Raw genomic sequence first — 55,648 nt, forward strand, 5'->3', positions numbered from 1 at the left:
CGTGCGGCTCACCAGACCGCGGGCCGCGAGGCGCTTCAGGGCGCCGGTCGTCGTCGTCCGGTCGAGGGCGACCGCGCTCGCGAGCGTCGTCTGATCGGCCTCCCCCAGATCGCGCAGCAACGAGAGCAGGCTGTACTGGAGCGGGGTGACGCGAAACGCGGCACAGCGTTCGGCGAAGAGGCTGACGTGGATCTGGTGCATGCGGCGGGCGAGGAAGCCCGGGCGCTCGGCCAGGGGCCAGTGCCGGGCGTCCGCCGCCCCTGACGCGGTCCCCGCTTCCGCCAATCCCGCCGCGCAGCCGGCATCCGGGACCTCATCCATCGTCCGCCTCCGCAGAACGGTTCCAGCCTTGGCACGCGGTGTGCAACGCCGGAATACGAAGCATGCTTCGCTTTTGGCAAGGGCGAGGCCGGCGCGCGCCGGCCGGGACCACGAGGTCGACATGGACAATCGCCGCTATGATCTGGTTCTGCGGGGTGGGCGGGTCATCTGCCCGGCCTCCGGCATCGACGGCATCCGCGACGTGGCGGTGCGGGACGGGCGCATCGCCGCCGTGGCGGAGACGATTTTGCCCTCGGCCGCCGCCGAGGTGGTCGACGTCTCGGGCAAGCTCGTCCTGCCCGGCATGATCGACACCCACGCCCACGTCTACCAGTACGTCACCGGCCGGTTCGGCCTGAACCCCGACATGGTCGGCGTGCGATCGGGCGTGACCACGGTGGTGGACCAGGGCGGGCCGTCCTGCATGACCCTGCCGGGCTTCCGCCACTTCATCGCCGAGCGCTCCGAGACGCAGGTGCTCGCCTTCCTGTCGGCCTACCTCGTCGGCGGCCTGGAGGGGCATTTCTACCCGAACCTCTACAGCCCGGACGGCGTCGACATCGACGCGACGGTGAAGTCGGCCACCGAGAACCGCGACCTCGTGCGCGGAATCAAGGGCCATGCCGAGATCGGCGGCTTCGCCCGCTGGGGCATCAAGGTGATGGAGATGGCGGCCGAGATCAGCCGCCGCGCCGACCTGCCGCTCTACGTGCATTTCGGTCAGCTCTGGGGCCTGCCGGAATCCGGCGCCAACGGCGAGGACGCCGACACCATCGTCGAGCGGGTGATCCCGCTGCTGCGGCCCGGCGACGTGCTGGCCCATCCCTTCACCCGCCACCCGGGCGGCTTCATCAACGAGCAGGGCGAGGTCCACCACATCATCCGCCGGGCCATGGAGGCCGGGCTCAAGGTCGATGTCGGCCACGGCAGCCACTTCTCCTACCGCGTGGCCCGCGCGTCCCTGCCGGCCGGCGTGATCCCCTACACGCTCGGCGCCGACATGCACGGCTACAACACCGAGATCCCCGAGGTGACGAAGCCCGCCGGCACCCCGGACGAGCACCACGACGACGAGAACCATCCCTTCCTCGGCCAGGCCCGGTTCAGCCTGACCCAGGCGATGAGCTCGATGATGGCGCTCGGCATCCCGCTGGAGGAGGTGGTGCCGATGGTGACGTCGCACCCGGCCGAGATGCTGCGCATGGGCGACCGGATCGGCGCGCTCAAGGTCGGCTACGCGGCCGACGTCTCGGTGCTGCACGACGATCGCGGCCGCTTCCTGCTGCGCGACAACGAGGACACGCGGGTGATCGCCGACCGCCTGCTGCGACCGGCCTTCTGCCTGCGCGCGGGGAAGCGCTTCGAGGCCGACTCGCCGATCCTGCCCCAGGCGATCGCGGCCTGAGGTGGCGCCGGTGACCGCCTTCGTCCTCGACGACCCGACACCGCCGGACCCGCGCCGCCGCTGGGACAGCCTGGACTTCGCGGCCCGGGGCGCCTGCTACGACAACAACGCGGGCGTGCCCGACAGCGCCGCGCAGGTCGCGGCCCGCAACGCGGCCTCCGCGGCCTACCGCGCGGCGCACCCGGCCGGGCTCGACATCCCCTACGCCGCCGGCGCACGCACCGGCTTCGACCTCTACCCGGCGTCGGAGACGGGGGCGCCCTGCCTCGTCTTCATCCACGGCGGCTACTGGCAGCGCAACGCCCGGGCCGATTTCGCCTGCTTCGCGGAAGGGCTGAACGCCGCCGGCTGGTCGGTGGCGATGCCGGGCTACACCCTGGCGCCCGAGACGAGCCTCACCGGGATCGTCGCCGAGATCGGGGCCGCCCTCGACTGGCTCGCCGAGCAGGGGGCGGCGCGCGGGATCGGCGGACCGATCGTCCTCGCCGGCTGGTCCGCGGGGGCGCAGCTCGCCGCGCTCCATCTCGGGCATCCCGCCGTGACCGCGGTCCTGGCGATCTCCGGCGTCTACGACCTCGCGCCGATCCGCGAGACCTACCTGAACGAGAAGCTCGGACTGAGCGGGGACGAGATCGGGACGCTGTCGCCCCTGCGCCTGCCCGTCGTGCCCAAGCCCATGACGGTCGCCTACGGCAGCCGGGAGTTGCCCGCCCTCGTCCGCGACGCGCGCAACCTCCACGCCCTGCGCGGCGCCGCCCACGCGCCGGGCGCCCTGCTGCCGGTCCCGGGCGCCGACCACTTCTCGATCCTCGACGGATTCCGCCGGCCCGACGGCCTCCTAGTCCGCGCCGCGCAGGACGTTCTCGGAGGCGCCCGATGAGCCGCGAGGGCGTCGGGGCTCCCCTGCCCCGCAAGGAGGACGACCGCCTGATGCGCGGGCGCGGCCAGTATGTCGGCGACCTCCGGCTGCCGGGGATGCAGGACGTCGCCTTCGTGCGCAGCCCGCTCGCCCATGCCCGGATCCGCGCCATCCACGTGCCGAAGGCCCATCGCGACCGCGTCTTCACCGCCGCCGACCTCGACGGCGTGCTGCCGATCCGAGCGGTCTCGGGGCTGCCCGGCTTCAAGGTTTCCGAGCAGCCGGTGCTCGCCACCGGCAAGGTCCGGCAGGTCGGCGAATTGGTGGCGATGTGCGTCGCCCCGACCCGCGCGGAGGCCGAGGACATCGCCGCCGCCGTCGTGCTCGACCTGGAGGAGCTGCCCGCAATCCACGACATGCTGGCTGCCCGCGCGCCGGGCTCCGCCCTCGTCCACGAGCACTGGGGCGACAACGTCTTCCTGGAGACCCTGGTCGATGTCGGCATCGAGAGCGCCCTCGACGCGCCGATCAAGGTGAGCCGCACCATCTCGACGGGCCGCCAGTGCATGGCGCCGATCGAGGGCCGCGGCACCGTGGTGAGCCTCGATCACCGCCTCGACCAGCTCGTCGTCCACACCGCGAGCCAGATGCCGCACATCGTGCGCAACGGCCTCTCCGAATGCCTCGGGATCGAGCAGGGCCGCATCCGCATCGTCTCGCCGGATGTCGGCGGCGGCTTCGGCTACAAGGCGATCCTGCTCGCCGAGGACGTGGCGCTCGCCTGGCTCGCGCTCCGCTGCGGCCACCCTGTCCGCTGGCTGGAGGACCGCCGCGAGCACCTGACCGCCAACGCCAATTGCCGCGAGCACCATTACCGCATCACCGCCTACGCGGAGCTGGACGGGACCCTGCGCGGCATCGACTGCGAGGCCACCGTCGATTCCGGCGCCTACTCGGCCTACCCGTTCTCGGCCTGCCTGGAGGCCGCGCAGGTCGCCAGCATCCTGCCGGGGCCCTACGATTTCCCGGCCTATCGCTGCCGGACATGGTCGGTGGCGACCAACAAGTGCCCGATCCTGCCCTACCGGGGCGTCGCGCGCACCGGCGTCTGCTTCGCCCTGGAACTGGTGCTCGACGCCGTCGCCCGCGCGGCCGGGATCCCGCCCGAGGCGGTGCGCGAGAAGAACCTCGTGCGGCCCGGGCAGATGCCGTTCGAGAACATCACGAAGAAGCACTTCGACAGCGGCGACTACCCGGAGGCGCTCGCCCGCGCGCTGAAGGCCGTCGACGTGGCGGCGGTCCGCGCCCGCCAGCGTGAGGGCGAGGCGGACGGGCGCCGGATCGGCCTCGGCCTCGCGATCTACTGCGAGCAGGCCGCGCACGGCACCTCGGTCTATTCCGGCTGGGGCATCCCGATGGTCCCCGGCCACGAGCAGGCGAGCGCCCGCCTCACCCCGGACGGCGGCCTGGAATTGCGGATCGGCGCCCATTCCCACGGCCAGGGCCTGGAGACGACGCTGGCCCAGGTCGCCCACGAGATCCTGGGCGTGCCGGTGGCGCGCACCCGCCTCGTCCACGGCGACACCGCCATGACCCCCTACTCCACCGGCTCCTGGGGCTCCCGCGTGATGGTGATGGCGGGCGGCGCGGTCGCGGCGGCCTGCGAGGAGTTGCGCACCCGGGCCGTGCGGATCGGCGCCCACCTGCTTCAGGCGCGGCCCGAGGAATGCCGGTTCGAAGGTGGCCACGTCGTCGGCCCCTCCGGCGATGTCCCGCTCGAGGCGATCGCCCGCACCTGGTACCGCCGCCCGCAGGACCTCGCGCCCGACACCGATCCCGGCGGGCTCGAGGTCACCGCCGGCTACAAGCCGGTGCGCGATTCCGGCACCTTCTCGTACGCGGCGCACGCGGCCGTGGTGGCGGTCGACCCCGAGCTCGGGGCGGTCGAGATCCTCGACTACGTCATCGTCGAGGACGGCGGCACGCTGGTGAACCCCCTCGTGGTCGACGGCCAGATCTACGGCGGCCTCGCGCAGGGGATCGGCACGGCCCTGTTCGAGGAGATGCGCTTCGACGCCCGCGGCCAGCCCCTGGCCTCGACGTTGGCCGACTACCTCCTGCCCGGCGCCGCCGACGTGCCGATGGCGCGCATCGACCACATGGAGACGCCCTCGCCCTACACGCGCTTCGGTCAGAAGGGCATCGGCGAGGGCGGCGCCATCGCGCCGCCGGCGGCGCTCGCCAACGCCGTGAACGACGCCCTCGCGCCGCTGGGCGTCGAGCTGCTGCACTCGCCCCTCACCCCCCGGCGGATCGTGGAGGCGGTGCTCGCCGCCCGTGATCCCGCCGAGACCGCGCGGGAGGCCGCATGAAGCCCGCCGCCTTCGCCTGGGAGCGCCCCGACAGCCTGCCCGCGCTGCTGGCACGCCTCGCCGAAGCCCCCGCGGGCGTGAAGCTGATCGCGGGCGGCCAGTCCCTCGGGCCGATGCTGAACCTGCGCCTCGTCGAGCCCACCCTGATCCTCGACATCACCGGCATCCCCGAACTCCGGGACGCGCGGGTCGAGGGCGACACGCTCGTCCTCGGGGCCTGCGTGACCCACGCCGATATCGAGGACGGGCGCGTCCCGGACCTCACCGGCGGCGCGCTGCGGCGGGTCGCCGCCGCGATCGCCTACCGGCCGGTCCGCAACCGCGGCACGATCGGCGGCAGCCTCGTCCACGCCGACCCGGCCGCCGACTGGGTCACCGCCCTGACGGCCCTCGGCGCCGAGGTCGAGATCGCGGGGCGGAGCGGCCGCCGCACCCTGCCGGTGGAGCGTTTCGTGACCGGCGCCCTCGAAGTGGCGCTCGGCGCGGACGAGATCCTGGTCGCGGTGCGCGTCCCGGCGCTGCCGGCGGGCGCGGCCTGGGGCTACGTCAAGCACTGCGCGAAGATCGGCGAGTTCGCCCACGCCATCGGGGCTGTGCGACTCGAGCCCGGCGCGGGCCGGGGCCGGGCCGTGATCGGCGCGGTCGAGGGGCCGCCCGTGCTCCTGGCCGATGCCCGCCCGCTCTTCGGCGGCCGCATCGGCGCCGACTTCGCCGCGCGCTTCGACCCCCGGGCCGCCGACCAGGCCCTGCGGGAGGCTGGCATGGCCGACGCGGTCGAGCGGCACATCCACGTCACCGTCCTGAGCCGCGCGGTGGCCGCGGCGGCCGCGCCCGATCCCCGCGCCAACACCCTTCCGGAGGCCGCATGAGCGCCGCGCTGGCCGAACCCGGGACGTCGCGCATGGCCCTGGCGCTGACGGTGAACGGCCGGGCCGTGCGGGTCGCGGCCGAGCCGCGCAGCCACCTCGGCGACGTGCTGCGCGACGGGCTCGACCTCACCGGCACGCATCTGGGCTGCGAGCACGGCGTCTGCGGCGCCTGCACGGTCCTGCTCGACGGCGAGCCGGCCCGCGCCTGCCTCACCTACGCGGGGGCCTGCGCGGGCGCCGCGGTCACGACGATCGAGGGCCTCGACGCGGACGCGATCGCGGGCGAGTTGCGGGCCGCCTTCAACCGCGAGCACGCGCTCCAGTGCGGCTACTGCACGCCCGGGATGCTGGTGGCCGCCCGCGATTTGGTCCTGCGGCTGCCCGAGGCCGACGAGCGGCGGATCTGCGTCGGCCTGTCGGGCAACCTGTGCCGCTGCACCGGCTATGCCGGCATCGTCCGGGCCGTGATGGCGGTGATCGCGGAAAGGCGCGGGCGCGGCATCCCCCCGGAGACCGGTGCGGCGCGGCCGCTCGGCCCGGTCGGCGCCCGGATCGGCGACGCGGCTTTCGCGCCCCTGGAACCGCCGGCGGATCGGATCGCCCCGGCGGCGCCCGCGGCCGTCGCGGACCTGTCCGACGCGTTCACCCCGGCCCACGGCTTCACGCAGGTGCTCGACCTCCCCCACCCGCCGGAGGCCGTCTTCGCCCTGCTGGGCGACATCGCGGCGGTCGCCGCCTGCCTGCCGGGCGCGGTGCTGACGGCGCGGCCCACCCCCGACACGGTCGAGGGCGGCCTGCAGGCGCGGATCGGGCCGATCGCCGCGACGTTCCGCGGCCGCGCCCGCCTCGAACGCGACGAGGCCGCGCGGTCCGGGGCGGTCCACGGGGCCGGCAGCGACGCGGGCGGCCGCTCGGCGACCGAGGGCCGGATCCGCTACCGGGTCGAGGCCGGGCCGACGCCCGGCACCGCCCGGGTCGACCTCGACGTCGGCTACACCCTGACCGGGCCGCTCGCGCAGTTCGGCCGGCCCGGCCTCGTGCGCGACCTCGCCGGCCGCATCGCCGCGGAGTTCACCCGCAACCTCGATGCCCGGCTCTCGGGCGTCGCGGCGCCGGCGCCCGCCGGCCTCAACCCGCTCCGCCTGCTCCTCGGCCTCGCCCGCGCGCGCCTCGCCGCGTGGTTCGGCCGCGCCTGATCCCATCCCGCCCCAACGCACCGGAGACACGCGAATGCTAGGCAGGTTCACCCTCACGACCGCGATCCTGCTGGCGCTGACGGCCACCGGCGCACGGGCGGAGGCGATCCGCATCGGCGTCAACGAGCCGCTGACCGGGCCGTTCGCGGCCTCGGGCACCTACGTGGTCAACGGCGCCAAGATCGCCGCCGACGAGATCAACGCCAAGGGCGGCGTCCTCGGGAAGAAGCTCGAACTCGTGATCGAGGACAACAAGAGCAACCCGACCGAGGCCGCCGCGGTCGCCGAGAAGCTGATCACCAGCGACAAGACCCCGGTGATGATGGGCGCCTGGGGCTCCAGCCTGACGCTGGCTGTGATGCCCAAGCTCGCGGATTACGAGACGCCGATGCTGGTCGAAACCTCCTCGTCCGGCAAAATCACGACCTCCGGCAACCCCTACGTGTTCCGGATCTCGCCGCCCTCGTCGCTCGAGGCCGAGACCTTCGCGCCCATGGTCGGCCGCCTCGGGCTGAAGAAGGTCGACTTCCTCGTCCTCAACAACGATTTCGGCCGCGGCGCCGCGACCGATTTCGGCAAGATGCTCAAGGACAAGGGCGTGACGGTCGGCCTCGTCGAGACGATGGACCAGGGCGCACAGGACATGAGCGCCCAGCTCGCCAAGCTGAAGGCGTCGGACTCCGACACGATCATGATCACGAGCTCGGTCGATCAGCTCGTGCTGCTGTTCAAGCAGATGGCGGCGCTCGGCCTGAAGAAGCGGGTCATCACCACCGGCGGCTCCCAGAACCCCGACCAGATCATCGCCCAGGCCGGCGCGGCCGCCGACGGCACGATGCACCTCACGACCTTCCTGCCCTGGTCGCCCGACAGGACGCCGGACCCGAAGGCCACCGAGGCGTTCATCGCCGCGTGGAAGACGCGCGGCTTCGACTTCGCCGGCGTCACCGAGAGTTTTCGCGGGTACGACGGCATCCGCGCGATCGCCCACGCCATCGAGAAGGCGGGTTCGGCCGATCCGGCCGCGATCACCAAGGCCTTCTGGTCGGTCGACTTCGTCGGGCTCAACGGGCCGATCCGCTTCGCCAAGGCCGGCCCCGCCGGGAAGGAGAGCGGCCAGAGCAAGCCCGACGTCTACCTCGTCGAGATCAAGGACGGGACGGTGATCGTGCCGGCGCTGTGAGCGCCCCCGGGCCGGCGCTCTGATGCCGGCCCCCTCGCCCGTCCGCCGGCCTCCGGGCCGGGGCGCACCCTCGGAGGCCGCCCGTGAATGAACTGATCCAGCACCTCGTCAACGCGCTCATCCTCGGCGGCACCTACGCGCTGTTGGGGATCGGCCTGACGCTGATCTTCGGGATCATGAACGTCGTGAACTTCACCCACGGCGCGCTCTACACGGTCGGCGCCTACGTCATGTACCTCGCGGTCGCCGCGCTGGGACTGAACTTCTTCCTGGCGCTTCCTGTGGCGATCCTCGGCGGGCTCCTGCTCGGGGCCGCGATCGAGTTGCTGCTGCTGCGCCCGTTCCGAGGCTCGGACATCGACACCACCATGCTGGTGATGATCGGCGCCGGCATCGTCCTGCAATCGGGCACGCTCTGGACCTTCGGCGGCGTCGCCAAGGCGATCCCCGCGCCCTTTCCCGAGGCGCCGCTCCAGGTCGGCCCGGTCTCGGTGTCGTGGCTGCGGCTGTTCGTGCTCGGGGCGGCGCTGACCTTGATCGCCCTCACCTACGCGCTGATCAACCGGACCAAGCTCGGGCTCGCCATGCGCGCCGCGTTCCAGGATTCCGACACGGCGGCGCTGATGGGCGTCGACGTCCGCCGGATCTACACCGCGACCTTCGCCCTCGGCTCGTCGCTGGCGGCGGCGGCCGGCGCGCTCCTCGGTCCGGTCTACGTGGTGTTCCCGCAGATGGGCGGCCTCGCCGAGCTCAAGGCCTTCGCCATCGTCATCCTGGGCGGGCTCGGCAACGTCACCGGCGCGGCGATCGGCGGCTTCATCCTGGCGCTCGCCGAGGAACTGGGCGCCGGCTACGTCTCCTCCGGCTACCGGGACGCGATGGGCTTCCTGATCATCATCGCGGTCCTGCTCTGCAGGCCCACCGGGCTGTTCGCGAAGGCGGAGCGCGTCGGATGAACCGGCTCCTCCCCCTCGCCCTGCTCGCCGGCCTCGTCGCCCTGCCCCTGGGGCTCGGCGCCAACCCCTACCTCCTCAACGCGCTGATCGTGACCGGCATCCTGACGATCGGCGCCATGAGCCTGAACCTGCTCCTCGGCTTCACCGGGCAGCTCAGCCTCGGCCACATCGCGTTCTTCGGGATCGGCGCCTACGTCAGCGCGCTGACCAGCCTCGGCTTCGACGTGGATCTCGGCTTCGGCATCCGGGCGGTCCACGAGCCCTGGCCGGCGGTGGTCGGCCTCCTGCTGGCGACGGCGGCGGCGGGCGCTTGCGGCTACCTGATCGGGCGGCTCTCCTTCCGGGTGCGCGGCGCCTACTTCGTGATCGTGACGATCTCGTTCGCCGAGGTCGTGCGGCTCGTGGCGCTCAACTGGGTGGAGCTGACGCAGGGGCCGCTGGCGCTCACCAACATCCCCGCCATCACCCTCGGCCTGCCGGGCCTCGGGATGTGGACCCTCAAGACCAAGCTCCAGAACTACTACCTCGTGCTGGCCGTGGGGACGCTCTGCTACGCCGTGATCGCCCGCCTGGTCGGCGGACGCTTCGGCCGGGCGATGCGGGGCCTCAAGGAGAACGAGCCGCTGGCGCTCTCGGTCGGCATCAACGCCACGCGCACGCTGACGGTGGCGGCGGTGATCTCGGCCGCCATGGCCGGCGCGGCCGGCAGCCTCTACGCCCATTACCTGCGGATCATCGATCCCGACGTGTTCCTGTTCGCCACCACGGTCACCATGGTCATCATGGTGGTGGCGGGCGGCAAGGGCACCCTGCTGGGCCCGGTCGTCGGCGGCCTGATCTTCGGCCTGCTGCCGGTGGCGCTCCGCCCGGTCATGGCGCCGGAGGCGCAGTGGATCGTCTACGGCCTCGTGCTGATCGTGATCCTGTTCGTGATGCCGCGGGGCATCGTGCCGGGACTGGCGGCGCTGCTGGGCCGCCGCCCGGCCCCGGCCGCGCCCGTCCTCGAGGCCAATCCGGCGGTGCAGCGATGAGCGCGATCCTCTCCGTCGAGCATGTCGGCGTCCGCTTCGGGGGCCTCGTCGCCATCGCCGACCTGCATTTCGACGTCCACGCGGGCGAGATCGTCAGCCTGATCGGCCCGAACGGGGCCGGCAAGACGACGGCCTTCAACGTGATGACGGGCTTCCTCAAGCCCAGCCAGGGCGCGGTCCGCTTCCGCGGCACGTCCCTGAAGGGCCTGCCGCCGCACGCGATCACGCGGCTCGGCCTCGCCCGCACCTTCCAGCGCACCAGCGTCTTCCCGGACGACACGGTGTTCGACAACGTGATGATCGGCCTGCACCAGATGGGCGCCGCGGCGGGCCGCGCGCCCGTTCTGGACGCGCTTCTCGGCCGCGCGGGGGCCGGCGAGAGGCAGCTGCGCGCCCGGGCCGCGGCGCTGCTCGACTGGGTCGGGCTCGCCGGGCGGGCGCAGGAGAAGGCCGGCGCCCTCGCCTACGGGGAGCAGCGCCTCGTCGGCGTGGCGCTGGCGCTCGCCACCGAGCCCGCCATGCTGCTTCTCGACGAGCCGGTCTCGGGGATGAACGCTTCCGAGACGCGGGTCTTCGTGCGCCTGATCCGGCAAATCCGGGAGCGCGGCGTCACCATCCTGCTCGTCGAGCACGACATGCCGATGGTGATGGAGGTGTCCGACCGCATCGTCGTCCTCAACTACGGGCGCCTGATCGCCGAGGGGCCGCCGGACCGGATCCGCAGCGACCCGGCGGTGATCGAGGCCTATCTCGGCCAGGGCAGCGCCGCCCGGCAGGCCGCCGCGGCTGCCGCGCAGGAGGCGGTCCATGCTTGAGATCCGCGACCTCGTCTGCGGCTACGGCCACGTCACGGCGCTGAAGGGGCTCACGATCGACGTGCGCGCGGGCCAGCTCGTCGCCCTCGTCGGCGCCAACGGCGCCGGCAAGTCCACGACGCTCCGGGCGATCTCCGGCCTCGTCCCGCCGCGCTCCGGCGCGATCCGGTTCGCCGGCCGGGACATCGCGGGGGCGGAGCCCCGCCGGATCCTGGCGGCGGGCATCGCCCATTGCCCGGAGGGCCGGCGCGTCTTCCCGCAGATGACGGTCGCCGAGAACCTCGCCATGGGCGCCTACCTGCGCCGCGACCGGGCGGCGGTCGCGGCGGACCTGGCGCGCATCTACGGGGAGTTCCCGCGCCTCGCGGAGCGGCGCGACCAGGCCGCCGGCACGCTGTCGGGCGGCGAGCAGCAGATGCTGGCGATCGGCCGCGCGCTGATGGGGCGCCCGAAGCTCGTGCTGTTCGACGAGCCCTCCCTGGGGCTCGCCCCCAACATCGTCGAGCGGATGTTCGCGGTGATCGGGGCGATCCGCGACGCCGGCACGACCGTGCTCCTCGTGGAGCAGAACGCCTTCGCGGCTCTCGAACTCTGCGACTACGCCTACCTCCTCGAGACCGGCCGCATCGTCCTCGAGGGGCGCGGGCAGGACCTCATCGCCGACCCCCACGTGCGGGACGCCTATCTCGGTGGCTGAGCGGGATCTGCCGGGCCGGATCCGCCTCGGCCCGGTCGACCTTCTCGGCGACCGGGACCTGCTCCCCGTCACGGCGGTCGGCCGCCGGCTGCTCCTCGTTCGGGACGGGGCCCGGATCGTGGCCGCCGAGCGCGCCTGCCCGCACGAGGGGGCCGACCTCGCCCTCGGACGCTGCGTCGCGGGCCGGCTGCACTGCCCCCGGCATCAGGCGTCGTTCGACCTCCGGGACGGTGCCGTCTCGCCGGGCTGGTCGTTCCGGGCCCTGCGCCTGTCCGCGATCGAGGCGGCGCCGGACGGGCTCTGGCTCAGGACCGGCTCCGGCCTTCTCGCGCCGGACACCGCGCCGCCGGGCGGGCGTGGATCCCCGACCGGCACCGAGATCCGACGGTAGAGCGATCGAGATCAGCCGATCCGTCTCGCTCTACGGCAGCGAGGTCGGGATCGCGGCGCTCACCGCCTGTCTCGCGCGGACGATCGGCCCGCACGCGCGCCTGCTCGCGCGGGGACGCATCGCGAGGACGGTCGCGGATCCCACCGGCCGCTGAGGATCGGCGCTGATCGCCCGTCCGAAGGTGTCGGCCCAGGACAGCCTCGTCACGTTGTCCGGGGTCGGAGCGGGCGGAGCTTCCCGGTCGGCCGCCCGGCCGCGCTTGCGGGCCGCGGCACCGATCCACCGCACGATCAGGGGACCCTTCGCGTCGAACGTCGGATCGGACGCGGTCCGGCCGATGCCTCGTCTCTGACGGCGATGAACCATGGGATTCCCTCGAATCGACTTGGGAGGGCCGCGCGCGCGCGGTCCGACGGACGTCACCGCCCGCGATCACCGGACCGTCGCCGCGACGGCAGCGGTGTGAAGCGCGGGCCGCGCGGGATGGCGGACGCCCTCGCCCAGCATCCGATCCCGTCCGCGTGGTCTCCAGCTGCATGTCCGGGCGCGCGCGATCGAATTCCTCGACCCGTGGCTTAGCCGATCGGGATGGCTTCGTGGACCAGTCCACATGGACTGGTCCATGACCCGTGACGGCGCCTGTGCGGTTGCTCTAGACAGGATCCGCATGGCGCAGGAAGCAATCCTCATCATCGATGACCACGCGCTGTTCCGGTCCGGCATCGTCTCGATGCTGTCGACGGCGTTCGATGAGATCCCGGTTCTCGACAGCCCATCGCTGCACGAGGCGCTCGCCATCGTGGCCGTCGTCCCGACGATCGTCCTCCTCGACATCCAGTTGCCGGGCATCGGCGGGCTCGAGGGGATGGGCCTGCTCCAGCAACGCTGGCCGGCCGCCCGGATCGTCGTCGTGTCCGGCCTGGATCTGCCCGATACCGTCAGCACGGCGCTGGCGCAGGGCGCCTGCGCGTTCCTGTCCAAGACCGACCGCCCCGAGCGGATGATGACGGTCCTGCGCGAGATGCTCGCCCGGTCGTCCGCGGTCCCGCGGGTCGGGGGCGCCCTCTGCCCGACGCTCACGCCGCGGCAGGCCGAGGTGCTGACCCTCGTCGGGCGCGGATTGTCCAACAAGATGATCGGACGCAATCTCGGTCTGTCGGAACACACGGTCCGCGGCCACGTGCAGGGTCTGCTGTCGGTCCTGGGGGTGACCCGGCGCGCCGAGGCGGTGTTCAAGGCGCAGCAGTTCGGCCTGATCCGATGAGCCCGTCGCAGGAGGAGCGGATCGCGGCCGAGCAGTTGCGCCTCGTCCTGGACGGCGTCACGCAGTCGGTCGCCGTCGGTTTCCTCGTCTCGACGCTCATGCTGGCCGTGCTGTGGAGCCTGGTGCCCCACGCCGTCCTGCTGAGCTGGTACGGCGCGTTCCTCGTCGAGCGGTTCGGGGCGGCCGCCTACGCGCGTCGTGTCCGCGCCGCGATCGGCGAGCCCGACCGCGCCCGCCGGGTCGAGCGGGTCATCTTCCTGAGCAAGATCGTCGAGGGCGCGATCCTGGGATCGCTGATCTGGATCGCGCTGCCGCTCCAGGTCCCGGCGGTGAGCATCCTGACCATGTCGCTGCTGGGCGCGACCTGCAGCAACGGCGTCTCGCTCCTGGCGCCGCGGCGGCACCTCTACCTCGCCCTCGTCGTGCCCGTCGCCGTCCTGGCCGCGGGAACCCTCTGGTCGCTCGGCGGCGCGCCCTACCGCGCCCTGGCAATCTGCTCGATCCTCTTCGTGGTCGGGCAGTACGGTCAGGTCGTGCTCGCCAGCCGCCGCGTGCGGGAATCGATCGAGCTCCGCTTCGAGAACGCGGCCCTCGTGGAGCAGCTGCGCGCGGAGACCGCCGCGGCGCACCGGGCCCGCCGCGACGCCGAGCACGCCAACACCGCGAAGTCGCAGTTCCTCGCGGCGGCCAGCCACGACCTGCGCCAGCCGGTCCACGCCCAGGGCCTCTTCCTCCAGGCGCTGAGCCAGACGGATCTCGCCGCGCCGCAGCGGCGGATCCTGCAGAACGCCCAGACCGCGAACGTCGCGTCGACCGACATGCTCAACACGCTTCTGGACTTCTCGCGCCTGGAGGCCGGAGTCATCACGCCGCGGCCCCGCGCCTTCGAGCTCCAGCCGCTCCTCGACAAGATCGAGAACGAGCTGGCGCCGCTGGCCGACGCCAAGCGCCTGATCTATCGGACGCCCCAGACGGACCTGGCGATCGTCTCGGACCCGGCCCTGCTGGAGCTGGTCCTGCGCAATCTCGTCCTCAACGCCATCCGGTACACCGAGCGCGGCGGCGTCCTCATCGGCTGCCGGCGCCGGCGCGCCGGCGTGTCGATCGAAGTCTACGACACCGGGATCGGCATCCCGGTCGACAAGCGCGAGGACATCTTCCGGGAGTTCTACCAGCTCGGGAATCCCGAGCGCGATCGTCACAAGGGTCTGGGGCTGGGACTCGCGATCGCGCGCGGGATCGCCGCCTCGCTCGATCACCCGCTCTCCCTCTCGTCGAAGGTGGGGAGCGGCAGCGTCTTCCGCATCCTCGTCCCCCGGACGCTCGATGCCGGGCGGGACGCCGGGCTCGACGACGCGCCCGCGGCCGCCATCGCGGAGAGCGGTGGCCTGGTCGGCGCCCGCATCCTGATCGTCGACGACGATGCCATCGTCCGCGACGCGATGGTGGCGCTCCTCTCCGGCTGGGGTTGCCTGTGCTGGGCCTTCGAGGACCCGACCGACGTCACCGAACTGCCGCCGCAGGGGCCGCCGCCGGACGCGCTGATCTGCGACTACCGCCTGCGCAGGGGCCAGACCGGCGCCGAAGCCATCGCGACGCTGCGGCAGCATTGGGGACGGCCGATCCCGGCGATCCTCATCACCGGCGACACCGCGCCCGTCCGCATGCGGGAGGCCTTGGACAGCGGGGTCCCTCTGATTCACAAGCCGGTCCGGCCCGACCTTCTCCAGAAGGCGCTCGCCGCGCTGATCCCGCCGGGCCGGCCACCCGTCGGTCCCTTGGGCGCGGAGGTTCGGCGCGGACCGGAGACGACGGATCTCGTCCGCGCGGAGGGATAGCGGGCGCCTCACGCGGCGCCGCGGACCCTCGAACGCCCGCCGCGCCGCCGTCGCGGTCTCGCCGCGCGGCCGGCGCGAGCGTCAGCGGGACGGCTCGGCGGCAGCCTCGGTCCAGCTCGGGAGCGGGAAGGTTCGATCGTAGGCGAGATTGAACACGAAGGCGTAGGCCACGTAGAAGGCCGCGATCGCCAGATCCATGAAGAAGGCCTCCACGAGGCCGATGCCGAGATACCACGCGATCGGCGGCAGCAGGATCAGGAGCAGCCCCGCCTCGAACAGCACCGCGTGGGCGACCCGCAGGACGAGGCTCTTGCGCGTGTGCCCGGCGAGCCGCTGCATCGTCCGGTCGAAGCCGAGATTGTAGACGTAGTTCCAGCTCGTCGCGACGAGGGCGCTGCCGATTCCGATCACGCCCATGTCGGCGGCGTGCAGGCCGAAGGCCGCGGTCCCGAGCGGGACGATGAGGAGCAGCCCGATAACCTCGAACAGGATGGCGTGGCGAATGCGGTCGCGGGTGGTGCGCATGGTCTCGCTCTCGAGAGGCGGATTGGTCAGCCGCTCTCTATCTGCGATAAGGCGATCCACAAGTTAGAAAGTATCGGATAAACAGATAGATGGCGGTCTCGCTCGACCAGCTCCAGGCTTTCGTAGCGGCGGCCGAGGCCGGGTCGTTCTCGGGCGCGGCGCGGGTGCTGCGGAAGGCGCAGTCGGCCGTCAGCACGCAGGTGGCCAACCTCGAGACGGATCTGGGGCTGGCGCTGTTCAGCCGCGCGGGCCGGAACCCGGTGCTGACCCCGGCGGGCGAGCGGCTGCTGCTGGAGGCGCGCGTGGTGCTCGACCGGCGGGAGCACCTGATCGGTGTGGCGAGCAGCCTGGAGCAGGGCGTCGAGAACCGGCTGGTGGTCGCCATCGACGAGCTCTACCCCGAGCACGCCCTCGGCGCCCTATTCGCCAGCTTCGCCCAGCGCTTCCCCTTCGTGGAGCTCGAGCTGCTCTTCCCGCTGATGGAGGATGTCAGCCGCATGGTCCAGTCGGGCGCCGCCGACCTGGGCGTGATGTGGCGCCAGGAGGGGCTCCCGACGGAGCTCGGGTTCCGGACCATCGGCTGGGTGCCGCTCAAGCTGGTCTGCGGCCGTGATCACCCGCTCGCGAAGGAGCGGGTGGCGTGGGAGGAGCTGAAGCGCCACCGCCAAATCCTCGTGGCCGCCCGCGGCGACGGGGCGGAGAAGCGCCGTCTGCGGGTCGCCGCCGAGGTGTGGTGGGTGGAGAGCCACTGGGTCATCCTGAAGATGGTGAAGCACGGGATCGGCTGGGCCTTCGTCACCGACCACGTCATCGCCGCGTCCCTCACGGCGCCGTACCTCGTGACGCCCGACCTCCAGTTCGATGAGGGCGACTGGCCGATCGCCCTGGAACTGGTCTGGCACAAGCAGCGGCCCTGCGGCCCCGCCGCGGCCTGGCTCCGCGAGCGTTTCGCCGCGGAGCGCGTCGGGATCCACCCGGGCGGGACCTGAGCGCGGTGCGGGACGGACGCCTGCCGGGTCCCGCCTCGGCGACACGCCGCTGTCGACGGTCCTGACGGGCCGGCGAGATCCCGGCCGTCGAGGACGTCCACCCCGCGAGTCTAGACGCAAAAGACCTTCCGTGCTTCTATCCATTCGAAATTCCTATGGGTCGGCCCATGGAACTCCGGCATCTTCGCTACTTCGCCGCGGTGGCGGAGCATCTCAGCTTCACCGCCGCCGCCCAGAGCCTGGGCGTGTCGCAGCCGCCGCTGAGCCAGCAGATCCGCGATCTCGAGGTGGAGATCGGCGTCAACCTGTTCGAGCGCTCGAGCCGGCGCGTCGTCCTGACCGCGGCGGGCGAGGATTTCCTCGGGAACGCGCGGGCGGTCCTCGCGCAGGTCGCCGATGCCGTCGACCGGGCGCGGACGATCGGCACCGGAACAGCCGGCATCCTCAACATCGGCATGACGAGTTCCGTCCTCGCGGGGCCGGCCGGTTGCCTGATCCGGGCCTTCGAGCAGCGCTTCCGGGCGGTGGACGTGCGCATCCACGAGATGGCGCCGGCCGACCAGATTGCGGCCCTCAAGGCGAACCGGACGGATCTCAGCTTCCTCCGCAGCCCCCCCGAGGATCCGGATCTCGTCGCCCACCTGGCGTGGCCGGAGCGGCTCTGCGTGGCCGTGCCGCGCGAGCACACCCTCGCCGCCGGTCGCAGTGTCGCGATCGACGTCTTCCGCAGCGAGCCGCTGATCTCGCTCGGCCTCGAGAGCTCGCGCTTCGCGGCGGATATCTACCAAGCCTGCATCGCGCGCGGGTTCACGCCGAGCATCTCGCAGCAGGTCCGCGAGGCCTCGTCGCTGATCAACCTGGTCGCGGCGGGCTTCGGTCTCGCCATCATCCCGGAATTCGTCGGCCGGCCGAGACATCCGGACGTCGTCGTCCTGCCGATCAAGCCGCCCTTCCTGTCGGCGGACGTCTACGCGCTGCATCATCAGCGCCGAAACCCGGTGATCGACAACTTTCTCGGGCTGATCCGCGAGGAGGCCCCGGGCTTGATCGCGCGCTTCCAGAGGCGGTGACGCCCTTCGTCTCCGCACCCGCTCGCCGGCGCCGTCCGCGACCGTCTCCGAGGCAGCGTCCTGCGCGCAGACGCCACCCCGAAAGCCAACGCGAAACCACGCGGTAGCCCGCAGCGGCGTTCCCGGTGGCGTCCCCGGCGGCGCCTGTCTCAATCCTCGACGAGCCGGCGCAGCCGGGTCCGATGCAGGCACACCTGTCGGCCGCCGTCGCGTCGCAACACCCCGTCCTCCTCCAGCTGCGAGAGGGTGCGGGATACGGTCTCGATGGTCAGGCCGAGGTAGTCGGCGATGTCGCGGCGGGTCATCGGCAGCGCGAAGGTGCCGGCGGCGCCGAGGCGGTCATCGACCTCCAGCAGGAAGGCGGCGACCCGCTCCTGGGCCGAGCGCCGTCCGAGCAGGAGTGCCAAGTCCTGGGCGTGTCGCAGGTCGCTCGTGGCCATGCTCCAGAGTCGGCAGGCGACCTCGGCCCGCCCGGTCGCGGCGCGCTCGACCTGTCGCCGCTTGAAGATCAGCACCTTGGTGCTGGTGAGGGCTTCGGCGGTCTGGCGATTGGTCTCGCCCTGCCCGAGCCCGAACAGGTCGCCGGGCAGGTGGAAGCCCGTGATCTGGCGGCGCCCGTCGCTCAGGACCCTGTGGGTGCGCACCGCGCCGCTGAGGACCTTGTAGACGAACTCGGCCTCCTCGCCCTCTCCGTAGATCTCCTCCTCGCGGGCGTAGGAGAACGGTGTCCCAACGACGTCGGGGCATCCCGCGAACAGGGTGCTCCCCTCGATCTCCGGGACGGGAGCGGGACGGGCTGCGGGCCCCTCCGGTGCTGTCCGTGCCGTGAACTCGGTGCTCATCGCTGCGCTCCTCGCCTGCGTCGGTCGGGACGAGATTGGCAGCGGGCGGGAGGCGGAGAAATTCCGGTCGGAGCCTTAAGGCGCGCCCCTTAAGGGCAATCCCGTAGTCGCGTGTGCCGGCCGGATGCCCGCGGCCGCGGCGGCGACGGGCGCGCCTCAGACGGAGCGCGCCTGGGGCGACACGAAGAGCCGCCACAGCGCGTACGCGGCCAGGGCGGCCACGGCGAGCCCGGTCAGGCCGTGCACCCACACGGGTGCCGTCGCGTCGGCGAAGCCGAGAACCCAGGGCGCCACGGCCGCCCAGAGCCCGAGGGCGACGTTGAGGTATTCCTCCCAGGCGCAGGTCACGCCGAGGGCCAGGAGTGCGACCACGGTGATGGCGCCCCCGGTCACGAAGGCGTTGCGCGCGGCGGCCGTCTCGTAGCCCAGATTCAAGTACCAAGGTGCGAGGAGGAGCGCGACGCCCAGGAGCATGTTGAGCGCGTTCGGGACCATATCCGCCGTTCGGTTCTCGATCGTTCTCACCGGATTCCCCGCGCGGGCTGACGGCATCGGCGGCCCGATGTCCGGGCACCCGAGCCCTGAGCGACAGACGACCTGCCATCTTTCACGGCCCGAGCATCCGGTATCCGTGCGGCCGGTCATTGATCTGGCTCAAGTCGATCACGGCCTTGCCCGCGTGTCAGGATCCGGCAAGCTTGGCGCGGCCGCGGATTTGCTGCGCGCTGTGGGTGGCCGACTCGATTCTCGAGATTGTCGTCGCCGACGGGACGCGCGCGCGTCGGCGAGATCCGCGTGCTCCCGTCGGACCGGGCGGACGCGGATCTCGGTCATGGCGCCCTCAGGCGGCGCGGACGGTGGCGAGGAAGCGGGCGACTTCGGCGCCGAGATGCTCGGATTGCCGCGACAGCTCCGAGGCCGCCGACAGGACCTGCGAGGCCGCAGCCCCCGTCTCCTCCGACGCCTGCGCCACGCCGGCGATGTTGCCCGTCACCGCGTTCGTCCCCGCCGAGGCCTGCGCCACGTTGCGCACGATCTCCTGGGTCGCCGCGCCCTGCTCCTCGACGGCCGCCGCGATCGAGGTCGCCACGCTGTCGATCTCCCGGATCCGGCCCGTGATCCCGCCGATCGCCGTCACCGCCTGCGCGGTCACCCCCTGGACCTCGCCGATCTGGCGCGCGATCTCCTCGGTCGCCTTGGCGGTCTGCTCGGCCAGCGCCTTCACCTCGGAGGCCACCACCGCGAAGCCCCGCCCGGCCGCGCCGGCGCGGGCCGCCTCGATCGTGGCGTTGAGCGCCAGCAGGTTGGTCTGGCCGGCGATGCCGGAGATCATCCCGACCATGTCGCCGATCCGCGCGGCGTTCTGGCTGAGCGCCTGGACGAGGTAGGCGGTCTGGTCGGCCTCGCCCACCGCGGCCTGGGCGAGGTGGGCCGAGCCGGTCACCTGCCGGCCGATCTCCTGGACCGACGAGCCGAGCTCCTCGGCGGCGGCCGCGACGGTGTTGACGTTGGTGGACGCCTCCTCGGCGGCCGCGGCCACGGTGGTCGACTGGGATGCGGTCTCCTGGGCGGTGGCGGTCATCTGCTGGGCGGTGGCCTGGAGCTCGGTGGCCGAGGACGAGACCAGGCCGACGATGCCGCCGACGGCGCGCTCGAAGCCGTCGGCGAGCTCGATCATGGTGCGGCGGCGCTCGGCGGCGGCGGCCGCGTCGGCGCGGCGCCGGACCTCGGCCTCCTCGGCGGCCTTGCGGGCGACCATGGCCTTGATGCCCTCGACCGCCTGGCCGACGGCGCCGATCTCGTCGCCGCGGGTGGCCTCGCGGATCTCGGCGTCGACCGCGCCGCGGGCCATCCGCTGCAGGACGCCCACGAGGCTGCCCAGCGGGCGCGTGATCTGTACGACGATCACGTACACGCCGTAGGCGATGCTGAGCGCGGCGAGCGCGAGCGCGGCCAGGAGCGCGAGGCGCGACCAGCCGGCAATCGTCTCCGAGCGCCGGAACTCCGCCTCGGCTTCCCGGACCTGCAACGCGGTCAGCTTGCTCAGCGTGGCGTTGGTGGCCTGCATGCTCTTCAGCAGGTCCGTATGGGTGGTCTCGAAATCCGAGGCCGCGCCGGCGGCGACGCGCTTGAGGATCTCGGCCGCGATCGCGTCGTTCCGATCGACGCCCAGCTGCAGGTCCTTGGCGAGGGCCTCCTCCTCCGGGGTCAGGTAGGTCGCCAGATAGGCCGACCACTCCTTGTGGAGCTTCGACAGATCGCGCTCGATCTTGTCCTTGGCCTCTGCCGGCGCGATCTGCTTGCCGCGCAGCTGGCGCGAGGCGTCGAGCAGGTCATCGTAGGCGTCGCGGATGATGCTGAACTGCCGGAGACAGACGACGCGATCATCGAAGACGGTCTTCAGGCTCTGATGGCTCCAGTGGAGCGAGAGATTTCCGAGCGCCGCCGTGGCGAGCAGCACCAAGCCGAGTCCGCCGAGCAGCGAGACGAGTCGCAGTTTGATGGTCATTTTCATGAGGCGGATGTCCAGGCGACGGAACCCAGGGCTGCGAACGCGTCAGCCAGGCTGAGCAGTCATGATCAGGTTGCGTAAAATATACGCAAACTGATTAAGATTTATTCTGAAGAGTTTCCCGTTACAGGGTCTGTCATTCGGTCTCCGGCTCGCGATATCGTGCGTGCAAAGACGGTTATTCAACTTCAAGATGAGGAACCGGAGCTGAATCAATCGGAAAGGGCCTCCGGTGCGGACCGGAGCGTCACCGCTCGACGTGGCCGATCGCCGCACAGCAGGCGGCGCGGGAGCCGGGATCGACCGGGGCAGGAACGTCGCCGGTCTCGGGATTGGGGGCCAGCACGGGCGCGGCCCCGGTCTTGAGGCAGGTCAAGGTCGGCCGCCGCGGACCGCCCCTAAGCTCGGCACCATGACCTCACTGGACGCCACGCTCCCGGCGAACGCCACGCTGTCCGCCGCGTCGAGCCTCATCTACGTCGTGGACGATGACCCGGCCATCCTGCACTCGACCCGCTTCCTCTTGGAGAGCGAGGGCCACCGGGTGGAGACCTTCGCCGACGGACGCGCGCTGCTGGCCGCCTTCCCCGGCCCGCACCCGACCTTCGTCCTGCTGGACCACGTCATGCCGGGGATGGACGGGCTCGCGGTGTGGGGCCGGCTGCGCGACCTCGCTGCCGGCGTGCCCGTGATCCTGATCACCGGCCACCCCGATCCGGGCATCCGGAGCCGCGCCCGCGCCGCCGGCATACCCCTGGTCGAGAAGCCGCTGGCGTTCGACGCCCTGATGGGCATGCTCGCCGCCGGCCGGATCCCCGCCAGCCGCGCCCGTTAGGGTCCGCGGTGCCCGCTCGGGACGCCCGACCGTCGGGCCGCCGACGCGGCGGCGCGTGAGGTCGTCGACCCGGCACGGGCAGGCTCCGCCGGATCGACGACAGGCCGGTGGCGATCCGCCCGACGGCGCTCCGACACTCAGATCAATGATCGCACCATCTAAACGCGCAACCTATCAATCAAGCCGAACAAGATATTGGACCAACGGTCGGCCGTGCGTCTATCTCGCGTCGGAACGAGGGATCACGCCATGTTCGACCTCGACCAGGACTATCCCCGCGACATGGTCGGATACGGCCGGCATCGACCGGACCCGGCCTGGCCCGGGGGCAAGCGCGTCGCCGTCCAGTGCGTCATCAACTACGAGGAGGGCGGCGAGAACTGCATCCTCCACGGTGACGCGGCGTCCGAGGCCTTCCTCTCCGAGATCGTCGGGGCCCTGCCCTGGCCGGGGAAGCGCCACGCCAACATGGAGTCGATCTACGAGTACGGCGCCCGCGCCGGCTTCTGGCGCCTCTGGCGCGCGTTCACGCGCCGCAACCTCCCGGTCACGGTCTTCGGCGTCGCCTCGGCGATGCAGCGCAACCCCGAGGCCGTCGCCGCGATGGTCGAGTCCGGCTGGGAGATCGCCAGCCACGGCCTGCGCTGGATCGACTACCGCGACCACAGCCCGGAGGCCGAGCGCGCCGATATCGACGCCGCCGTCGCGCTGCAGGCATCACTGACGGGCAGCAGGCCCCTCGGTCTGTACCAGGGGCGCACCTCCGCGAACACGCTCGCCATCGGCGCCGCCGAGGGCGGATTCCTGTACCTCGCCGATTCCTACGCCGACGACCTGCCCTACTGGCTGCGGATCGGGGGGCGTCAGCAGCTCGTCGTCCCCTACACCCTCGACGCCAACGACATGCGGTTCGCCACCGCCCAGGGCTTCAACAACGGCGACCAGTTCTTCGGCTACCTCAAGGACACGTTCGACGTCCTGTACCGCGAGGGCGAGGCGGGACGGGGCGGCATCATGTCGGTGGGGCTGCACTGCCGCCTGGTCGGGCGTCCGGGGCGGATGGCCGCGCTGGAGCGGTTCCTCGACTACGTGGGCGATCACCCCGACGCCTGGGTGACCACGCGGCTGGACATCGCCCGTCACTGGATCGCGGCCCACCCGCCGCGCGGCGGCTACCGGCCGACCTGCATGGGCCGCGCCCTGTTCGGCGCGGTCTTCGGCCCGGTCTGCGCCGGGCTGGCCGACGCGTCGCCCGCGGCGGGCGTGGCGATGGCGGAGCGGGTCCACGCGGCCGGACTCCCCGCGGAGGCGGACGACCCGTCCGGCCTGGCCCGGCTCCTCGCGGAGGCCGCGGGCGCCCCGGCCGACGCGGGCGGCCTCCGGACCCGCCTCGCGGCGGTCGTCGCGGGATAGACAAGTCGACGTCGCGACCGGGACTTGGAGGTCCGAACTCGGTCGTGATCTGTATTCAGGTCGTGTTTTCAGAAGTCAGGAGACGGAGAGTTCCAGGTTTTGCATGGCGGTCCCAGCGGGTCGTCAGCGTCACGGAAAAAGCCCGGCAACAGGGCTGCGCCAGTCAGGGAGAAACGCCATGTACGCACAGGTCGAGGCCGCCGACATCAGCACGGCCGTGTCGGACGAACGGGAAGCCGTCGTCATCAAGCCGAGCTACGATCCGGATCTCGTGAACAAGGATCTGGCCCCGCTGCGCAAGCAGACCTGGGGCACCTACAACATCTTCGCCTTCTGGATGTCTGACGTCCACAGCGTCGGCGGATACGTGACCGCCGGCTCCCTGTTCTCGCTGGGCCTCGTGAGCTGGCAGGTGCTGATCGCCCTGCTCGTCGGCATCGTGATCGTCCAGATCTTCTGCAACCTCGTCGCCAAGCCGAGCCAGCAGACCGGCACGCCCTATCCGGTGATCTGCCGCGCCTCCTTCGGGGTCAAGGGCGCCAACATCCCGGCGATCATCCGCGGGCTGATCGCGGTCGCGTGGTACGGCATCCAGACCTACCTCGCCTCGGCGGCGCTGACGGTGGTGGCGCTCCGCTTCTACCCCGAACTCGCCGTCTACGCCGACGTCAAGCAGTACGGCTTCGCCGGCCTGTCGGGTCTGGGCTGGGCCGCCTTCATGACGCTCTGGGTCCTGCAGGCGCTGGTCTTCTGGCGCGGCATGGAGGCGATCCGCGTGTTCATCGACTGGGCGGGGCCGGCGGTCTACGTGGTGATGATCGCGCTCGCCGCGTACCTCGTCGCCAAGGCCGGGATCGGCGAGATCGGGCTGACCCTGGGCACCGTGAAGTATACCGGCTGGGACGCCCTGCCGGTGATGATCAACGCCGTCGCCCTCGTGGTCTCCTACTTCTCCGGGCCGATGCTGAACTTCGGCGACTTCTCGCGCTACGGCGCGAGCTTCGAGGCGGTGAGGAAGGGTAACTTCTGGGGTCTCCCGGTGAACTTCCTCGGGTTCTCGCTCCTGACGGTCGTCACCGCCTCGGCGACGGTTCCGGTCTTCGGCCACCTGATCACCGACCCGGTGGAGACGGTGAGCCGCATCGACAGCACCTTCGCGGTCGTGCTCGGCGCCTTCACCTTCATGACCGCGACCATCGGGATCAACATCGTCGCGAACTTCGTCTCGCCCGCGTTCGACTTCTCGAACGTGTCGCCGCGGCGGATCTCGTGGCGCATGGGCGGGATGATCGCGGCCGTCGGCTCGATCTTCATCACGCCCTGGAACCTCTACAACAATCCCGCTGTGATCCACTACACGCTCGACGTCCTCGGCGCGTTCATCGGCCCGCTGTTCGGGATCCTGATCGCCGACTTCTACTTCGTGAAGAAGCAGAAGGTGGTCCTCGACGACCTCTACACGATGAGCCCCGCCGGGACGTACTGGTACAGTGGCGGATACAACCGCGCCGCGGTGACCGCCATGATCCCCTCGGCCCTCATCCCCGTGCTCTGCGTGATCCTGCCGGGCCTGGAGGGCGTGGCGAACTTCACGTGGTTCATCGGGTGCGCCCTGGGCTTCGCGATCTACACCGCCCTCATGCGCCGCCCCGCGGGCGCGGCCCGTCCTGCCTGAGGCCGTCCTGCCTGAGGCCGTCCGGACCTGGACCCGCCCCGGTCCCGACCTGGACCCGCCCCGGTCCGGATCGGAGACACGAACGGCCCGGCGGCGCGGCCTGACCCGCGCCGCCGGGCACCCCGACCTCCCCATCCCCGGCCGGCTGCGTGCGGGCCTCTGCCCGGCCATCCGGCCGGCTCCCGCGACCCGAGGGCGCCATGCGGATCCTGCTGCTCAATCCGAACACCAGCACGTCTGTGACCGACCTCCTGGCCGGGCAGGTCGGGACGATGGCGGGCGCGACCGCGACCTTCGTCCCGGCCACGGCGCGGTTCGGCGCCGCCTACATCGCCAGCCGGGCGGCCCTGGCCATCGCCGGCCACGCCGCCCTCGACGCCTTCGCGGAGCACGGCCGGGACTGCGACGCGGTCTTCCTCGCCTGCTTCGGCGATCCCGGGCTGCTGGCCCTGCGCGAGGTCTCACCGGTCCCGGTGGTGGGGATGCTCGAAGCGTCGTGCCGCGAGGCCCAGCGGGTCGCCGGGCGCTACGCCATCGTGACCGGCGGGGCCCTGTGGAAGCCCATGCTCCGCGAGTGCGTCGCGAGCCTCGGCGTCGGTGACGGCCTAGCGGGCATCCGGACGATCGCGCGCACCGGCGGCGAGATCGCCAAGGACCCGGAGGCGGCGCTGTCCGACCTCGCGGCCGCCTGCCGGGCCTGCGCCGAGGAGGATCGCGCCGAGGCGGTGATCCTCGGCGGCGCCGCCCTGGTCGGCCTCGCGGCCCGCCTGCAGCCGCACGTGCCGGTCCCGGTCCTGTGCTCGGTCACGTCGGGGGTGAAGGCGGTCGTCGCCGCCGCGGCCGCGCCCTACCCGCGCCCGCCCGCCGTCGCCGCGGACAATGTCGGTCTCGGCCACGCCCTCGCGACGCTGCTCGCGCCGCGCGAAGCCATCGTCTGAGACGGGGCGGGCGGCCCGCCGGCGCGAGACTGGCAGCCGTCCTGCATCGCTCGGAATTCCAACGCCCCATTCCGGATGGGGCAACCTTGTGGGGCCAGCCATGACGATCCAGGCGCACCACGCGACCGACATGCCGGCCCTCGCGGCGCCCGCGCGCCTGGACGACGCCTACCGCCGGATCACGTGGCGGCTGCTGCCATTCCTGATGGTCCTGTGGATCCTGTCCTGGATCGACCGGGTCAACATCGGCTTCGCCAAGCTGCAGATGCTGGCCGAGCTCCGGTTCAGCGAGACCGTCTACGGCATCGGCGCAGGGATCTTCTTCATCGGCTACTTCCTGTGCGAGGTGCCGAGCAACCTGCTGCTGGAGCATATCGGCGCCCGCAAGACGATCGCGCGGATCACCCTGCTGTGGGGGCTCTGCTGCGTGGCGATGATGTTCGTCACCACGCCGGCGTTCTTCTACGTCCTGCGCTTCCTGCTCGGCGTCTTCGAGGCCGGATTCTATCCCGGCGTCATCCTGTACCTGACCTACTGGTATCCGAGCGAGCGCCGGGCGAAGGTGTTCGGGCTGTTCATGTCCGCCTCGGCGCTGGCCGGCGTCATCGGGGGGCCGCTCGCGGGCGCGATCATGTCGGGGATGCACGGCGTCAACAGCTGGTCCGGCTGGCAGTGGGTGTTCCTGCTCGAGGGCATCCCGTCGATCCTGGCCGGGATCGTCACGCTGTTCTACCTCACGGACCGGCCCGCCAAGGCCGGCTGGCTGACGGCGGAGCAGAAAGCGCTGGTCGAGGCCGACCTCGCGCGCGACGCCGCGGCCCTCGGCCACCGCGAGCACCGCATCCTCGCCTCGCTGAAGGACGCGCGCGTCTGGCAGTGCATCGCGATCTTCTTCTGCATCGTCACGGCGAACTCGGCCCTGACCTTCTTCGGCCCGAGCGTGGTGCGCGACGCCGGCTTCACCGACCCGCTGACGGTCGGCTGGATCATGTCGGCGGCCTATCTCTGCGGCGGCGCCGGGATGATCCTGAACGGCCGCCACTCGGACCGGACCGGCGAGGCGCGGCTGCATTGCGGGGTCCCGGCCTTCGTCGGGGCACTGGCCATCGCGCTCACCGGCGTCTTCATCGCGGGCGCGCCGGTCCTCGCGCTGCTCATGCTCGGGGTGGCGATCGTCGGCACGATGAGCGCGATCCCGGTCTTCTGGCAGATCCCCGGCCGCTTCCTCGCCGGGTCGGCGGCCGCGGCCGGCATCGCGCTCATCAACTCGGTGGCCAATCTCGCGGGCTTCGGAGCGCCGGCGGCGATGGGTTATCTGCGCGAGCAGACCGGCTCGGTCGCGACCGGCCTCTGGCTGGTCGCCGCCGTCGAGGCCGCGGCGCTCGTCCTGATCCTGGCCTTCGTCCCGCCGGCGACGCCGGAGATGGGTCGGCGCGCCCGGGCCCGCGCGGCACACGAGCCGGCGTGAACCGCAGCACGAGAGGGAGGCTTTCTTGGAACACGGACCCGAACGACACGCTCTGACGCGGCGCGGCCTCGTCGCGACCGGGCTCGGCGCCGCGGCCGCGGTCTCCGCGGGCCCGGCGCTGGCGCAGGGCACGCCCGCTCCGGCGGCGGCTCCGGCCAATGCTCCGGCCGGTTCCCCGACCAAGCCCGGCACGCTGAACACCGCGCCCGTGTCGCAGGCCGGCCTCTCGCCGCGGCTGACCCTGCACGCCATCGACAATTTCCACGGCACGCCCGGTGCCGGGATGGTCTGCGACCTCGCGATGCACGACGGCACCGGCTACCGGCCGATCCGGACGGTCACCACCGCGCCGAACGGCCGGACCGCCGAGCCGCTCCTGGTCGACGAGGCCTTCAAGGCGGGCCGCTACGAGCTGGTGCTGCACCTCGAGGCGTATTTCGCGAACCTGGGCGTGAAGCTCCCGACCCCGAACTTCCTCGGCCTCGTGCCGATCCGGTTCCGGATCCGCGACGCGAGCCAGCGCCACCACCTGCCGGTGCTGTTCACGCCCTGGGGCTATTCCTACTACCGCGGCAGCTGACCCGTCCGATCCCCGACGCGACAAGGAGACCCGGCATGGCGGGCATCACCACACACGTCCTCGACACCGATCGCGGCCGCCCCGTCGCGGGGGTCCGGATCGACTTCTCCGTCCTCGAGAACGGCCAGTGGCGGCTCGTGAAGAGCGTCGTCACCAACGCCGACGGCCGGACCGACGCGCCGATCCTTCCGGCCGACAGGGCCGAGACCGGCCAGTATCAGCTGGAATTCTTCGTCGACCCTTATTTCCAGGGCCGCGCCGGCACCGCGGAGGCCGACATCTTCATCGACAACCCGGTCGTGCGGTTTGCCGTCTTCGACGCCAAGCAGCATTACCACGTGCCGATGCTGTGCGCCCCGTCGAGCTTCACCACCTATCGCGGAAGCTGAGCGGCATGATCGACCTCGACCGCCTCAACGCCCTCGAGCGCGACGCCTTCGTCGCGTATCTCGGCGGCGTCTTCGAGCACGCGCCCTGGGTCGCCCGAGCCGCCCACGGCGCGGCGCCGTTCGCCAGCCTCGCCGCTCTCCACGGGGCGATGATGGCGGCCGTGCGCGCGGCGCCGCCGGACGTGCGCCTCGCTTTCCTCAACGGCCATCCGGAACTCGCCGGTCCCGAGGCCCAAGCCCGGGCGATGACCGCCGATTCCGCGCAGGAGCAGGGCAGCGCCGGCCTCGACCGGCTGACGGAGGCGGACGCCGCGGCCTTCGACCGGCTGAACGCCGCCTACCGGCACCGGTTCGGCTTCCCGTTCATCGTCGCCGTGCGCGGCCGGGACCTGCGCGAGATCCGCGCGCTGTTCGAGGAACGCCTCGCGCGCGCGGTCGCGGACGAGGAGGCGACGGCCCTGGAGGAGATCGGCGCGATCACCCGGATGCGGCTCGACCGGCTGGTGCGGCCGGTCTAGCGCGGCGCCCCGCGGCGATTTCGATCTTGGCCGGCCGGCCGGGCGCGTCCATGCTGGGCGCGGTCGGGACCGCCGTCCCGGTTCGAGGGCTGCATGAAGCGACTGGACGTGGCCGTCATCGGCGGCTCGATCGCCGGGCTGACCACGGCGTGCCTGCTCGCGCGGAGCGGCCACGCCGTCACGGTGTTCGAGCGGTCGGCGGCCGCGCTCACGGGCCGCGGTGCGGGGATCGTCACGCATCCCGGCCTCCGGGCGGTGCTGGCGCGCTGCGGTGCTCCGGCCGGGGCGGGCGATCTCGGCGTCACCGTCGAGGGCCGCCGGGTCGTCGACCGGGACGGGACCGTGATCGCGGAGCGGAGCCTGCCGCAGGTGCTGGCGAGCTGGGGACGGCTCTACGGGCTGCTCCTGGACGCCGCGCCCCCGAACAGCGTCCGCTACGGCGCGGCGCTCGCCGCGGTCGAGCCCGACGGCGCGCGCGTCGTCGCCTTCTTCGAGGACGGTCGCCGGATCTCCGCGGATCTCCTCGTCGGCGCCGACGGGCAGTTCTCGACGGTGCGGTCCCGGTTCCTGAGCGGTGTCGCGCCGCGCTACGCCGGCTACGTGGCGTGGCGCGCGGTGGTCGACGCGGCGGCCTTCGCGCCGGCGACCCGGGAGGCGATCGGCGGCCATTTCGCGTTCTGCCTGCCTCCGGGCGAGCAGATCCTCGGCTATCCCGTGCCCGGGCGCGCGGACGGGGCCGCCGCCGGGCTGTGCTTCAACGCGGTCTGGTACAGGCCGACCGAGGAGGCCGCGCTCGCCGCGCTGCTGACCGATGCCGGCGGCGTCCGCCACGCCCTCTCCATCCCGCCGGGCCGCATCAAGGCCGCGGTGCTGGAGTCGATGCGCGTCGACGCGGCGCGGATCCTCGCGCCGCCCTTCGCCGAGGTCATGCTGCGCGCCGAGCAGCCGTTCCTGCAGGCGATCCTGGACATCGAGACGCCGACCATGATCCCGGCCCGCGGCGTCGCGCTGATCGGCGACGCCGCCTTCGTGGCCCGGCCCCATGTCGGGATGGGCGCGACCAAGGCCATGGAGGACGCCGCCGCCCTCGCGGACGCCCTGGACGCGGCCGGCGCCGACGTGGACGCGGCGCTCACGGCCTTCGAGGCGCGCCGACGCGCCTACGGCGCGGCCGTCGTGGCGCGGGGACGCGATCTCGGCGCGTACCTGCAGGCGCAGCAGCGCGGCGCGGCCGAGCGGGCGGCGGCGGAGCGGTTCCGCAGCCCCGAGGCGGTGATGGCCGGGACGGCGGTGCCGCCCGATGTCCCCCGCGCTTAGGCCGCGCGGCGGGTCGCCTCCGCGCGCACGGCGGCCGGGAGCGCGAGGGGCGGGTTCGCGCTGTCCAGGAACTCGACGGTGGTGAAGATCAGCTCCGTGTCGCCGATATTGGCGAGGTCGTGGGTCATCGACTCGCCCGGCCCGAACGACAGGTGCTGGATGTCGCCCGCGCGGTAATCGACTTCCGCGACCCGCCCGTCGCCGTAATGCGAGCGGGCGCGCCCCGCCGTGACCGCGGTCCAGAAATAGTCGAGCACGTGCGTGTGGAAGCCGATCCGCGCGCCGGGCGCCAGGACGATGGTCCAGACCCGGGAGCGGTCATCCTCCGAGAGCAGCCGGGTGCCGACGCAGCCGTTGTCCCGCGCCGTCGCGTATTCCTGTGCCAAGTGGGGCGGCAGCGCCGCCGGTTCCGTTCCGTGGGTCATGGCGTTCCTCCGGCCCGCGAGGCTAACGCAGTTCCCGCGAAAGTCATCGCCGCGGCGGCCCGCTCCGGTGACGCGGGCGGGCCGGACCGGCGCCTCCCGTGATCCGGGGATCCCAGGACGGCCCTACAGCGCGTCGGACGACCGCGCCGCCGTCACCACCCGGCGGTGGGTGGCGAGCAGCCCCGGAAGCGCGGCGTCGAGCATGGCGGCCCGGACCGCGTCGCGGTCCGCCGTGCCGTCCATGCCGTAGACCCGCGAGCGCAGGCCGACGTAGACCAGCGCGCCGTGGATGCCGAACAGGAGCTCGAACTCGTCCGCGGCGAGCGGCTGCACCTCAGGGTCCGGCAGGTTCGACTCGGCGCGCATCCCGGCGAGCAGCGGCGCGAAGATGCGCGCGCGGACCATGCCGAGGTAGCGGCTCGGCAGATCGAACCCCTTGAGGCCGGCCGAGACGAAGATCCGGAGCCACGCGTAGTCGTCGATCCGGCGCTGGTAGTCGATCTCGAAGCGCCGGAAGCGCTCGAGGACGGGGAGCGCGGTGTCGCGCACCGTCGCCTCCCAGCCGGGATCCCAGCGCCTGAGATAGACCTCCTCGTAGATGCGCTCGATGAGCGCCGCCTTGGTCGGGAAGTAGCGGAACAGCAGCGGCTGCGTGATGCCCAGCCGGCGGGCGAGCTCCCGGGTGTGCCCGTCGAGGCCGACCTCGGCGAAGTAGGCGACCGCGCCCTCGACGATCTGGCGCTCGCGGGCCTCCGGCGTCAGCCGCCGGCCGGTCGGCACCCGACCGTCACTGTCCGCCGGCCTGCTTGACGCCATCTCGGTTTCGCCTTCTATTGAGCGAACGATCAATAAGGGCCTCCAGCCTGTCCCATCGGGGCGGTCATGGGCAAGCCCATCGGGAGGAGGACCAGGGCTTGAAGGCGCCCGACTTCGCCTACGTGCGTCCGGCCTCGCTCGACGCGGCGCTGGCCCTGCTCGCCGAGCACGGGGAGGACGCCGTTCCGCTGGCGGGGGGCCAGAGCCTCGTCACGGCCCTCAACATGCGGCTCTCGGCGCCCGGCCTGCTGGTCGACCTCAACGCGATCCCCGAACTCATCGGCGTCTCGGAGGCCGGCGGCGAGGCCGGCGGCATTGTGCGGATCGGCGCCATGACGCGCCACCGCGACGTCGGGACCGCGGCGCTCGTGCGCGAGCGCCTGCCGCTGCTCGCCGCCGCCCTGCCGCACATCGCCCATCCGGCGATCCGCAACCGCGGCACGATCGGCGGCTCGGTGGCGCTGGCCGACCCGGCCACCGAGTGGCCCGCCTGCTGCCTCGCCGCGGGCGCCTCGATCGTGGTGCGCGGGCCCGGGGCCGAGCGGCGCGTCCCGGCGGACGATTTCTTCCAGGGCCTCTACACGACGGCCCTGGAGCCCGGCGAGATCGTCACGGCGATCGAGTTCCCGGTTCCGGGAGCCGACGCGGTCTGGGGCTTCGAGGAACTGTCGCGCCGCCACGGCGACTACGCCCTCGTCGGCCTCGCGGCGACCGGGCGGCGGTCCGCGGGCGGCCTGTCGGACCTGCGCCTCGCCTTCTTCGGCGTGGCCGACCGGCCGGTGCTCGCCCGCGCCGCCGCGGCGGCCCTGGAGGCCGGCGATCTCGCGGGCGCCCAGGCGGCGCTCGCCGGTGAGCTCGACCCGCCGGACGACCCGACGACCAAGGCCGCGACGCGGCTCCACCTCGCCCGCGTGATCCTCGGCCGCGTGGCGGCGAGGATGCGCGGCGGCAGCGCGCAGGAGGGCGGTCCCGATGGCGTCTGAGAGCCCCGACCGCGCGCACGCGGTCGCCTTCACGCTGAACGGCGAGGCCGTGCGGGCGCATGTCCCCGCCCGGATGCATCTCGGCGACCTGCTGCGCCAGTCCTTCGGCCTCACGGGCGTGCATCTCGGCTGCGAGCACGGCGTCTGCGGCGCCTGCACGATCCTGGTCGACGGCCGGGCGGTGCGGTCCTGCCTGATGCTCGGCGTCCAGGCCGACGGCGCGACCGTCGAGACCGTGGAGGGCCTGACCGAGAGCGGGCGCATCCGCGACCTGCAGGACGCCTTCCACGCCCGCAACGCCCTGCAATGCGGCTACTGTACCCCCGGCATGCTGGTGACGGCCGCCGAGCTTCTGGACGACGCGGACGCGGCCACCTCGCGCGAGGCGATCCGCGCGGCGATCGCGGGCAATTACTGCCGCTGCACCGGCTACCACGCCATCGTCGACGCCATCGCGTCGACCGCCGAGGCGCGCGGGCAAGGCCGCCGGGATGCCGGCAGGGATGCCGGCCTGGAGGCCGCCGAATGAGCGCGGATCCGGGCGGCCTCACCTTCCTCGACCGGCCGAACAGCTATATCGGCCGCTCCGTCCCGCGGCCGAACGCGCGGCGCCTGCTTGAGGGACGGGGCGTCTACGTGGACGACGTGGCCGTCGCCCGCCTCGGCCACGTCGCCTTCCTGCGCAGCCCCCACGCTCACGCCCGCATCGTCGCCCTGGACACCGCGGACGCGAAGGCGATGCCCGGCGTGATCGCCGTGGTGACGGGGCCCGAACTGGCGGCCGTGTGCACGCCGTGGGTCGGCGTGCTCGGCCACTTCAAGGGCCTGCGCTCGGCGCCCCAGCACGCCCTGGCCCTCGACCGGGTGACCTGGGTCGGCGAGCCGTTCTGCGCGGTCGTCGCGCACGGCCGGGCCGAGGCCGAGGACGCGCTCGCGGCGATCACGGTCGAGTTCGACCCGCTCCCCGCCGTCGTCGACATGGAGACGGCGCTCGATCCCGCGACGCCCGCGATCCACGCCGAGCTCGGCGACAACCTCGCCTTCGAGCGCGTCCTCAACGTCGGCGACGTCGACGCGGCCTTCCGCGACGCGGCTCTGGTGGTCGAGGAGACCTTCCAGTTCGGCCGGCACACGGGCGTGTGCCTGGAGCCGCGGGCGATCCTGGCCGACTGGGCGGCGGCGGACGGGATGCTCACCGTCCACCACTCCTTCCAGGCGCCGCACATGATGCAGGACATCCTGTGCAAGCACCTCGCCCTCCCCGAGGGGGCGGTGCGGGTGATCTGCAAGGATGTCGGCGGGTCCTTCGGGATCAAGGTCCACATCTACCCCGACGAGATGGCGACCTGCGCGCTGGCGCTGATGCTCAAGCGCCCGGTCAAGTTCGTCGCCGACCGGCTGGAGAGCTTCCAGAGCGACATCCATGCCCGCGACCACCGGGTCACCGCCCGGATGGCCTTCTCGGCCGAGGGCGACATCCTCGCCCTCGACATGGACGACCTCACGGGCATCGGGCCCTACTCGGTCTACCCGCGCACCAGCGCGGTCGAGGCCAACCAGGTCGTCAACCTGACCGGCGGCCCCTACCGGCACCAGCACTACCGGGCCCGCGCCCGCGTCGTGCTCCAGAACAAGGCGCCGACCTGCCAGTACCGGGCGGTGGGCCACCCGATCGCCACGATGGTCGCCGAGGGGCTCGTCGATCTCGGCGCCGCCCGGCTCGGCCTCGACCCCCTGGCCGTGCGCGAGCGCAACGTCATCCCGGACGACGCCTATCCCTGCGCGGGCGTCTCGGGGATCAAGCTGGAGAAGCTGTCCCACCAGGCGGCGCTCGCCAAGCTCAAGGCGATGATGGATTACGACGGTCTCAGGGCCGAGCAGGCGGACCTGCGCCGGCGGGGGATCCACCGGGGCATCGGGCTCGCGGCCTTCATCGAGATCACCAACCCGTCGGCGGCCTTCTACGGGGTCGGCGGCGCGCGCATCTCCTCCCAGGACGGCTGCACGATCCGGCTCGATCCGCAGGGCGGCGTCGTCGCGTCGGTCAGCGTCACCGAGCAGGGCCAGGGCACCGAGGGCATCATCGCGCAGATCGTGGCCACCGCCACGGGCGTGCCGATGGACAAGGTCCGGGTGATCTCCGGCGACACGCAGGCGACGCCCTACGGCGGCGGGACCTGGGCCTCGCGCGGGGCCGGCATCGGCGGCGAGGCCGCGTGGCAGGCCGGCAAGGCGCTGCGCGGCAACGTCCTGGCGGTGGCGGGCGCGATCCTGCAGGCCGATCCGGAAAGCCTCGACGTCCGCGACGGCGCCGTGGTGGACGCAGGCACCGGGACCGAGCGCATGCCGCTCGCGGAGCTCGGCCGCATCGTCTACTTCCGCCCCGACACGCTGCCGCCGGAGGTGCAGCCCGAATTCGTGGCGACCCGGCACTACGTGCCCAAGGACTACCCCTTCGCCTTCACCAACGGCGTGCAGGCCTCCTACGTCGAGGTCGACACCGAGACGGGCTTCGTGCGGCTGCTCAAGCACTGGTGCGTCGAGGATTGCGGCACCGTGCTCAACCCGCTCCTCGTCGACGAGCAGATCCGCGGCGGCATCGTCCAGGGGATCGGCGGGGCCCTGTTCGAGCACTGCCTCTACGACGGCGAGGGCCAGCTGCTGAACGGGTCGATGGCCGACTACCTCGTGCCGATGGCCGGCGAGATGCCCGATATCGCGGTCGCCCACGTGGTCTCGGCCACCGCGTCGTCCGAGATCGGCGCCAAGGGCGCGGGCGAGGCCGGCACCGCCGGCGCGCCGGCGGCGGTCGTCAACGCCATCAACGACGCGCTCGCGCCGCTGAACGCCCGTGTCGCGCGCCAGCCGGTGACGCCCGAGGTCGTGCTGGAGGCGCTGGGACTGATCTGAAACCGGCTGCGGGCTTCCCCGTCTTTGCGAGCGCAGCGAAGCAACCCAGGGCAGCGGGACGCTGCCGAACGTGGCGGATCCCTGGATCGCTTCGCTGCGCTCGCGAGGACGGATGACCCTTTCGGGTCAGGACACATCGACCATCACGGGGCACGGTCCACCGAAGAGACCGGTCCCGACGAGGAAACGCCGACGGAGGGACGGGAATGGGAACGGGCTTCGACAGGCGCCGGCTGCTCCAGGGCAGCGCCGCCGCATCCGCGCTGGCGCTCGCCGCCCCGGCGCTCCTGCGCTCCGCGATCGCGCAAGGCGGTTCGACCGGAGGCCCGATCCGGATCGGCTTCCCGGTGCCGCTCACCGGGGCCTTCGGGGCCGAGGCGAACGACCAGGTCCGCGCCGCCCAGCTCGCCGTCAAGGCGTTCAACGAGGCCGGCGGCTTCCAGGGCCGCACGGCCGAGCTCCTCGTGCGCGACGACAAGCTCAACCCCGGCGAGGCGGCGACCCGGACCCTCGAGCTGATCGAGAAGGACAAGGTCAACTTCCTGGTCGGCGGCCTCTCGGCGGCCGTGACCCTTTCGATCAACAACGTCGCCCGCGAGCGCGGCGTGATCTACAACTCGATCAGCCAGTCCGACGCGATCAACGAGGCCAAGGATTTCGGCCGCACGACCTTCCACGAGGCCCTGAACCCGCACATGACCGCGGGCGCGGTCGGCCGCTACGTCTTCCCGAAATCGGGCAAGCGCGTCGCCTTCCTCAGCGCCGACTACGCGTACGGCCACGAGATGATGCGCGGCTTCAAGCGCGCCGGCGAGGCCTCGGGCATCGAGGTCGTGGCCGACATCCGCCACCCGATCGGCGCCTCCGACTACTCGGCCTTCCTGCCCCGGATCGCCGCGCTCAAGCCCGACGTGCTCTGCCTGTGCAATTTCGGCCGGGACCAAGTCGTCTCGATCCAGCAGGCGACCGAGTTCGGCCTGAAGCGCACCACCAAGCTCGTCGCGCCGGTCCTGCTCTTCACCGCCCGCAAGGCCGGCGGCGACGCCTTCGACGGCGTGATCGGCGGCACCTCCTACTACTGGCGCCTGGAGGACAGCGTGCCCTCCGCCAAGGCGTTCAACGACCGGTTCCGCGCCGCCTACAACGGCGCCGTCCCGTCGGATTACGGGGCGCTGGGCTATGCCGGCGTCCGCTCGGTGCTGGAGGGCGTGAAGGCCGCCGGGTCGGTCGAGACCGACAAGGTCGTGGCCGCCATGGAGGCCCTGAAGGCCGACTTCTACAAGGGGCCGCAGAGCTTCCGGAAATGCGACCACCAGTCGGTGCAGTCGGTCCTGATCGTCGAGGCGAAGTCGAAGGACATGAAGACTCCGGACGACGTCTTCACGATCCTCGGCACGGAGGGGCCCGACGAGCGCTTCCTGCGCGGCTGCGACGAACTCGGTCACAAGGCGTGAGGCGCCCCATGCGAACCCGCGGGAGGGCGCGGCCTTGAGCGCCATCACGATCGGCGGCTTCCCCCTCGATCTCCTCGCCCTCCAGCTCGTGACCGGCATCGCGCTGGGGGCAATCTACGTGCTCGTCGGCATCGGCCTGTCGCTGATCTTCGGGCTGATGAACGTCGTCAACTTCGCCCACGGCGCGTTCTTCATGGTCGGCGCCTATGTCGGCGTCTTCCTGTACGGCTACACCGGCAGCTTCTGGCTCAGTCTCGTCGCGGCGCCGCTGGCGATGGGGCTCCTCGGGCTCGCCGTGGAGCGCGTGCTCGTGCGCCCCCTCTACGGGCGCGGCATCGACGACCCGCTGCTCCTCACCTTCGGCCTGTCGTACGTGATGGTCGAGAGCGTGCGCATCGCCTTCGGGCTGACCGGCCTGCCCTTCGGCGCGCCGCCCGAGCTGCGCGGCGCGGTCGACATCGGCATCGGCTACTTCCCCCTCTACCGCCTGTTCCTGATCGGGTTCGCGCTGGCGGTGGTGGGCGCCCTGTGGCTGTTCATCGAGCGCACGCCCTTCGGCCTCGTGATCCGGGCCGGCGCCCGCGACCCGCAGATCGTGCAGGTGCTCGGCATCGAGATCACCAAGGTCTGGCTCGCGGTCTTCGCCCTGGGCTGCGCGCTCGCCGGGCTCGCCGGCATCCTCGCCGCGCCGCTGCAGGGCGTCACGCCCGAGATGGGGGTCCCGGTGCTCGCCGAGGCCTTCGTGGTCACGGTGGTCGGCGGCATGGGCTCGCTGGCCGGGGCCGTGCTCGCCGGGCTGATCGTCGGCATCGTGGTGGCGATGACGTCCCTCGTCGCCCCCGACATGACCAAGATGGCGATCTTCGCCCTCATGGCCCTGGTGCTGCTCGTGCGGCCCCGGGGCCTCCTCGGCCGGGCCGGAGCCCTCGGATGAGCGCCCGCGCCCCCGCCTCCGCCGTCACGAAGGGAGGCGCCCTTCCGGCTACCTTGCCGGCGGCCCGGCCGGGCTCCGGCCGGACCGGCCGCCGGCTGGCGTGGTGCGGCCGGCACCGCGTCGCGCTGACGCTCGCCTTCCTCCTCGTGTTCCCCTGGATCGCGCCCTACCAGGCCCTCGCCGTGAACATCCTGGTGCTCGGGCTCTACGCCCTCGGGTTCAACCTGCTGTTCGGCTATACCGGGCTCCTGTCCTTCGGCCACGCCGCCTTCCTGGGCGGCGGCGCGTACGGCTGCGGCATCGCCATCGTCCATTACGGGCTGCACCCGGCCCTGGCGCTCGTCGCCGGCACGCTGCTCGCGACACTCATCGCCGCCGTCATGGGCGTGCTGGCGATCCGCACCCGCGGCATCTACTTCGCGATGACGACCCTGGCGCTGTCGATGTGCGTCTACTACGCCTTCTACCAGGCGGAGGCCTTCACCGGCGGCGAGAACGGCCTGCGCGGCATCAACGTGCCCGCGCTCGCCCTGCCGGGCTTCAGCCTCAATCTCCTCGACCCGGTGGTGAAGTACTACGCCGCGCTGGCGGTGGTCGGCGTCGCGGTCTGGCTGTTCTCGCGCCTCCTGTCGTCGCCCTTCGGGGCCGCCCTCGAGGCGATCCGCGAGAACGAGGGCCGGGCGCAGGCCTGCGGCTACGACGTGCGCCGCATGAAGCTCGCGGCCTTCGTGATCTCCGGGGCCCTGTGCGGCCTCGCGGGCGGTCTCCAGGCGATCCACCTCTCGATCGTGCCGATCGAGACGATGCACTATTCGACCTCCGGCCAGGCCGTGATGATGGCGCTGCTCGGCGGCATGGGGACGTTCTTCGGGCCCTTCGTCGGCGCCGCGACCTTCGCGCTCCTGCAGGACGGGCTCGCCACCGTGACGAGCCACTGGCAGCTCTTCGTCGGCGCCGTCTTCATCGCCTTCGTGCTGTTCCTGCCGCTCGGCATCTGGGGCGAGGTGCTGGCGCGCCTGAGGAGGGCCGGATGGTGAGCGTCGCCGCCGCGCCGGCAAAGGCTCCGAGTACGGCGCCGCCGATCCTCGCCACGGATGGGCTCGGCAAGCGGTTCGGGCATTTCCGCGCCCTGTCCGACGTGACCGTCGCGTTCCCGGAGGGCGGCATCACGGCGATCATCGGGCCGAACGGGGCGGGCAAGTCGACCTTCTTCAACCTGATCTCGGGCGCCTTCCCGCCGAGCGAGGGCCGCGTGCTGTTCCGCGGGCGCGACATCACCGGCGCGGCCCCGCACGCCTTCGCCCGGATGGGCATCGCCAAGTCGTTCCAGATCACCAACGTCTTCCCGCACCTCACGGTGCGCGAGAACGTGCGGGTGGCCGCCCAGGCCCGGCGGGTCCGCTTCGCGTTCTTCCGGGACCGCGCGGCCTATCCCGAGCTGGCGGAGCGGGCCGAGGAACTCCTCGGCGAGGTCGGGCTCGGCGCCCGGATGGACCGCCTCGCGCGCGAACTCGCCCACGGCGAGCAGCGCGCCCTGGAGATCGCGGTGGCGCTGGCCGCCGAGCCGAGCCTCCTCCTCCTCGACGAGCCGACCGCCGGGATGAGCCCCGAGGAGACGCGCGAGATGATGGACCTCGTGCAGCGCCTCGCCGAGACCCGGACGCTGATCCTCGTCGAGCACAAGATGAAGCTCGTCATGGGCCTGTGCCGGCGCCTCGTCGTCCTCCACCAGGGCCAGCTCCTGGCCGAGGGCAGCCCCGACGACATCCGGGCGCATCCCGAGGTGCGCCGCGTCTACCTGGGCAACACGGCGGGCAAGATCACGGGCGGGACCGCATGAGCGCCGCCGTCACGCAGCCGCTCCTGGCGGTCGAGGACCTGCGGGCGTGGTACGGCCACTCCCACATCCTGCAGGGTCTCTCGCTGGAGGTGCGCCCCGGCGAGATCGTCACGCTGGTCGGCCGCAACGGCGCCGGCAAGACCACCACGCTGAAGGCGATCATGGGCCTCGTGGCGAAGCGCGAGGGGCGCGTGACCTTCGCGGGCGCCGACATCCTCCACCGGCCGCCCCACGAGCGCTTCCACCAGGGCCTCGCCTACGTGCCGGAGGAGCGGCGCATCGTGCCGGGGCTGACCGTGGAGGAGAACCTGCGCCTCGGCATCCTGGCCGCCAGGGGGGCAGGACGGGGGGCGCGCGCGACGCGCCGCGACGAGGCGCGGCGGATCGAGGTCATCGCCGAGACCTTCCCGCGGCTGAAGCAGCGCCTGAAGCAGGAGGCGGTCACGATGTCGGGCGGCGAGCAGCAGATGCTCGCCATCGCCCGGGCGCTCATGGCCGAGCCCGTGATGGTGCTCCTCGACGAGCCCTCGGAGGGGATCATGCCGATCCTGGTCGAGGAGATGTTCGCGCAGTTCGTCGCGATGAAGCGGGCCGGCACCACGATCCTGCTCGTGGAGCAGAACGTCGAGCTCGCCCTCGACGTGTCCGACCGCGTCTACATCGTCGACGGCGGCGCCGTCGTCTACCACGCCCCCGCGGCCGCGCTGCGGGACGATCCCGAGATCCAGGCGCGCTACTGCGCGGTCTGAGCGCCCGCACCGGCCGGTGGGCGGCGCAGTGTCAGGAGGAGACCAGGATGGACATCGCTGGCGCGTATCGGATCCCGGTCGCGCGGGAGGCCGTCTGGGCGGCGCTGAACGATCCGGAGGTGCTGGCCCGCTGCATCCCCGGCTGCAAGGAGCTGGTGCAGGCCTCCCCGGAGGAGATGACGGCCAAGGTCGCCCTCAAGGTCGGGCCGGTCTCGGCGACCTTCGCGGGCACGGTCCGCCTCGAGGACTTGCGCCCCCCCGAGGGCTACAGCCTCGTCGGCCAGGGCAACGGCGGCATGGCGGGCTTCGCCAAGGGCCGCGCCGCCGTCAGCCTCGCGGCGGAGGGCGGCGAGACGCTCCTGACCTACACCGCCAAGGCCGAGGTCGGCGGCAAGATCGCGACGCTGGGCGGCCGGCTCATGCAGGCGACCGCGCGCAAGCTCGCCGACGAGTTCTTCGGCAAGTTCGCCGCCGAACTCGGAGCGACCGGCGACCCGGCCGCGCCCAGGGCGGCCGAGGCCTAGGAAAACCGCGCCTCGACCGCGCCGGCCGGGACGGTCGCGCCGGTCCGGCGCGTCGGAGACCGGTCATCGCTGCGACCCGATCTGCAGGACATTGAAGCCGCGCTGCAGGGAGGTCCCGAGGAACTCTCCGAACGGGGTGTTCGCACCCGCGGCACGATCGACGCGGAGGACGGCGGCACAGCCGCGCTGCGGGCTCTCGACCGAGCGGCCGTCGACGGAGGCCGCAGGGGCCATGCCGGCTCGCCAACGCGCCTTCAACGCGGAGACGGCCCTGTCGGCCGTCCGGCAATCGGGATAGGCGAGGGATACGAGCAGGGCCGGTCCGTTCTTGCCTTGATAGTCCGCCACGATACCGCCGGCATAAGCCGGGACGCCGTCCCGTCCGCGCTCGCGCTGATCCTCGATCGCCTTCCTCTGCGCGGCCAGATCGGTCGTCGCCGACAGGAGGGCGGCAGGATCGTCGGGGGTGATCCCCATCAGCGGCGTCACGACGGCCGCTTGAAGGATCGCGCCCGGGTCGCGCTCATCCGCGGCGGCCAGACCCGTCAGCGCTGTGGCGACCGCCTCGTGATCCGCCGCGCTCCGGCCGACCCCGACGCGTGTCTCCAGATCTGCGGCCGCGGACGCCTGCGCGACGACGCGATCGATCGCCAGGATCGCGCTGGTCTCGCCCATCGGGCCGGACCAGGGATCGGTCGGCTGCCGGGCCCTGAGATTCAGGGCGCGCGGCTCACCGTTGGCGAGAATGCGCGGCGCGGTCGGGACCGGCCGGAAGTTCCTGTCCTTCAGCTTGGCGACCAGAGTGTCGGCTGCCGCCTTCGTCGCCAGACCCCAGTAACTCACGCGCGCCGGAGGCTGGCCGAAGGCCGCGAAATACGAGATGTCCTCGAACGGGATGCCGGCCTTCTCGGTCCATGTCTGCGCGCCGCCGTAGCTGAGGGCGTTCAGCGGGCGGATGCTCTGCGCGAAGGCCATGCGCCGCAGGCCGGCGTCGCTCAGCGCACCGCCGGCGGCCCTGGACAGCGCCTGGACGTCCATGAAGACGATCGGCATCGGGTCAGGCGTCGCCAGGACGGAATCCGGCACCGCGCGGAGAGCCGCCTCCAGAGTGCTGGCCGCCCGCGCCGCCGGCGCGATCATCAGGACTGAGAAGGACACGACGACGAGGCGGGATGAAACTGAGCGCCAGAGAGGTCGTGTCACGTCGGATCCCATGCTCCAGGTCCCTCGGGAGCGCCGATGCCCGTCTGCCGGTCATGGCGATGACCGCGTCGGGCAAGAAGAGATCTCCGCAGTGCTCACCCGATCATTGCTGGACAGGCTCTCTTCTGTCTCCCTCAGTCGATTTTAGCTGAGCCGCTCTCGGCTACCACTAGTGAGGGTGACCTATTGACCGCGCCGCTCGGATCGCCGCCGATCGGACGCCCGGCACCGTCGAGACGAGCGACGATCGATGGGGGCGTCGGCTCTGTGAGAGCCGCAACGTGACTTCGGCCTCCGCGTGTCGCCCCCCGCGCGCCGATCCTCTCACGCGAGCGATTCTCTCACGCGAGCGATTCTCCGGTCCGATCGCGCATCGTGAGGACTGCGGCGAGCGAGATGGCCGACAGCACGGCGACGTAGAGGCCCGGCCCCGTGGGCCAGGCCAGGTGGTGGACGATCCACGTCGCGGCCATCGGGGCGGTGCCCCCGACCAGCGCCATCGAGGCGTTGAAGCTGATTGCCAGGGCCGTGCAGCGCGAGCGGTGCTGGAACATCTCGACGAACGCCGTCGGCACGACGGCGGCGTTGCCGGCGATCAGGATCGCGAACGCGACCTGGCTCAGGACGATCAGAAGCGTGTCGCCGGTGGTCAGCAGCATGAAGAGCGGCCACGACAGGATTGTCAGGCCCGCCCCGGTCAGGACCAGAACACGCTTGCGCCCGAAGCGGTCGGACAGGGCTCCGGCGATCGGGATGCACACGGCTTGAACCACCATGGCGAGCGAGTTGATGAGAAACGCCGTGTGTTGCGGCAGGCCCGACACGGTGTGCATGAACGTCACGAGGTAGACGAACACCACGTAGAAGCCGCACGCTAGGCCGAGATTCATCGCGAAGGCGCGCAGCATGGCGGAGCCGTCGATCTCGACGGCCGTGCGCAGCGGTGAGCGCTGGTCCGTCGGTGCCCGATCTTCGCGAAACACGGTCTCGACGTGATCGTCGTCGATATGGCGACGCAGAGCGAAGATGAAGACGCCGAGCACGATCCCGAAGAGGAACGGCAGGCGCCAGCCCCACTGGTGCACGTCCTCCGGCGTGAGCAGGCCGGTGACGAGCGTCCCGGCGATGGAGCCGAGCAGGATCCCCCCGGCGGCCCCGATGCAGGCGAGGCTGCCGGTCAGGCCGCGGCGCGCCGGTGCTGCGGTCTCGGACAGGAAGATGGCCGAGGAGGTGTACTCGCCGCCGACGGAGAGACCCTGGCCGAGCCGCAGCACCACGAGCAGGACGGGCGCGAGGAGTCCGGCCGACGCGTAGGTGGGCAGGCAGCCCATCAGGAAGGTCGAGACGGCCATGAGGCCCGCCGACAGCAGGAGTGCCGTCTTCCGGCCGTAGCGGTCGCCGATGTGGCCGAACACGATGCCGCCGATCGGGCGCATGAAGAAGGCGGCGGCGAACACCGCGAAGGCCGAGAGCAGCGACGTCGTGGGGCTGTCGGACGGGAAGAAGTTCCGGCCGATGACGGCACTGAAGTACCCGTAGGTGGCGAAATCGTACCATTCGAGCGTGTTGCCGATGGCGCCCGCGACCACGGAACGGCGCCGCGCCGCGCCGGGGACCTTCGGGCCGTCGGCGATCGCGTCGGAACTGATCGGGAGCGGCGGCTCACCGTACGGAGGGGTGGATTGCATGATGCGCCCGCCTTGCCGCCGAATTCAGTCTAGACGCTAGACTGAAACGCCAAGCTTGGCGAGACCATTGGAGAAGGACGACATCCCTCTTCCGCTCGACAGTTAATAGGCGCGGGGCCGCCTCGCGCGGGCGAGCCCGCCAGGGCCGCACGCCCCTCCGTCCTGCGCGGTCAGACCGCGATCGGGAGGCCCTCCGTCCTCACGGTGCCTCGGCGTCGGCGGGAAGATCCGGAGCTTCGGTCGCCGCTGCGAACGCCCGCCGGGCCCGCTCGATCTCGGCGTGGTGCGTCTCGGCCCAGATCCACACGCCGCAGAACGCGGCGCCCAGGCTCCGGCCCAGCGGCGTCAGCGTGTAGTCCACGCGCGGCGGGATCACCGGATGCACCGTCCGCCGGACGAGACCGTCCCGCTCCATCTGGCGGACGGTCTGCGTCAGCATCTTCTGGCTGATCCGGCCCACGGCCCGGCCGAGCTGCGTGAACCGGAGGGTGCCGTGCTCCTCCAGCGCCTCGAGGATCAGCATGGTCCACTTGTCGGCCACTTGGCCGATGATGTCGTTCACCAGGGCCTCGATCGCCGGATCGACGTCCTGCGGGGGTGTCCCGCGCCGCTTCGCCTCGATCGCGGGGTCCGGGGCAGCCCTGCGCATTCGACACTCTCCTTTCGGTGCGTACAAATCTTTTCGGTGCCTACTTCAGGGCGGAGAGTGTCAACCATACTCTCTGCGGCGACAACAACGGGGTCGCCATCATGAAAACCTCCGGCAACACGATCCTGATCACGGGCGGCGGGTCCGGGATCGGAGCCGCGCTCGCCCATCGCTTCCACGATCTGGGCAACACCGTCATCGTCGCCGGTCGCCGCGCGGAGGCGCTGGAACGGGTCACGGCCGGCCGCCCGGGCCTGCACGCGATGCCCCTCGACATCGCGGATGCCGGAGACATCGCGGCGTTCGCCCGGCGCGTCACGGCCGAGCACCCGGCCCTGAACGTGGTGATCAACAACGCCGGCATCATGCGCTTCGAGGCGCTGGATCAGGCGCGCGACCTCTCCGACGCGGAGGCGACGATCACCACCAACCTGCTCGGCCCGATCCGTCTGACGGATGCCCTCGTCGCGCATCTGGTCACACGGCCGGACGCGGCGCTGATCAACGTGTCGTCCGGGCTGGCCTTCGTGCCCCTGACGACCACACCGACCTACTCGGCGACGAAGGCGGCGATCCACAGCTACACGGTCTCGCTGCGCGAAGTTCTCAAGGGCCGGGTCGAGGTGATCGAGCTGGTGCCGCCGGCGGTCCAGACGGATCTCACGCCCGGCCAGGCCACCCGCGCGGGCTACCTGCCGCTGGCCGACTTCATCGACGAGGTGATGGCCCTGTTCCAGCAGCAGCCGACGCCGGCCGAGATCCTGGTGCAGCGCGTCGCCTTCCAGCGCAACGCCGAGGCCGAGCACCGCTTCGACGCGGCCGTCGCGACCCTGAACGAGGCCGCTCGCGCGGCCCGCGCGGCGCAGGAATGAGGTGCGCGCGGAGATCCGCGAGGAGATCCGCGTCGCCGCGCGCGGGCGCGACCCGTGTTTCATCAGTTCAGCCTGGAGACGATCGATGCCGTTCGCCAATTTCAAGATCCCGCAGGGCATGATGACCGGTCCGCAGAAGGCGGATCTGATCCACCGCACGACGGATCTGCTGGTCTCCTTCTTCGGGGAGGCCGCGCGCCCGCACACCATGGTCCTGGTCGACGAGGTCGTGGATGGCGGCTACGGGCGCGCGGACGAGGTCTTCGATCTCGAGGCCCTGCGACGCCTGCGGGCGCACCACGAGATGGGTTCGCGCTGACGGCCTCCACATCGTGCCGGCGGCCCTGCTCGGAGCAGTCGACGATCTCGTCGCGCGCGTCCGTCCCCGGACCGCGTTTCGAGCCCCGTTCCGACGGGACTAGGAGGGAGCGCCGTTGCGTGAGACTCTGGGCCTGCCCCGGCGGGCGGGGCGAGGCGGAGTGCCATGCGATGAGCCAGGACGACGAATCGCCGCCGGCGCGGCGCCGCTTCCTCGCACAAGGCGCGGCGGCGGCCGCGGCCGTCCTCGCGGGCGGGCCGGCCCGATCGGACGAGGCGGCGCCTCCGGCCGTGCCCGAATGGATGAAGGTCCCGGGCGCCGATGTCGGCAGCCAGACCTACGGCCGGCCCTCGCGCTTCGAGGAGGGCGTCATCCGCAACGTCCCGAAGGGTCTGAAGCAGTACATCTCGGCGTCGAGCCGCACGCCGCTGCAGGATCTCGACGGCATCCTGACGCCCAACGGCCTGTTCTACGAGCGCCACCACGGCGGCATTCCGGACATCGATCCCGCCCAGCACCGGCTGATGATCCACGGACTCGTCGAGACGCCGCTCATCCTCACGATGGACGACATCCGCCGCTTCCCGTCGGAGTCGCACATCTACTTCCTCGAATGCTCGGGCAACCCGGGCTTCGAGGCGATCAAGGGCAAGACGGCGTCGGACCTCGTCGGCCTCGTCAGCTGCGCCGAATGGACCGGCGTGCGCCTCGCGACGGTCCTGGCGGAGGCCGGGCTCAAGCCGGACGCGCGGTGGGTCGTGGCCGAGGGCGCGGATTCCGCCGCGCTGACCCGCAGCATCCCGATCGCGAAATGCCTCGACGACGCCCTGCTGGTCTACAGCCAGAACGGCGAGCGGCTGCGCCCCCAGCAGGGCTACCCGCTCCGGGTGCTGCTGCCCGGCTACGAGGGCAACATGAGCGTGAAGTGGCTGCGCCGGCTCAACGTCACGGCGGAGCCGGCCTATTCCCGCGAGGAGACGTCGAAGTACACCGACCTGATGCCGGACGGCACGGCGCGGCAATTCACCTTCGTGATGGAGGCCAAGTCGATCATCACGCGGCCCTCGGGCACGCAGCGGATCGCCCCCGGTTTCCACGAGATCACCGGCCTCGCCTGGAGCGGGCGCGGGCGGATCCGCGGCGTGCAGGTCTCGACGGACGGGGGCGGGAGCTGGCGCGACGCCGCCTTGCAGGAGCCGGTGCTCAACCGGGCGCTGACGCGGTTCCGCCTGCCCTGGCGCTGGGACGGGACGCCCACGACCATCGCGAGCCGGGCGATCGACGAGACCGGCTACGTGCAGCCGGGCTTCGAGGCGCTGACGGCGGTGCGCGGCCTCAAATCCTTCTACCACAACAACGCGGTCGTGCCCTGGCGCATCGCCGCGGACGGCGAGGTGGCCAATGGCTATGCGTGAAGCCCGCGCCGCCGCGGGGATCGCCCTGGCGCTCGCCTGCGCCGGGCCGGCACGGGCGACGGAGCGCCTCGGGATCGGGCGTCCGGCCACGGAGGCCGAGATCGCCGCCTGGAACATCGACGTCGACCGGGACGGCCGGAAGCTGCCGCCCGGACACGGCAGCGTCGCCCACGGCCGAGAGGTCTTCGAGACCCAATGCGCCTCGTGTCACGGCAGCCGGGGCGAGGGCGGGACCGGCGAGCGGCTGGCCGGCGGCCAGGGCACGCTCGCCTCGGCGAAACCGCTCAAGACCGTCGGCAGCTTCTGGCCCTACGCGCCGACCCTGTTCGACTACATCCGGCGGGCGATGCCGATGAACGCCCCGCAATCGCTCAGCGCCGACGACGTCTACGCGGTCTCGGGCTACGTCCTGTACCTGAACGGGCTCGTCCCGGAGAGCGCCGTGCTCGATGCCGCCACCCTGGCCGCCGTCCGCATGCCGAACCGCGACGGGTTCGTGCCGGATCCCAGGCCGGATGTGAGACCCTGACGGGAGCGGCGTACCCGATCAGGCCGCCCCGGCCCCGCCCGCCGCCGGGGCGCCACGGTGCTGTGGCCGTTCCGCCACTGTCGTCGCAACATTATTACATTCGGTTGCCGGGGCGTTGACCCGGGCGGTCGCCGCGGCAAGTATTTTCCTGCCAAGGTTATCCGGGCACGGTCCGGAGCCGGGGTGGTAATCCGGTGCGCGCTGCGCGGTGCGTCCGGATCTGCCCCGCACCTGTCGACTGGGCGCGCCCGTTCCCCGCGGCCGCCGGTGCCGCGCACCGGGACGGTCCGGCGGCGGCGATGACGCGCGTCACGGGAGGCGGCCTTCGGCGCGACGACGTTCCTCGGGCGCGGTGCCCAGCGGAGCGCGCGGTGCCGCCCGTCCGGGCGTGACGCCGCCCGCCTCCGCGTGGCCGCGCGCCGGCAGCAGCGAGTGTGTGGTGGCGAGTTCTGGACGATTGTCGTTCCGCGAGAGTCCCAGGCCGCGCCGGGGATGCGCCCGCCCTGCCGGGGCGCGGCGCGGCAGCCCGCGCCTGGCCCTGGCGGCCATGCTGTCCGCCGGCGTGCCGGTCGGGGAGGTCCGCGCGCAGGAGAGCGTGACCCTGGAGGAACTGTCGGTCGAGCATGTCGGCGAGGGCGCCGCCCGGACGACGGCGTCCGGGCGCGGCAGCATCGGCCTGATCGGTCCGACACCGGGCTACGGCGCCGGCGCGGCGGTCAGCGCGACGCGCACGGCCACACCGCAGATCGACGTGCCCGTGGCCGTGTCGGTGGCGCCGCGCGAGACGATCACCGACATCGCCGCCACCCGCGTCGACCGGGTCTTCGACTACCTGCCCGGCGTCGCCCGCCAGAACAATTTCGGTGGCCTGTCGATCTTCAGCTACGCCATCCGCGGCGTGACCACCTCCGAGATCTACAAGAACGGCTTTCCCCTCAACCGCGGGACACCGCCGCCGCCCGACGCCCAGAACATCGAGCGCATCGAGGTGCTCAAGGGGCCGGGAGCGGCCCTGTTCGGGCGCAGCGACCCCGGCGGGCTGGTCAACCTGATCACCAAGCAGCCGACCGCCGAGCGGTTCGTCGAGTTCGGCAACCAGGTCGACTCGTTCGGCCTGACCCGGGGCACGATCGATGCCGGCGGTGCGCTGAGCGCGGACGGCACGGTGCTCTACCGCTTCAACCTCGCCGCCCAGGGTGCGGGCAGCTTCCGCGACTTCGTGGACAGCGACCGGCTCCTCGTCGCGCCGGTGGTGAGCTGGCAGGTCACCCCGGACACGCGGATCACGGTCGAGACCGAGTTCGTGAAGAACCGAATCGTCTTCGACCGGGGCGTCATCGCGCTGAACCGGCAACTCGGGTTCCTGCCCGTCTCCCGCTTCCTCGGCGAGCCCGGGCAGAGCACCTATCAGAACAACAACACGCTGCAGGTCCGCGTCGACCACCGGTTCGACGAGAACTGGCAGCTTCGCCTCGCGACCTACTTCAACACGGGCGATCTCGCGGGCGAGTCGGCGGAGATCCGCGCCATCGCTGCCGACAACCGCACGGTCTCGCGCGACCGCAACGTGCGCGACTACCGCTGGGACGTGGCCGTCGGGCAGGCCGACCTCGTCGGGCGCTTCGATACCGCCGGCATCGGCCACACGCTACTGCTCGGCATGGACCGGGAGAGCACCGACAGCCGCACGCAGTACTTCCGCTCGAACTTCCGCACGAGCCCGTTCGCCCTGGACATCTACGCCCCGGTCTACGGGCAGGCGCTGCCGCCGATCACCATCCCGCGCAACAACCTGGAGCGGATCACCAACACCGGCCTCTACGCGCAGGACGAGATCGTCCTGAGCCCCGAATGGCGGGCGCTCGTCGGTGTGCGCCTCGACATCTTCGAGCAGAGCTTCCGCGAGCGCGCCGTCCGCAGTCAGGTCGACCAGTCGCGGGTCGCCGCGTCGCCCCGGGCGGGCCTCGTCTACCGGCCGATCCCGGAACTCGCCCTCTACACCAACGTCGGCACGAGCTTCCGGCCGAACATCGGCCCGGACGCCGCCGCCGTGACCCGCGGCACGGCCCTGCCGCCCGAGACCGGCCTCGGCTACGAGGTCGGCGCCAAGTCCGAGCTGTTCGGCGGCAGCCTGCTCCTCACCGCCGCCGCCTTCCGGGTGGAGCGGGAGAACGTGCTCACGCCCGATCCCGCCAATACCGGCTTCTCCCTCGCCGCCGGGGCCGTCCGCAGCCAGGGGTTCGAGCTGACGGCCCAGGGGCAGATCACGCCGGAGCTGAAGCTCCTGGCCGGCTACGTCTACGCCGACGCCCGGGTGACCAAGGACAACGTGCTCCCGGTCGGAGCCCCGCTCATCAACGTGCCGCGCCATTCCGGCAGCCTCCTCGCGGTCTACGAGCCGGAGGGGGCGTGGCGCGGCTTCGGCATCGGCGGCGGCGTGCGGGGCGTGGGCGCGCGCGCCGGCGACGCGGCCGGCTCCGGCTTCACCCTGCCGGCCTACGTCGCGGTCGACGCGCTCGCCTACTACCGCTTCGACAATGCCCGGATCGCGCTCAACGTCGAGAACATCTTCGACACCGCGTACTACGAGAGTTCGCTGAACGTGTTCCGGGTCTATCCGGGCTCGCCCCGGCGGATCACGGGCTCGGTGACGGTGCGGTTCTGATGGCGGGCCCGCGGCCCCCGTCCAGGCAGCCGCCGGGATCGTCGCGCCGGCGAGAGGACGCGCCTGCGGGACTCCGCAGGCCGACCGCTTCTGCGCTATGTCGGATTCCGTGCTGCACGGCAGCAGCGACGCGACAGGCCCGGGCAACGGGGCCGAGGGGACGGTATTCGGGTGGGTAAGGCTTTGATGGAAGCGATCGTCCCGTCCGATGGCACGGCGCCCCGCGTCGTGCGGCGCCGCATCGTTCTGCTCTACCTCGTCCTGATCGCGGCCAACGTTGCCGCCTGGTCCTGGGCCTACAGCCTGTTCGCGGGGCAGCCGGCCCTGCTCTCGACCGCGCTGCTGGCCTACGTCTTCGGGCTGCGCCACGCGGTCGACCCCGACCACATCGCCGCCATCGACAACGTCACGCGCAAGCTGATGCAGGCGGGCCAGCGGCCGGTCTCGGTCGGCTTCTGGTTCGCCCTCGGCCATTCCACCGTCGTGGTGGTGGCCGCGGCCGCGGTGGCGCTGGCCGCCACCAGCCTGATCACGGCCTCGGAAGGCTACCGGGAACTCGGCGGCCTGATCGGCACAGGCGTCTCGGCCGCCTTCCTGATCCTCATCGGCCTCGTCAATCTCGTCGTCCTCGCGGGGGTCTGGCGCGCGTTCCGGCAGGTGCGGCGCACCGGCCGCTACGTCGAGGCCGACCTCGACATGCTGCTCGCCAACCAGGGCGTCCTCGCCCGGATCCTGCGGCCGCTGTTCCGCCTCGTGACGCGCTCCTGGCACATGTACCCGCTGGGCCTGCTCTTCGCGCTCGGCTTCGATACCGCCACGGAAGTGAGCCTGTTCGGGCTCTCGGCCGCCCAGGCGAGCCAGGGCATCGATCTCTGGACGATCCTGGTCTTCCCGGCGCTGTTCACCGCCGGCATGACGCTGGTCGACGCGACCGACGGCGTGCTGATGCTCGGCGCCTACAGCTGGGCCTATGTCCAGCCCATGCGCAAGCTGTTCTACAATCTCACCATCACCCTGGTGTCGGTGGTGGTCGCGCTGGTGGTCGGCACGCTGGAGGCGCTGAACCTCCTGGCGGACAAGCTCAACCTCCAGGGCTGGCTCTGGGAGCGGATCGCCGCGATCAACGACCATTTCGGCGTGCTCGGCTTCGGCATCGTCGGCCTCTTCGCGGCGGCTTGGCTCCTGTCGTTCCTCATCTACCGCCTCGGCCGGTTCGACCGGATCGACGTCAAGCCGGCCGACATCCCCTGACCGGCGTCGGCCGTGTCCACGCGGGACGTTCGGCGCCGGTGAGTTGGGCCGATGTCGGAGCGCGCCGGATGCGCGCGGCGGGCTGAACCTACCCGGCCGCCTCGCTCAGCCTCAGGCCGGTGAACGTCAGCGTCGCCGTGTAGATCGGGGCGCCGGCCGCATCCCGGACGACCACCGTGTAGGTTTGCCTGTCCCCGTCGCTCGGGATCTCCCATCGCGCGACGTCCGGGAGGGAGATCATCGCTTCTCTGCGCGCAGCGTCGAAATCGGCGCACTCGGTCCCGTCCTCGTCGCGTTGCAACTGACCGTCGTGGATATCGAAGAAATAGCGCGGCACCCACGCCTCCGTGACTGGCTTCCCCTCACGAAAGCTAACCGGGATCGGAAACACCGGTTCTCGGCGCGCGGCGCCCGATCCGCGCCGGTGACCGCGGCCGACGCCCTCGGATGAGCGGGCGTCGGCCGGGCCCGGCCGGCTATCCGTTCCGGGCCTTCCGGCGCTGGCGGCCGTGCCGTCGCGTCGCCGGATCGCGTCCTCGAACGGACACGTCGCGCGGGGCTGCGGATCGGAAGTGAGAGCGCCGCGCGACGGCGTGCGCGGCGTGACGGGACCGCTCCGGCCGTTCCGGCCGGGCCCGTGCCTCCGGACGGGCGGTCGCGGACCCGCGGTCTCTCAACGGTCTCTCGTCTTCGTGGTACGGGAATCCTGCGTCTTGTTTCCGTCGTCGGCCGGCGAGGCGCCCGGAACGCCGGTGTTGCCCGAGCCCCCGCCCCTCTCTCCGCCCTTCATCTGATCGCCGTGCTGCATCCGCTGCCCGCCCGACCCGGACGGCGTTGGCCCGGACGTCGATCCTCCGGCGGCGCCCTGCGCCGTTGCCGCGCCGGCCGTGCCGAGAAGGAGCGACGACACGAGGACGAAGATCCGGATTGAGGTCATGATGTTCTCCAGAAAACTACCATTGGGCAAGCACAGAAAGCTGTCTGAGTTCCGGAATATCGCAAAATATCGAGGGTGAGCTCATGATGTTATGTTTTTCTTATTGAATACTGCGGGTCGACGTGCCGAAATATCCGATGGCGGTCCGGGCGCGCGCGCATCGGCGGGCAAACCGCCCGGATCGCGCCTGAGCTGTGGGACGCCGACGTGGATAGGCCTCCCCGCGGGGAGCCCGCAGATCGGTCCGACACGGCGCGGCGGGCCGCGCTGAGAGCCGCTCGGAGGGCCGGAGGGGCCGGTCCGCCGACGATGCCGGCACGAAATGACCGCCACGGCGTGAGCCGGGCGGTCCAGGTGGTCTCGGGATGTCCAGAGTTAGACGATCGCGGGCCGCGCTTAATCCGCGCCGCGCGGAGCGGACTGCCGTGCCGGCCGCGCCGGCCGCGTCGTCCGGCGGGTCTCGTCGTGCTGCGGCGCTCGCGCGCCATGTCGACGTCGTCGGCGACGATGCCGACGCGTCGGTCCTGACCCGCGTCCGCGACGAGGACACGCGCCCCATATAACCGTCGCGGGAGCGCGGGCCTTCGGGAGGCCGTCCGTGGCGGCGCGGGATCCCGCAGAGCGCCGGGTTCGACGCGGTGCTTCCCGATCGGAGCCGCGCAAAGCCGGGGGACGAGGAGGACCGAGATGCTGCGCGACAATGTCGAGCGAGGCCGCTTCGAGCTGCAGGTCGGCGGTGACGTCGTCTTCGCGACCTATCGGCGGGAGCCCGGCCAGCTCGTCATCAGCCACGTCTACGCGCCGCCGGTCCTGCGCGGCACCGGGGCGGCCGGCCGGCTCATGGAAGGCGTCGCGGCGCACGCGCGCGCCGAGGGCGATCGGATCGTGCCCCTGTGCGGCTACGCCCGGGCGTGGCTGCGCGGGCATCGGACGCATCGCGACCTGCTCGCGTGAGGCCGCGACCGGGCCGGGATCGGCCGCCGCCGGGGGGCGGTGCCGGGATCGCCTGGCGCTAGGTCATCCGTTGCGCCACGTGCCGCCGCCGGCGCTGGACGGCCTCGCGGACATGCGCGACGAGCAGGGCGACGAGGCGGATCTCGACGCTCTCCGTCCGCCTGTGGGCCTCCATCCGGATCGTCTCCGCCGCGAGCGCGTCGGCCTCCCGCTCCAGATGATCGAGCTCGACCGGATCGGCGCTCGACACGGACAGCCAGATCTCCAGGAGGCGCATGACCCGGGTGGGCGGCTGCAGCGGCCGGAAGCGCCGATACAGGCCGATGCCCGCCGCGCCGAAGGAGGCCAGCGCGCTGATCATGAGCCCGACCCAGTAGGCCGCGTTCTGCGCCTGATCGCTCAGGCTGGGCTGGTTCCCGGTCAGGTACGCCGTCGCGCCCGGGTGGATCGGGAGCGCCTGGACCTTGTCGTCGGTGTCGGGGGCCTCGATGCCGGCCAGATCGTCGTCGAGCGCGACGAGCCGCGGCTTGCCGGTGAGAACCTCGCGGGTGATCTCGCCGGCGAGCCAGTCCGGCATGGCGCCGCGGGCCACGAGCCGGTGGCTGACGGACAGCGTGGTGATGTCGTCGCCCGGTGCCGGCAGGGAGCCGAGGAACGCGCCCTTGGGCACGTCGATCGTGTCGAGCACGGGGTGCTCCTTGGCGATCGCCGCCGCCTCGTCGACCTCGAACAGCTTCGCCGTCCCGGAGCCTTTGCGCAGCGCCGTGAACAGGGGCAGCCACAGCGCGCTCCCGACCGGGGCCACCACGAACACCGAACCGATCTGGCGGCTGCGGGCGGCCTCCGTCAGCTGGTCGATCGTCAGGATCCGGCGATGCACGCTGCTCGGAGGCACGCCGAAATGCGTCAGGATCAGGTCGAGCAGGAGCGGGTCGAGCTTCCGCCCGTCGAGGAGACCGACGGTGCTGCCCCGCAGCTTGGCCACGCTGTCGACGGGGCTGCCCCCGGGCGCGACGAAGACCACCGCGTCGCGGCGCAGGATGACCAGGGTCTGCCCGTCCTTCGGCGCGGCGTCGCTGCGCACCAGGGCGAGCTGGGTCTCGCCCTTGTCGAGGGCCGCCGAGGCGCCGAGGCGATCCGGCTCGAAGATCGTCCGGATGCGCACCCGCGGATGCTGGGTCTCGAAGAGCTGCGTGAGCGCCTGCGCGGCCTCCCGATCCTCGGTGCTGGTCTTGGCGACCGCGATGTCGAGGGAGAGCAGGCCGAGGAGGAGATGGATGAGCAGAGCAGCGACGGCGGCCCCGGCAATGACGCCGAGGACGATGACTGTCGTTCTGGAACGCCGGATCATCCGTGCCGCGCTGACCTGTCGATCCGCCAGCATAGCGCGCGTGTCTGGCCCAGTCTCCCGCTCCCGGACAGGATCGGTCGACGCTCCGCCCCGTGCTGTATCTTGCTCCGGCGCGCGGCGATCAGTTCATCTGGCGGTGCCGGTCCTGGGCCTCCTGGAGGGCGAGCCTGCGGCCCAGCGTCATCAGCAGCGCTTCGGCCTGCACCTTGAGCTCCGCGTCCCGCAACTCGCTGATCGCGTACATCGCCGCGATGGCGTGATCCGCTGCCAGCTCGAGAGGCGACGTCTCCGCACGCGGCACGGCCTCGTCGGCCATGTCCTCGAACATCCGCATCCGGGTGATGTCGAGGAGGATGCCGCTGCCGCCCTGGAGCCGCCCGACATGATCGCCGGTGAAGCGCCCGCGCACCAGGACCCAGCGCGTCCGACCGTCCGCCGAGGTCACCCGATGCTCGGCGAGGTACGGTGTCCCCTCGCGGGCGCTGCGCCGAATCAGATCATCGATCCGCTCGCGATCGTCCGCGTGGATGCTGCTCATGTAGCGGCCGAGCGGGACGCCTTCCTCGGCCTCGGCCGGATCGACGTTGTACACCAGGGCGACGAAGGCGTCGGCCCGCACCCGATCGACGCCCGCGTCCCATTCCCAGCGGCCGACGACGTCGAGCGCGTCCAGCGCCGTCTGGAAGGTTTCCGAGGCTGTTTGCCCGTCTAGAGGCTTAGAAGCTGCCACCCGAGCACCCGTATTCAGTTAACTTAACATACGTTGGTCCTAAAGCGCTGCAACCGCAAGGGGCATAATCTGGTCTGCAATCAACTGTTGCGTGCCGGACACGGATCGGCTTCGGCGAGCCGCCGGGGCCGGGTGCCGACGACGGGCCGCGGGCGGTCCTTGCGGATCGGAACCTAGACACC

General features: G+C 71.9%; 54 protein-coding genes and 1 pseudogene (1 of these 55 only partly in view). 40 read left to right on the forward strand and 15 right to left on the reverse strand.

The genetic code is table 11. From position 1 onward, the window contains the following. A protein-coding gene (locus ACQKQD_RS26470; protein WP_244539941.1) for a MarR family winged helix-turn-helix transcriptional regulator crosses the window boundary here: on the reverse strand, window positions 1–321 show its 5' portion. Its footprint begins 207 nt before the window's first position; 321 of the gene's 528 nt are visible here — the first part of the coding sequence; the start codon lies at window positions 319–321; the stop codon falls past the left edge of the window. Between the two features lie 121 nt (window positions 322–442). Here ACQKQD_RS26470 and ACQKQD_RS26475 point away from each other — a divergent pair, with 121 nt between their 5' ends. From ACQKQD_RS26475 to ACQKQD_RS26535, 13 genes are all read left to right on the forward strand, one after another. After that, entirely contained in the window at window positions 443–1,726 is a 1,284-nt protein-coding gene (locus tag ACQKQD_RS26475; RefSeq protein WP_427510017.1) for an amidohydrolase/deacetylase family metallohydrolase, read from the forward strand. Between the two features lie 10 nt (window positions 1,727–1,736). Then, on the forward strand, window positions 1,737–2,606 hold the full coding sequence (locus ACQKQD_RS26480; RefSeq protein WP_427510018.1) for an alpha/beta hydrolase: 870 nt from the start codon (window positions 1,737–1,739) through the stop codon (window positions 2,604–2,606). After that, window positions 2,603–4,957 carry a xanthine dehydrogenase family protein molybdopterin-binding subunit gene (locus ACQKQD_RS26485; RefSeq protein WP_427510019.1) on the forward strand — a complete coding sequence of 785 codons (2,355 nt, stop codon included), beginning with the start codon at window positions 2,603–2,605 and terminating at the stop codon, window positions 4,955–4,957. The genes ACQKQD_RS26480 and ACQKQD_RS26485 overlap by 4 nt, the downstream gene beginning before the upstream one ends. Beyond that, window positions 4,954–5,826 carry an FAD binding domain-containing protein gene (locus ACQKQD_RS26490; RefSeq protein ID WP_427510020.1) on the forward strand — a complete coding sequence of 291 codons (873 nt, stop codon included), beginning with the start codon at window positions 4,954–4,956 and terminating at the stop codon, window positions 5,824–5,826. Before ACQKQD_RS26485 ends, ACQKQD_RS26490 begins: the two co-directional genes overlap by 4 nt. Continuing rightward, a complete protein-coding gene (locus ACQKQD_RS26495; RefSeq protein WP_427510021.1) occupies window positions 5,823–7,022 on the forward strand; it encodes a xanthine dehydrogenase family Fe-S subunit in 1,200 nt (399 codons plus the stop codon). The genes ACQKQD_RS26490 and ACQKQD_RS26495 overlap by 4 nt, the downstream gene beginning before the upstream one ends. Before the next feature lie 34 nt (window positions 7,023–7,056). Next, a complete protein-coding gene (locus tag ACQKQD_RS26500; protein ID WP_427510022.1) occupies window positions 7,057–8,205 on the forward strand; it encodes an ABC transporter substrate-binding protein in 1,149 nt (382 codons plus the stop codon). Window positions 8,206–8,288: 83 nt separating this feature from the next. Next, on the forward strand, window positions 8,289–9,161 hold the full coding sequence (locus tag ACQKQD_RS26505; RefSeq protein WP_020094467.1) for a branched-chain amino acid ABC transporter permease: 873 nt from the start codon (window positions 8,289–8,291) through the stop codon (window positions 9,159–9,161). After that, complete coding sequence (locus tag ACQKQD_RS26510; protein ID WP_020094466.1) at window positions 9,158–10,192, forward strand: branched-chain amino acid ABC transporter permease; 1,035 nt, start codon at window positions 9,158–9,160, stop codon at window positions 10,190–10,192. Before ACQKQD_RS26505 ends, ACQKQD_RS26510 begins: the two co-directional genes overlap by 4 nt. Next, the gene (locus ACQKQD_RS26515) at window positions 10,189–11,007 is read left to right on the forward strand and encodes an ABC transporter ATP-binding protein (protein ID WP_427510023.1); all 819 of its coding nucleotides are present in this window, start codon (window positions 10,189–10,191) and stop codon (window positions 11,005–11,007) included. Before ACQKQD_RS26510 ends, ACQKQD_RS26515 begins: the two co-directional genes overlap by 4 nt. Continuing rightward, window positions 11,000–11,704 (forward strand): ABC transporter ATP-binding protein, encoded by a 705-nt coding sequence (locus ACQKQD_RS26520; protein WP_100251686.1) that lies wholly within the window; start codon window positions 11,000–11,002, stop codon window positions 11,702–11,704. The genes ACQKQD_RS26515 and ACQKQD_RS26520 overlap by 8 nt, the downstream gene beginning before the upstream one ends. Further along, entirely contained in the window at window positions 11,697–12,095 is a 399-nt protein-coding gene (locus ACQKQD_RS26525) for a Rieske (2Fe-2S) protein (protein WP_427510024.1), read from the forward strand. The genes ACQKQD_RS26520 and ACQKQD_RS26525 overlap by 8 nt, the downstream gene beginning before the upstream one ends. A 667-nt stretch (window positions 12,096–12,762) precedes the next feature. Continuing rightward, complete coding sequence (locus tag ACQKQD_RS26530) at window positions 12,763–13,359, forward strand: response regulator (protein WP_056527077.1); 597 nt, start codon at window positions 12,763–12,765, stop codon at window positions 13,357–13,359. Further along, window positions 13,356–15,197 (forward strand): ATP-binding response regulator, encoded by a 1,842-nt coding sequence (locus ACQKQD_RS26535; protein ID WP_427510025.1) that lies wholly within the window; start codon window positions 13,356–13,358, stop codon window positions 15,195–15,197. The genes ACQKQD_RS26530 and ACQKQD_RS26535 overlap by 4 nt, the downstream gene beginning before the upstream one ends. An 81-nt stretch (window positions 15,198–15,278) precedes the next feature. Here the strand turns inward: ACQKQD_RS26535 and ACQKQD_RS26540 are convergent, their stop codons facing one another. Continuing rightward, complete coding sequence (locus ACQKQD_RS26540) at window positions 15,279–15,722, reverse strand: PACE efflux transporter (RefSeq protein WP_020094459.1); 444 nt, start codon at window positions 15,720–15,722, stop codon at window positions 15,279–15,281. Between the two features lie 89 nt (window positions 15,723–15,811). Here ACQKQD_RS26540 and ACQKQD_RS26545 point away from each other — a divergent pair, with 89 nt between their 5' ends. Both ACQKQD_RS26545 and ACQKQD_RS26550 read left to right on the forward strand, forming a co-directional pair. Continuing rightward, the gene (locus tag ACQKQD_RS26545) at window positions 15,812–16,711 is read left to right on the forward strand and encodes a LysR family transcriptional regulator (RefSeq protein WP_427510026.1); all 900 of its coding nucleotides are present in this window, start codon (window positions 15,812–15,814) and stop codon (window positions 16,709–16,711) included. A gap of 155 nt (window positions 16,712–16,866) precedes the next feature. Then, on the forward strand, window positions 16,867–17,781 hold the full coding sequence (locus ACQKQD_RS26550; protein ID WP_026605139.1) for a LysR family transcriptional regulator: 915 nt from the start codon (window positions 16,867–16,869) through the stop codon (window positions 17,779–17,781). A gap of 149 nt (window positions 17,782–17,930) precedes the next feature. On the opposite strand, the gene ACQKQD_RS26555 is transcribed toward ACQKQD_RS26550, so the two are convergent. The 4 genes from ACQKQD_RS26555 to ACQKQD_RS26570 all read right to left on the reverse strand — a co-directional run bounded on the left by ACQKQD_RS26555 (window position 17,931) and on the right by ACQKQD_RS26570 (window position 21,511). Next, a complete protein-coding gene (locus ACQKQD_RS26555) occupies window positions 17,931–18,623 on the reverse strand; it encodes a helix-turn-helix domain-containing protein (RefSeq protein WP_020094456.1) in 693 nt (230 codons plus the stop codon). A 156-nt stretch (window positions 18,624–18,779) separates the two neighbouring features. After that, on the reverse strand, window positions 18,780–19,118 hold the full coding sequence (locus ACQKQD_RS26560; protein ID WP_427510027.1) for an SPW repeat domain-containing protein: 339 nt from the start codon (window positions 19,116–19,118) through the stop codon (window positions 18,780–18,782). A 346-nt stretch (window positions 19,119–19,464) separates the two neighbouring features. Then, complete coding sequence (locus ACQKQD_RS26565; RefSeq protein ID WP_427510028.1) at window positions 19,465–21,138, reverse strand: methyl-accepting chemotaxis protein; 1,674 nt, start codon at window positions 21,136–21,138, stop codon at window positions 19,465–19,467. A 244-nt stretch (window positions 21,139–21,382) separates the two neighbouring features. Then, window positions 21,383–21,511 (reverse strand): hypothetical protein, encoded by a 129-nt coding sequence (locus ACQKQD_RS26570; RefSeq protein WP_427510029.1) that lies wholly within the window; start codon window positions 21,509–21,511, stop codon window positions 21,383–21,385. Between the two features lie 36 nt (window positions 21,512–21,547). On the opposite strand from ACQKQD_RS26570, the gene ACQKQD_RS26575 reads away from it, so the two are divergent. The 9 genes and pseudogenes from ACQKQD_RS26575 to ACQKQD_RS26615 all read left to right on the forward strand — a co-directional run bounded on the left by ACQKQD_RS26575 (window position 21,548) and on the right by ACQKQD_RS26615 (window position 30,268). Continuing rightward, the gene (locus tag ACQKQD_RS26575; RefSeq protein ID WP_427510030.1) at window positions 21,548–21,970 is read left to right on the forward strand and encodes a response regulator transcription factor; all 423 of its coding nucleotides are present in this window, start codon (window positions 21,548–21,550) and stop codon (window positions 21,968–21,970) included. A 249-nt stretch (window positions 21,971–22,219) separates the two neighbouring features. After that, window positions 22,220–23,329, forward strand: a pseudogene (puuE, locus tag ACQKQD_RS26580) (allantoinase PuuE); the annotation flags it as partial. A 232-nt stretch (window positions 23,330–23,561) separates the two neighbouring features. Beyond that, window positions 23,562–25,058 carry an NCS1 family nucleobase:cation symporter-1 gene (locus ACQKQD_RS26585; RefSeq protein WP_427510031.1) on the forward strand — a complete coding sequence of 499 codons (1,497 nt, stop codon included), beginning with the start codon at window positions 23,562–23,564 and terminating at the stop codon, window positions 25,056–25,058. A gap of 200 nt (window positions 25,059–25,258) precedes the next feature. Then, a complete protein-coding gene (locus tag ACQKQD_RS26590) occupies window positions 25,259–25,996 on the forward strand; it encodes an aspartate/glutamate racemase family protein (protein ID WP_427510032.1) in 738 nt (245 codons plus the stop codon). 100 nt (window positions 25,997–26,096) lie between these two features. Continuing rightward, complete coding sequence (locus tag ACQKQD_RS26595; RefSeq protein ID WP_427510033.1) at window positions 26,097–27,464, forward strand: MFS transporter; 1,368 nt, start codon at window positions 26,097–26,099, stop codon at window positions 27,462–27,464. Between the two features lie 25 nt (window positions 27,465–27,489). Continuing rightward, a complete protein-coding gene (gene uraH, locus ACQKQD_RS26600; RefSeq protein WP_100251675.1) occupies window positions 27,490–28,044 on the forward strand; it encodes a hydroxyisourate hydrolase in 555 nt (184 codons plus the stop codon). A gap of 35 nt (window positions 28,045–28,079) precedes the next feature. Then, on the forward strand, window positions 28,080–28,433 hold the full coding sequence (uraH, locus tag ACQKQD_RS26605; RefSeq protein ID WP_427510034.1) for a hydroxyisourate hydrolase: 354 nt from the start codon (window positions 28,080–28,082) through the stop codon (window positions 28,431–28,433). A gap of 5 nt (window positions 28,434–28,438) precedes the next feature. Next, the gene (gene uraD, locus ACQKQD_RS26610) at window positions 28,439–28,951 is read left to right on the forward strand and encodes a 2-oxo-4-hydroxy-4-carboxy-5-ureidoimidazoline decarboxylase (RefSeq protein ID WP_427510035.1); all 513 of its coding nucleotides are present in this window, start codon (window positions 28,439–28,441) and stop codon (window positions 28,949–28,951) included. Window positions 28,952–29,044: 93 nt separating this feature from the next. After that, window positions 29,045–30,268: an FAD-dependent monooxygenase gene (locus ACQKQD_RS26615; protein ID WP_427510036.1), complete on the forward strand. Its 1,224-nt coding sequence runs from the start codon at window positions 29,045–29,047 to the stop codon at window positions 30,266–30,268. On the opposite strand, the gene ACQKQD_RS26620 is transcribed toward ACQKQD_RS26615, so the two are convergent. After that, window positions 30,265–30,693 (reverse strand): hypothetical protein, encoded by a 429-nt coding sequence (locus tag ACQKQD_RS26620; RefSeq protein WP_427510037.1) that lies wholly within the window; start codon window positions 30,691–30,693, stop codon window positions 30,265–30,267. The genes ACQKQD_RS26615 and ACQKQD_RS26620 overlap by 4 nt on opposite strands. Before the next feature lie 123 nt (window positions 30,694–30,816). Continuing rightward, window positions 30,817–31,473: a TetR/AcrR family transcriptional regulator gene (locus ACQKQD_RS26625; protein ID WP_244540058.1), complete on the reverse strand. Its 657-nt coding sequence runs from the start codon at window positions 31,471–31,473 to the stop codon at window positions 30,817–30,819. Window positions 31,474–31,607: 134 nt separating this feature from the next. Between ACQKQD_RS26625 and ACQKQD_RS26630 the strand changes: the two genes are divergently transcribed. The 9 genes from ACQKQD_RS26630 (at window position 31,608) to ACQKQD_RS26670 (ending at window position 40,903) form a co-directional block, all read left to right on the forward strand. Next, window positions 31,608–32,492, forward strand: coding sequence for an FAD binding domain-containing protein (locus ACQKQD_RS26630; protein ID WP_427510038.1), 885 nt, complete (start codon window positions 31,608–31,610; stop codon window positions 32,490–32,492). Beyond that, a complete protein-coding gene (locus tag ACQKQD_RS26635; protein WP_091981651.1) occupies window positions 32,482–33,021 on the forward strand; it encodes a (2Fe-2S)-binding protein in 540 nt (179 codons plus the stop codon). The genes ACQKQD_RS26630 and ACQKQD_RS26635 overlap by 11 nt, the downstream gene beginning before the upstream one ends. After that, on the forward strand, window positions 33,018–35,402 hold the full coding sequence (locus tag ACQKQD_RS26640) for a xanthine dehydrogenase family protein molybdopterin-binding subunit (RefSeq protein ID WP_427510039.1): 2,385 nt from the start codon (window positions 33,018–33,020) through the stop codon (window positions 35,400–35,402). The genes ACQKQD_RS26635 and ACQKQD_RS26640 overlap by 4 nt, the downstream gene beginning before the upstream one ends. A 206-nt stretch (window positions 35,403–35,608) precedes the next feature. After that, on the forward strand, window positions 35,609–36,856 hold the full coding sequence (locus ACQKQD_RS26645; protein ID WP_091981647.1) for an ABC transporter substrate-binding protein: 1,248 nt from the start codon (window positions 35,609–35,611) through the stop codon (window positions 36,854–36,856). Between the two features lie 34 nt (window positions 36,857–36,890). Next, the gene (locus ACQKQD_RS26650) at window positions 36,891–37,790 is read left to right on the forward strand and encodes a branched-chain amino acid ABC transporter permease (RefSeq protein WP_427510040.1); all 900 of its coding nucleotides are present in this window, start codon (window positions 36,891–36,893) and stop codon (window positions 37,788–37,790) included. Further along, window positions 37,787–38,827, forward strand: coding sequence for a branched-chain amino acid ABC transporter permease (locus tag ACQKQD_RS26655; protein WP_056527145.1), 1,041 nt, complete (start codon window positions 37,787–37,789; stop codon window positions 38,825–38,827). Before ACQKQD_RS26650 ends, ACQKQD_RS26655 begins: the two co-directional genes overlap by 4 nt. Further along, entirely contained in the window at window positions 38,821–39,630 is an 810-nt protein-coding gene (locus ACQKQD_RS26660; RefSeq protein WP_427510041.1) for an ABC transporter ATP-binding protein, read from the forward strand. The genes ACQKQD_RS26655 and ACQKQD_RS26660 overlap by 7 nt, the downstream gene beginning before the upstream one ends. Further along, window positions 39,627–40,379, forward strand: a complete 753-nt coding sequence (locus tag ACQKQD_RS26665) for an ABC transporter ATP-binding protein (protein WP_100251662.1) — start codon at window positions 39,627–39,629, stop codon at window positions 40,377–40,379. Before ACQKQD_RS26660 ends, ACQKQD_RS26665 begins: the two co-directional genes overlap by 4 nt. A 47-nt stretch (window positions 40,380–40,426) precedes the next feature. Continuing rightward, window positions 40,427–40,903, forward strand: coding sequence for an SRPBCC family protein (locus ACQKQD_RS26670; protein WP_091981639.1), 477 nt, complete (start codon window positions 40,427–40,429; stop codon window positions 40,901–40,903). A 63-nt stretch (window positions 40,904–40,966) separates the two neighbouring features. Here the strand turns inward: ACQKQD_RS26670 and ACQKQD_RS26675 are convergent, their stop codons facing one another. The 3 genes from ACQKQD_RS26675 to ACQKQD_RS26685 form a co-directional block, all read right to left on the reverse strand. Next, a complete protein-coding gene (locus tag ACQKQD_RS26675) occupies window positions 40,967–42,106 on the reverse strand; it encodes a hypothetical protein (RefSeq protein ID WP_427510042.1) in 1,140 nt (379 codons plus the stop codon). Window positions 42,107–42,447: 341 nt separating this feature from the next. Then, complete coding sequence (locus ACQKQD_RS26680) at window positions 42,448–43,794, reverse strand: MFS transporter (protein WP_132368761.1); 1,347 nt, start codon at window positions 43,792–43,794, stop codon at window positions 42,448–42,450. Between the two features lie 199 nt (window positions 43,795–43,993). Continuing rightward, on the reverse strand, window positions 43,994–44,443 hold the full coding sequence (locus tag ACQKQD_RS26685; RefSeq protein ID WP_427510043.1) for a winged helix-turn-helix transcriptional regulator: 450 nt from the start codon (window positions 44,441–44,443) through the stop codon (window positions 43,994–43,996). A gap of 101 nt (window positions 44,444–44,544) precedes the next feature. On the opposite strand from ACQKQD_RS26685, the gene ACQKQD_RS26690 reads away from it, so the two are divergent. The 6 genes from ACQKQD_RS26690 (at window position 44,545) to ACQKQD_RS26715 (ending at window position 51,494) form a co-directional block, all read left to right on the forward strand. Continuing rightward, window positions 44,545–45,315: an SDR family oxidoreductase gene (locus tag ACQKQD_RS26690; protein WP_427510044.1), complete on the forward strand. Its 771-nt coding sequence runs from the start codon at window positions 44,545–44,547 to the stop codon at window positions 45,313–45,315. An 85-nt stretch (window positions 45,316–45,400) separates the two neighbouring features. Next, the gene (locus ACQKQD_RS26695; RefSeq protein WP_427510045.1) at window positions 45,401–45,634 is read left to right on the forward strand and encodes a tautomerase family protein; all 234 of its coding nucleotides are present in this window, start codon (window positions 45,401–45,403) and stop codon (window positions 45,632–45,634) included. A 170-nt stretch (window positions 45,635–45,804) separates the two neighbouring features. Then, window positions 45,805–47,049, forward strand: a complete 1,245-nt coding sequence (gene soxC / locus ACQKQD_RS26700; RefSeq protein WP_234083181.1) for a sulfite dehydrogenase — start codon at window positions 45,805–45,807, stop codon at window positions 47,047–47,049. After that, a complete protein-coding gene (locus ACQKQD_RS26705) occupies window positions 47,042–47,578 on the forward strand; it encodes a c-type cytochrome (protein ID WP_132368787.1) in 537 nt (178 codons plus the stop codon). Before soxC ends, ACQKQD_RS26705 begins: the two co-directional genes overlap by 8 nt. Before the next feature lie 547 nt (window positions 47,579–48,125). Beyond that, the gene (locus ACQKQD_RS26710) at window positions 48,126–50,243 is read left to right on the forward strand and encodes a TonB-dependent siderophore receptor (RefSeq protein WP_234083185.1); all 2,118 of its coding nucleotides are present in this window, start codon (window positions 48,126–48,128) and stop codon (window positions 50,241–50,243) included. A gap of 186 nt (window positions 50,244–50,429) precedes the next feature. Then, complete coding sequence (locus ACQKQD_RS26715; protein ID WP_091981621.1) at window positions 50,430–51,494, forward strand: HoxN/HupN/NixA family nickel/cobalt transporter; 1,065 nt, start codon at window positions 50,430–50,432, stop codon at window positions 51,492–51,494. Window positions 51,495–51,582: 88 nt separating this feature from the next. Here the strand turns inward: ACQKQD_RS26715 and ACQKQD_RS26720 are convergent, their stop codons facing one another. Both ACQKQD_RS26720 and ACQKQD_RS26725 read right to left on the reverse strand, forming a co-directional pair. Continuing rightward, the gene (locus ACQKQD_RS26720) at window positions 51,583–51,831 is read right to left on the reverse strand and encodes a DUF6894 family protein (RefSeq protein ID WP_026605132.1); all 249 of its coding nucleotides are present in this window, start codon (window positions 51,829–51,831) and stop codon (window positions 51,583–51,585) included. Between the two features lie 336 nt (window positions 51,832–52,167). Then, window positions 52,168–52,461: a hypothetical protein gene (locus ACQKQD_RS26725; protein ID WP_427510046.1), complete on the reverse strand. Its 294-nt coding sequence runs from the start codon at window positions 52,459–52,461 to the stop codon at window positions 52,168–52,170. A gap of 657 nt (window positions 52,462–53,118) precedes the next feature. Here ACQKQD_RS26725 and ACQKQD_RS26730 point away from each other — a divergent pair. Then, the gene (locus ACQKQD_RS26730; RefSeq protein WP_020094422.1) at window positions 53,119–53,385 is read left to right on the forward strand and encodes a GNAT family N-acetyltransferase; all 267 of its coding nucleotides are present in this window, start codon (window positions 53,119–53,121) and stop codon (window positions 53,383–53,385) included. A 58-nt stretch (window positions 53,386–53,443) separates the two neighbouring features. Here ACQKQD_RS26730 and ACQKQD_RS26735 read toward each other — a convergent pair whose 3' ends face one another. Then, the gene (locus ACQKQD_RS26735) at window positions 53,444–54,736 is read right to left on the reverse strand and encodes a TAXI family TRAP transporter solute-binding subunit (RefSeq protein WP_427510047.1); all 1,293 of its coding nucleotides are present in this window, start codon (window positions 54,734–54,736) and stop codon (window positions 53,444–53,446) included. Between the two features lie 121 nt (window positions 54,737–54,857). Further along, a complete protein-coding gene (locus tag ACQKQD_RS26740) occupies window positions 54,858–55,466 on the reverse strand; it encodes a PAS domain-containing protein (RefSeq protein ID WP_427510048.1) in 609 nt (202 codons plus the stop codon). Window positions 55,467–55,648 lie beyond the last annotated feature (182 nt).

This window comes from Methylobacterium sp. NPDC080182 (assembly GCF_050281105.1).
Taxonomy (GTDB): Bacteria; Pseudomonadota; Alphaproteobacteria; order Rhizobiales; family Beijerinckiaceae; genus Methylobacterium.

Bases quoted from the DNA above. Each gene is read 5' to 3' on its own strand.
- ACQKQD_RS26475 (WP_427510017.1), top strand. From the start codon at position 443: ATGGACAATCGCCGCTATGATCTGGTTCTGCGGGGTGGGCGGGTCATC.
- ACQKQD_RS26485 (WP_427510019.1), top strand. From the start codon at position 2,603: ATGAGCCGCGAGGGCGTCGGGGCTCCCCTGCCCCGCAAGGAGGACGAC.
- ACQKQD_RS26490 (WP_427510020.1), top strand. From the start codon at position 4,954: ATGAAGCCCGCCGCCTTCGCCTGGGAGCGCCCCGACAGCCTGCCCGCG.
- ACQKQD_RS26495 (WP_427510021.1), top strand. From the start codon at position 5,823: ATGAGCGCCGCGCTGGCCGAACCCGGGACGTCGCGCATGGCCCTGGCG.
- ACQKQD_RS26500 (WP_427510022.1), top strand. From the start codon at position 7,057: ATGCTAGGCAGGTTCACCCTCACGACCGCGATCCTGCTGGCGCTGACG.
- ACQKQD_RS26510 (WP_020094466.1), top strand. From the start codon at position 9,158: ATGAACCGGCTCCTCCCCCTCGCCCTGCTCGCCGGCCTCGTCGCCCTG.
- ACQKQD_RS26515 (WP_427510023.1), top strand. From the start codon at position 10,189: ATGAGCGCGATCCTCTCCGTCGAGCATGTCGGCGTCCGCTTCGGGGGC.
- ACQKQD_RS26520 (WP_100251686.1), top strand. From the start codon at position 11,000: ATGCTTGAGATCCGCGACCTCGTCTGCGGCTACGGCCACGTCACGGCG.
- ACQKQD_RS26530 (WP_056527077.1), top strand. From the start codon at position 12,763: ATGGCGCAGGAAGCAATCCTCATCATCGATGACCACGCGCTGTTCCGG.
- ACQKQD_RS26535 (WP_427510025.1), top strand. From the start codon at position 13,356: ATGAGCCCGTCGCAGGAGGAGCGGATCGCGGCCGAGCAGTTGCGCCTC.
- ACQKQD_RS26540 (WP_020094459.1), bottom strand. From the start codon at position 15,722: ATGCGCACCACCCGCGACCGCATTCGCCACGCCATCCTGTTCGAGGTT.
- ACQKQD_RS26545 (WP_427510026.1), top strand. From the start codon at position 15,812: ATGGCGGTCTCGCTCGACCAGCTCCAGGCTTTCGTAGCGGCGGCCGAG.
- ACQKQD_RS26550 (WP_026605139.1), top strand. From the start codon at position 16,867: ATGGGTCGGCCCATGGAACTCCGGCATCTTCGCTACTTCGCCGCGGTG.
- ACQKQD_RS26555 (WP_020094456.1), bottom strand. From the start codon at position 18,623: ATGAGCACCGAGTTCACGGCACGGACAGCACCGGAGGGGCCCGCAGCC.
- ACQKQD_RS26560 (WP_427510027.1), bottom strand. From the start codon at position 19,118: ATGGTCCCGAACGCGCTCAACATGCTCCTGGGCGTCGCGCTCCTCCTC.
- ACQKQD_RS26565 (WP_427510028.1), bottom strand. From the start codon at position 21,138: ATGAAAATGACCATCAAACTGCGACTCGTCTCGCTGCTCGGCGGACTC.
- ACQKQD_RS26575 (WP_427510030.1), top strand. From the start codon at position 21,548: ATGACCTCACTGGACGCCACGCTCCCGGCGAACGCCACGCTGTCCGCC.
- ACQKQD_RS26585 (WP_427510031.1), top strand. From the start codon at position 23,562: ATGTACGCACAGGTCGAGGCCGCCGACATCAGCACGGCCGTGTCGGAC.
- ACQKQD_RS26590 (WP_427510032.1), top strand. From the start codon at position 25,259: ATGCGGATCCTGCTGCTCAATCCGAACACCAGCACGTCTGTGACCGAC.
- ACQKQD_RS26595 (WP_427510033.1), top strand. From the start codon at position 26,097: ATGACGATCCAGGCGCACCACGCGACCGACATGCCGGCCCTCGCGGCG.
- uraH (WP_427510034.1), top strand. From the start codon at position 28,080: ATGGCGGGCATCACCACACACGTCCTCGACACCGATCGCGGCCGCCCC.
- uraD (WP_427510035.1), top strand. From the start codon at position 28,439: ATGATCGACCTCGACCGCCTCAACGCCCTCGAGCGCGACGCCTTCGTC.
- ACQKQD_RS26615 (WP_427510036.1), top strand. From the start codon at position 29,045: ATGAAGCGACTGGACGTGGCCGTCATCGGCGGCTCGATCGCCGGGCTG.
- ACQKQD_RS26620 (WP_427510037.1), bottom strand. From the start codon at position 30,693: ATGACCCACGGAACGGAACCGGCGGCGCTGCCGCCCCACTTGGCACAG.
- ACQKQD_RS26635 (WP_091981651.1), top strand. From the start codon at position 32,482: ATGGCGTCTGAGAGCCCCGACCGCGCGCACGCGGTCGCCTTCACGCTG.
- ACQKQD_RS26640 (WP_427510039.1), top strand. From the start codon at position 33,018: ATGAGCGCGGATCCGGGCGGCCTCACCTTCCTCGACCGGCCGAACAGC.
- ACQKQD_RS26645 (WP_091981647.1), top strand. From the start codon at position 35,609: ATGGGAACGGGCTTCGACAGGCGCCGGCTGCTCCAGGGCAGCGCCGCC.
- ACQKQD_RS26655 (WP_056527145.1), top strand. From the start codon at position 37,787: ATGAGCGCCCGCGCCCCCGCCTCCGCCGTCACGAAGGGAGGCGCCCTT.
- ACQKQD_RS26660 (WP_427510041.1), top strand. From the start codon at position 38,821: ATGGTGAGCGTCGCCGCCGCGCCGGCAAAGGCTCCGAGTACGGCGCCG.
- ACQKQD_RS26665 (WP_100251662.1), top strand. From the start codon at position 39,627: ATGAGCGCCGCCGTCACGCAGCCGCTCCTGGCGGTCGAGGACCTGCGG.
- ACQKQD_RS26670 (WP_091981639.1), top strand. From the start codon at position 40,427: ATGGACATCGCTGGCGCGTATCGGATCCCGGTCGCGCGGGAGGCCGTC.
- ACQKQD_RS26680 (WP_132368761.1), bottom strand. From the start codon at position 43,794: ATGCAATCCACCCCTCCGTACGGTGAGCCGCCGCTCCCGATCAGTTCC.
- ACQKQD_RS26685 (WP_427510043.1), bottom strand. From the start codon at position 44,443: ATGCGCAGGGCTGCCCCGGACCCCGCGATCGAGGCGAAGCGGCGCGGG.
- ACQKQD_RS26690 (WP_427510044.1), top strand. From the start codon at position 44,545: ATGAAAACCTCCGGCAACACGATCCTGATCACGGGCGGCGGGTCCGGG.
- ACQKQD_RS26695 (WP_427510045.1), top strand. From the start codon at position 45,401: ATGCCGTTCGCCAATTTCAAGATCCCGCAGGGCATGATGACCGGTCCG.
- soxC (WP_234083181.1), top strand. From the start codon at position 45,805: ATGAGCCAGGACGACGAATCGCCGCCGGCGCGGCGCCGCTTCCTCGCA.
- ACQKQD_RS26705 (WP_132368787.1), top strand. From the start codon at position 47,042: ATGCGTGAAGCCCGCGCCGCCGCGGGGATCGCCCTGGCGCTCGCCTGC.
- ACQKQD_RS26710 (WP_234083185.1), top strand. From the start codon at position 48,126: ATGCTGTCCGCCGGCGTGCCGGTCGGGGAGGTCCGCGCGCAGGAGAGC.
- ACQKQD_RS26715 (WP_091981621.1), top strand. From the start codon at position 50,430: ATGGAAGCGATCGTCCCGTCCGATGGCACGGCGCCCCGCGTCGTGCGG.
- ACQKQD_RS26730 (WP_020094422.1), top strand. From the start codon at position 53,119: ATGCTGCGCGACAATGTCGAGCGAGGCCGCTTCGAGCTGCAGGTCGGC.
- ACQKQD_RS26735 (WP_427510047.1), bottom strand. From the start codon at position 54,736: ATGATCCGGCGTTCCAGAACGACAGTCATCGTCCTCGGCGTCATTGCC.